The organism is Pantoea sp. SGAir0430, assembly GCF_043549295.1.
The window spans coordinates 575583-632519 of record NZ_CP039427.1 but is presented as its reverse complement, the minus strand read 5'-3'; the positions used below and the strand labels follow the sequence as shown (position 1 = coordinate 632519).

At 57.7% G+C, this 56937-nt stretch carries 55 protein-coding genes and 1 tRNA gene (2 of these 56 running past the window's edge); 11 read left to right on the top strand and 45 right to left on the bottom strand.

What is annotated here, in order from left to right; translation table 11 throughout:
• The 14 genes from E7738_RS03010 to E7738_RS02945 form a co-directional block, all read right to left on the bottom strand.
• Positions 1-654, bottom strand: partial view of an aspartate/glutamate racemase family protein gene (locus E7738_RS03010; RefSeq protein WP_264239954.1) — the 5' portion only. It extends 93 nt beyond the left edge of the window; the window shows 654 of its 747 coding nt (coding positions 1-654); the start codon lies at positions 652-654; the stop codon falls past the left edge of the window.
• The gene (locus tag E7738_RS03005; RefSeq protein ID WP_021509832.1) at positions 647-1351 is read right to left on the bottom strand and encodes a class I SAM-dependent methyltransferase; all 705 of its coding nucleotides are present in this window, start codon (positions 1349-1351) and stop codon (positions 647-649) included. The genes E7738_RS03010 and E7738_RS03005 overlap by 8 nt, the downstream gene beginning before the upstream one ends.
• A 16-nt stretch (positions 1352-1367) precedes the next feature.
• Positions 1368-2597, bottom strand: a complete 1230-nt coding sequence (locus E7738_RS03000) for a DUF711 family protein (protein WP_136546311.1) — start codon at positions 2595-2597, stop codon at positions 1368-1370.
• Complete coding sequence (locus tag E7738_RS02995; RefSeq protein WP_021509830.1) at positions 2597-3268, bottom strand: NTP transferase domain-containing protein; 672 nt, start codon at positions 3266-3268, stop codon at positions 2597-2599. Before E7738_RS02995 ends, E7738_RS03000 begins: the two co-directional genes overlap by 1 nt.
• A complete protein-coding gene (locus tag E7738_RS02990) occupies positions 3261-3650 on the bottom strand; it encodes a ParB N-terminal domain-containing protein (RefSeq protein WP_058757367.1) in 390 nt (129 codons plus the stop codon). The genes E7738_RS02995 and E7738_RS02990 overlap by 8 nt, the downstream gene beginning before the upstream one ends.
• Complete coding sequence (locus E7738_RS02985; protein WP_072209734.1) at positions 3647-4426, bottom strand: NTP transferase domain-containing protein; 780 nt, start codon at positions 4424-4426, stop codon at positions 3647-3649. The genes E7738_RS02990 and E7738_RS02985 overlap by 4 nt, the downstream gene beginning before the upstream one ends.
• The gene (locus E7738_RS02980) at positions 4416-6266 is read right to left on the bottom strand and encodes a glycosyltransferase family 25 protein (protein ID WP_394516087.1); all 1851 of its coding nucleotides are present in this window, start codon (positions 6264-6266) and stop codon (positions 4416-4418) included. Before E7738_RS02980 ends, E7738_RS02985 begins: the two co-directional genes overlap by 11 nt.
• A gap of 503 nt (positions 6267-6769) precedes the next feature.
• Positions 6770-8185 (bottom strand): EmmdR/YeeO family multidrug/toxin efflux MATE transporter, encoded by a 1416-nt coding sequence (locus E7738_RS02975; RefSeq protein WP_058757364.1) that lies wholly within the window; start codon positions 8183-8185, stop codon positions 6770-6772.
• A gap of 120 nt (positions 8186-8305) precedes the next feature.
• The gene (locus E7738_RS02970; protein WP_394516086.1) at positions 8306-9055 is read right to left on the bottom strand and encodes an ABC transporter ATP-binding protein; all 750 of its coding nucleotides are present in this window, start codon (positions 9053-9055) and stop codon (positions 8306-8308) included.
• Positions 9048-9923, bottom strand: coding sequence for an ABC transporter ATP-binding protein (locus E7738_RS02965; RefSeq protein WP_021509824.1), 876 nt, complete (start codon positions 9921-9923; stop codon positions 9048-9050). The genes E7738_RS02970 and E7738_RS02965 overlap by 8 nt, the downstream gene beginning before the upstream one ends.
• Positions 9916-11199 carry a high-affinity branched-chain amino acid ABC transporter permease LivM gene (livM, locus tag E7738_RS02960; protein WP_394516085.1) on the bottom strand — a complete coding sequence of 428 codons (1284 nt, stop codon included), beginning with the start codon at positions 11197-11199 and terminating at the stop codon, positions 9916-9918. The genes E7738_RS02965 and livM overlap by 8 nt, the downstream gene beginning before the upstream one ends.
• A gap of 10 nt (positions 11200-11209) precedes the next feature.
• Entirely contained in the window at positions 11210-12124 is a 915-nt protein-coding gene (locus E7738_RS02955; protein ID WP_021509822.1) for an ABC transporter permease subunit, read from the bottom strand.
• A gap of 81 nt (positions 12125-12205) precedes the next feature.
• The gene (locus E7738_RS02950) at positions 12206-13264 is read right to left on the bottom strand and encodes a branched-chain amino acid ABC transporter substrate-binding protein (RefSeq protein WP_394516326.1); all 1059 of its coding nucleotides are present in this window, start codon (positions 13262-13264) and stop codon (positions 12206-12208) included.
• 162 nt (positions 13265-13426) lie between these two features.
• On the bottom strand, positions 13427-13588 hold the full coding sequence (locus E7738_RS02945; RefSeq protein ID WP_155519940.1) for a hypothetical protein: 162 nt from the start codon (positions 13586-13588) through the stop codon (positions 13427-13429).
• Positions 13589-13662: 74 nt separating this feature from the next.
• Here E7738_RS02945 and E7738_RS02940 point away from each other — a divergent pair, with 74 nt between their 5' ends.
• On the top strand, positions 13663-15117 hold the full coding sequence (locus tag E7738_RS02940; RefSeq protein ID WP_394516084.1) for an AMP nucleosidase: 1455 nt from the start codon (positions 13663-13665) through the stop codon (positions 15115-15117).
• 46 nt (positions 15118-15163) lie between these two features.
• On the opposite strand, the gene E7738_RS02935 is transcribed toward E7738_RS02940, so the two are convergent.
• Complete coding sequence (locus E7738_RS02935) at positions 15164-15538, bottom strand: hypothetical protein (protein WP_394516083.1); 375 nt, start codon at positions 15536-15538, stop codon at positions 15164-15166.
• Positions 15539-15798: 260 nt separating this feature from the next.
• Positions 15799-17097 carry an NCS2 family permease gene (locus E7738_RS02930; protein ID WP_021509817.1) on the bottom strand — a complete coding sequence of 433 codons (1299 nt, stop codon included), beginning with the start codon at positions 17095-17097 and terminating at the stop codon, positions 15799-15801.
• Positions 17098-17551: 454 nt separating this feature from the next.
• Between E7738_RS02930 and E7738_RS02925 the strand changes: the two genes are divergently transcribed.
• Entirely contained in the window at positions 17552-18298 is a 747-nt protein-coding gene (locus E7738_RS02925) for a response regulator (protein ID WP_104188831.1), read from the top strand.
• Here E7738_RS02925 and E7738_RS02920 read toward each other — a convergent pair.
• From E7738_RS02920 to E7738_RS02895, 6 genes are all read right to left on the bottom strand, one after another.
• On the bottom strand, positions 18235-19287 hold the full coding sequence (locus tag E7738_RS02920) for a carbohydrate kinase family protein (protein ID WP_159377239.1): 1053 nt from the start codon (positions 19285-19287) through the stop codon (positions 18235-18237). The genes E7738_RS02925 and E7738_RS02920 overlap by 64 nt on opposite strands.
• Position 19288: 1 nt before the next feature.
• The gene (locus E7738_RS02915) at positions 19289-20149 is read right to left on the bottom strand and encodes a ketose 1,6-bisphosphate aldolase (RefSeq protein ID WP_058757359.1); all 861 of its coding nucleotides are present in this window, start codon (positions 20147-20149) and stop codon (positions 19289-19291) included.
• Positions 20150-20161: 12 nt separating this feature from the next.
• Positions 20162-20845: a D-lyxose/D-mannose isomerase gene (locus E7738_RS02910; protein ID WP_104093164.1), complete on the bottom strand. Its 684-nt coding sequence runs from the start codon at positions 20843-20845 to the stop codon at positions 20162-20164.
• 57 nt (positions 20846-20902) lie between these two features.
• Positions 20903-21841, bottom strand: a complete 939-nt coding sequence (locus tag E7738_RS02905; protein ID WP_021509812.1) for an ABC transporter substrate-binding protein — start codon at positions 21839-21841, stop codon at positions 20903-20905.
• A gap of 291 nt (positions 21842-22132) precedes the next feature.
• Positions 22133-23116 carry an ABC transporter permease subunit gene (locus E7738_RS02900; RefSeq protein ID WP_021509811.1) on the bottom strand — a complete coding sequence of 328 codons (984 nt, stop codon included), beginning with the start codon at positions 23114-23116 and terminating at the stop codon, positions 22133-22135.
• 10 nt (positions 23117-23126) lie between these two features.
• Positions 23127-24632: a sugar ABC transporter ATP-binding protein gene (locus E7738_RS02895; RefSeq protein WP_104093163.1), complete on the bottom strand. Its 1506-nt coding sequence runs from the start codon at positions 24630-24632 to the stop codon at positions 23127-23129.
• A gap of 144 nt (positions 24633-24776) precedes the next feature.
• Here E7738_RS02895 and E7738_RS02890 point away from each other — a divergent pair, with 144 nt between their 5' ends.
• Positions 24777-27362, top strand: a complete 2586-nt coding sequence (locus E7738_RS02890; protein WP_394516082.1) for an ATP-binding protein — start codon at positions 24777-24779, stop codon at positions 27360-27362.
• Here E7738_RS02890 and phnE (E7738_RS02885) read toward each other — a convergent pair.
• The 14 genes from phnE (E7738_RS02885) to phnF form a co-directional block, all read right to left on the bottom strand.
• Positions 27316-28200 (bottom strand): phosphonate ABC transporter, permease protein PhnE, encoded by an 885-nt coding sequence (gene phnE / locus E7738_RS02885; protein WP_136548083.1) that lies wholly within the window; start codon positions 28198-28200, stop codon positions 27316-27318. The two genes, E7738_RS02890 and phnE (E7738_RS02885), sit on opposite strands and share 47 nt — an antisense overlap.
• Complete coding sequence (gene phnE / locus E7738_RS02880) at positions 28197-29060, bottom strand: phosphonate ABC transporter, permease protein PhnE (protein ID WP_058757354.1); 864 nt, start codon at positions 29058-29060, stop codon at positions 28197-28199. The genes phnE (E7738_RS02885) and phnE (E7738_RS02880) overlap by 4 nt, the downstream gene beginning before the upstream one ends.
• Before the next feature lie 209 nt (positions 29061-29269).
• Positions 29270-30199 carry a phosphonate ABC transporter substrate-binding protein gene (phnD, locus tag E7738_RS02875; protein ID WP_031280167.1) on the bottom strand — a complete coding sequence of 310 codons (930 nt, stop codon included), beginning with the start codon at positions 30197-30199 and terminating at the stop codon, positions 29270-29272.
• A gap of 26 nt (positions 30200-30225) precedes the next feature.
• On the bottom strand, positions 30226-31053 hold the full coding sequence (gene phnC, locus E7738_RS02870; RefSeq protein ID WP_021509805.1) for a phosphonate ABC transporter ATP-binding protein: 828 nt from the start codon (positions 31051-31053) through the stop codon (positions 30226-30228).
• 80 nt (positions 31054-31133) lie between these two features.
• Complete coding sequence (gene phnP / locus E7738_RS02865; RefSeq protein WP_215480473.1) at positions 31134-31904, bottom strand: phosphonate metabolism protein PhnP; 771 nt, start codon at positions 31902-31904, stop codon at positions 31134-31136.
• Complete coding sequence (gene phnN, locus E7738_RS02860; protein WP_104188816.1) at positions 31901-32437, bottom strand: ribose 1,5-bisphosphokinase; 537 nt, start codon at positions 32435-32437, stop codon at positions 31901-31903. The genes phnP and phnN overlap by 4 nt, the downstream gene beginning before the upstream one ends.
• Positions 32437-33573, bottom strand: a complete 1137-nt coding sequence (gene phnM / locus E7738_RS02855) for an alpha-D-ribose 1-methylphosphonate 5-triphosphate diphosphatase (RefSeq protein WP_058774782.1) — start codon at positions 33571-33573, stop codon at positions 32437-32439. Before phnM ends, phnN begins: the two co-directional genes overlap by 1 nt.
• Positions 33570-34274, bottom strand: coding sequence for a phosphonate C-P lyase system protein PhnL (phnL, locus tag E7738_RS02850; protein ID WP_394516081.1), 705 nt, complete (start codon positions 34272-34274; stop codon positions 33570-33572). The genes phnM and phnL overlap by 4 nt, the downstream gene beginning before the upstream one ends.
• A 167-nt stretch (positions 34275-34441) precedes the next feature.
• The gene (gene phnK, locus E7738_RS02845) at positions 34442-35203 is read right to left on the bottom strand and encodes a phosphonate C-P lyase system protein PhnK (RefSeq protein ID WP_021509800.1); all 762 of its coding nucleotides are present in this window, start codon (positions 35201-35203) and stop codon (positions 34442-34444) included.
• Positions 35193-36041 carry an alpha-D-ribose 1-methylphosphonate 5-phosphate C-P-lyase PhnJ gene (locus tag E7738_RS02840; RefSeq protein ID WP_021509799.1) on the bottom strand — a complete coding sequence of 283 codons (849 nt, stop codon included), beginning with the start codon at positions 36039-36041 and terminating at the stop codon, positions 35193-35195. The genes phnK and E7738_RS02840 overlap by 11 nt, the downstream gene beginning before the upstream one ends.
• Positions 36034-37110 (bottom strand): carbon-phosphorus lyase complex subunit PhnI, encoded by a 1077-nt coding sequence (locus E7738_RS02835; protein WP_394516080.1) that lies wholly within the window; start codon positions 37108-37110, stop codon positions 36034-36036. Before E7738_RS02835 ends, E7738_RS02840 begins: the two co-directional genes overlap by 8 nt.
• Entirely contained in the window at positions 37110-37685 is a 576-nt protein-coding gene (gene phnH / locus E7738_RS02830; RefSeq protein ID WP_058771117.1) for a phosphonate C-P lyase system protein PhnH, read from the bottom strand. The genes E7738_RS02835 and phnH overlap by 1 nt, the downstream gene beginning before the upstream one ends.
• The gene (gene phnG / locus E7738_RS02825) at positions 37682-38131 is read right to left on the bottom strand and encodes a phosphonate C-P lyase system protein PhnG (RefSeq protein WP_058757348.1); all 450 of its coding nucleotides are present in this window, start codon (positions 38129-38131) and stop codon (positions 37682-37684) included. The genes phnH and phnG overlap by 4 nt, the downstream gene beginning before the upstream one ends.
• Positions 38128-38844, bottom strand: coding sequence for a phosphonate metabolism transcriptional regulator PhnF (gene phnF, locus E7738_RS02820; protein WP_262257673.1), 717 nt, complete (start codon positions 38842-38844; stop codon positions 38128-38130). The genes phnG and phnF overlap by 4 nt, the downstream gene beginning before the upstream one ends.
• Positions 38845-39157: 313 nt before the next feature.
• On the opposite strand from phnF, the gene E7738_RS02815 reads away from it, so the two are divergent.
• Positions 39158-41323 carry a putative bifunctional diguanylate cyclase/phosphodiesterase gene (locus E7738_RS02815; protein WP_394516079.1) on the top strand — a complete coding sequence of 722 codons (2166 nt, stop codon included), beginning with the start codon at positions 39158-39160 and terminating at the stop codon, positions 41321-41323.
• Between the two features lie 381 nt (positions 41324-41704).
• Positions 41705-42157 (top strand): transposase, encoded by a 453-nt coding sequence (locus tag E7738_RS02810; RefSeq protein ID WP_059013045.1) that lies wholly within the window; start codon positions 41705-41707, stop codon positions 42155-42157.
• 68 nt (positions 42158-42225) lie between these two features.
• On the opposite strand, the gene E7738_RS02805 is transcribed toward E7738_RS02810, so the two are convergent.
• From E7738_RS02805 to nac, 4 genes are all read right to left on the bottom strand, one after another.
• Positions 42226-44007, bottom strand: coding sequence for a thiamine pyrophosphate-requiring protein (locus E7738_RS02805; protein ID WP_394516078.1), 1782 nt, complete (start codon positions 44005-44007; stop codon positions 42226-42228).
• 126 nt (positions 44008-44133) lie between these two features.
• Complete coding sequence (locus E7738_RS02800; protein ID WP_141495259.1) at positions 44134-44973, bottom strand: GNAT family N-acetyltransferase; 840 nt, start codon at positions 44971-44973, stop codon at positions 44134-44136.
• A 93-nt stretch (positions 44974-45066) separates the two neighbouring features.
• Positions 45067-46026, bottom strand: coding sequence for an HTH-type transcriptional regulator Cbl (cbl, locus tag E7738_RS02795; RefSeq protein ID WP_262257665.1), 960 nt, complete (start codon positions 46024-46026; stop codon positions 45067-45069).
• Positions 46027-46298: 272 nt separating this feature from the next.
• Positions 46299-47216: a nitrogen assimilation transcriptional regulator NAC gene (gene nac / locus E7738_RS02790; RefSeq protein ID WP_058757341.1), complete on the bottom strand. Its 918-nt coding sequence runs from the start codon at positions 47214-47216 to the stop codon at positions 46299-46301.
• Positions 47217-47401: 185 nt separating this feature from the next.
• Between nac and E7738_RS02785 the strand changes: the two genes are divergently transcribed.
• Positions 47402-47551 carry a hypothetical protein gene (locus E7738_RS02785; RefSeq protein WP_155519939.1) on the top strand — a complete coding sequence of 50 codons (150 nt, stop codon included), beginning with the start codon at positions 47402-47404 and terminating at the stop codon, positions 47549-47551.
• A 122-nt stretch (positions 47552-47673) separates the two neighbouring features.
• On the opposite strand, the gene E7738_RS02780 is transcribed toward E7738_RS02785, so the two are convergent.
• The 3 genes from E7738_RS02780 to E7738_RS02770 are packed head-to-tail and all read right to left on the bottom strand — an operon-like array spanning position 47674 to position 51160.
• The gene (locus E7738_RS02780; protein ID WP_058777949.1) at positions 47674-48705 is read right to left on the bottom strand and encodes an ABC transporter permease; all 1032 of its coding nucleotides are present in this window, start codon (positions 48703-48705) and stop codon (positions 47674-47676) included.
• Positions 48706-48719: 14 nt separating this feature from the next.
• Complete coding sequence (locus E7738_RS02775; protein ID WP_021509786.1) at positions 48720-50204, bottom strand: sugar ABC transporter ATP-binding protein; 1485 nt, start codon at positions 50202-50204, stop codon at positions 48720-48722.
• 32 nt (positions 50205-50236) lie between these two features.
• Complete coding sequence (locus E7738_RS02770) at positions 50237-51160, bottom strand: sugar ABC transporter substrate-binding protein (protein WP_058757339.1); 924 nt, start codon at positions 51158-51160, stop codon at positions 50237-50239.
• A gap of 507 nt (positions 51161-51667) precedes the next feature.
• Between E7738_RS02770 and E7738_RS02765 the strand changes: the two genes are divergently transcribed.
• The 3 genes from E7738_RS02765 to E7738_RS02755 all read left to right on the top strand — a co-directional run bounded on the left by E7738_RS02765 (position 51668) and on the right by E7738_RS02755 (position 53278).
• Positions 51668-51743, top strand: a tRNA-Asn gene (locus tag E7738_RS02765).
• Positions 51744-52043: 300 nt separating this feature from the next.
• Entirely contained in the window at positions 52044-52889 is an 846-nt protein-coding gene (locus E7738_RS02760; protein ID WP_059012078.1) for a DUF3289 family protein, read from the top strand.
• Positions 52886-53278, top strand: a complete 393-nt coding sequence (locus E7738_RS02755; RefSeq protein ID WP_021509783.1) for a DUF943 family protein — start codon at positions 52886-52888, stop codon at positions 53276-53278. The genes E7738_RS02760 and E7738_RS02755 overlap by 4 nt, the downstream gene beginning before the upstream one ends.
• Positions 53279-53414: 136 nt before the next feature.
• Here E7738_RS02755 and E7738_RS02750 read toward each other — a convergent pair whose 3' ends face one another.
• Both E7738_RS02750 and E7738_RS02745 read right to left on the bottom strand, forming a co-directional pair.
• Positions 53415-53864, bottom strand: a complete 450-nt coding sequence (locus E7738_RS02750) for a GNAT family N-acetyltransferase (protein ID WP_021509782.1) — start codon at positions 53862-53864, stop codon at positions 53415-53417.
• Positions 53865-53949: 85 nt separating this feature from the next.
• A complete protein-coding gene (locus E7738_RS02745) occupies positions 53950-54894 on the bottom strand; it encodes a LysR family transcriptional regulator (RefSeq protein ID WP_021509781.1) in 945 nt (314 codons plus the stop codon).
• 146 nt (positions 54895-55040) lie between these two features.
• Here E7738_RS02745 and E7738_RS02740 point away from each other — a divergent pair, with 146 nt between their 5' ends.
• Both E7738_RS02740 and E7738_RS02735 read left to right on the top strand, forming a co-directional pair.
• Complete coding sequence (locus E7738_RS02740) at positions 55041-55991, top strand: PDR/VanB family oxidoreductase (RefSeq protein WP_394516077.1); 951 nt, start codon at positions 55041-55043, stop codon at positions 55989-55991.
• Positions 55988-56937 carry the 5' portion of an amidohydrolase family protein gene (locus tag E7738_RS02735; protein ID WP_394516076.1) on the top strand. The gene runs 247 nt beyond the window's last position, so only the first 950 of its 1197 coding nucleotides appear in the window; the start codon lies at positions 55988-55990; the stop codon falls past the right edge of the window. The genes E7738_RS02740 and E7738_RS02735 overlap by 4 nt, the downstream gene beginning before the upstream one ends.

Here is a 56937-nt window from a genome sequence, read left to right as displayed (position 1 = left end):
GCTGTGTTTTAACAAACTCAACTCTGTGCAAGCCAGAATAATGTGCGTAGCGCCCTGTTGCTTCCAGCTACTTACGGCGTCCGCTAACTGCCGCATTGAGAGTTCAGACACGCTTTTTGTCGCTTTTATCTCGTTAATGCAGCGTGTCACTAGCTGTTGGGTGGATGCAGCGACATTGACGATCTCGGCGTGCTGTTGCGTAAGCGCATCCTGATACAGCCTGCTCTGGTACAACATTTGAGAACCGAGCACAACGACCCGCTTGCCCTGAGGCGCAATATGCTCAAGTGTGGCATCAATAATATTAATAACCGGAATAGCTGCGTCCTTGCTCCAGCGCGACCAAAGGAGGTGAGCGGTATTACAAGGCACAACGGCAACCGTCGCACCCGCAGCAGCGAGTTCTGTGATAGTTGCGTGAATCCAGGGAGAAGGATCACGTTCACCCAGTTGCAAATGACGCCCGCGGCTGGGAATTTTACTATTATTATCAATAATAAGTCGCGGATATTGCCACTCTTTATCTGCCTGAACCAGGCCATACAGCTGCTGGCAAAAATCCAGTGTTGCCCAGGGGGCTACGCCTACGACGCCTAAAACACCTTCATCTGCCGGCCAGCTAACATCGTCATAGAGAGGTGAGATATTAACCATTTTTTTGCTCAAAGTGATAAAGGCGTAATCGGGTTTCAGGATACTTATTAAGCATATGACCTTCAGGGAACATATTTTCACTCCTGGTTAAGCTGAAACCATGCCGCGCAAATATAGCTTCGTATTGCTCAGCAGTTCGATATGTAGCCGAATACTCTGCTTGCAGATTCGCAGAGTAGCGGTTATTGATTTCGAATCTTTCACCGACCCCCGTACCATCACGCAATAATATAGTGCTTTCTGGTTTACTGTAAGCACGCAAATTACCTAACAATTTTTCAGTTTGCTCATCATTAAGGTAGATCATCAGGCCAGATATAAAAATGACATCGTACTGCTCTGAGCTACAATAATTCTCAGCAGATGAAAGAATGAAATCGACATTATTAATATTGCGTTTGCTGGCTTCAAGCTTACCCACTTCAATCATTGCAGCTGAAAACTCTACAGCGGTGATTTTTTTTGCGCCCTCATGCTGAAAGCGAAAAGCCCACTGCCCGACCCCGGCGCCGAGATCAAGTACCGTTTTCCCTGTCAGGTCAGGCAACCAGGCAAAAACTTTTTGCATCTCTGTGCGAATTTTAATATCGAGAAATTTTGGATCGTTTTCCAGATTTGCTAAACTTTCAAACGATAACTTATTGTAATTATCCGCTCGGCGATCCCAAAAATCCTTCACTTTTTTTGCATCTAACATTTCATTAAGCCTGATTTTAGCGATACGTCCAGCGTTCATTATCAGCAGAAAAATCGACATCACTTTTCGCGATATTCATAATGCGGCTATTGCAGAGGAAGTCATAATTAAAGCGTGTAAATTCATTTACCTCTCCGCCAGGAATAGGTAATAAACGTACACCGAGCGGTTTCGTTAACCGCACCGCGAGTGCAGCCGTATCAAGAATAATCGCGGCAATATCTTCAGGCAGTGTCGAACCTGGCACCGGGAGCATATCTAATCCACAACCACAAACAGTTGACCATGCATTAAGCGTATCAATGCTTAATGCACGACGATTATTGGTACTCGCCAGGGCATCATCTTCCAGTACTGAGAACATGACGCCATTAAAACCCGTTGCGCGAGCACCACTGATTGCGACTGCGCTTTTAATCGCATTAGTCAGAATACTGGTTATAAAGAGTGATCCCTGAACGCCACCAGGACGCGCACCAAGATTTTCAACTAACCTGCCAACAGAAATACTGCCATCCGGAAAAGGCGCCAGCGAGGCATCCAGACCGGCATACTCAAGCCCAGAATCAGACGCCAGCTCATGACCGAATGCATCAATTTCGCGTAAGCGTGCGCAGAGTCGAAGAATAAACTGGTCAGCAAAGTCCGCCAGCAGCATGTTGCCTTCCCGTACCTGCTCACTCAATTCCAAAGCAATATCGGTAGTTTCGAGGGCAAAACTAAACTTCAGTGTCTCACCTTCATGCCGGGAAAACGGAAAAAACGGGGCATTTGGCGGACAACGCAATGAGGCACCGAGGCGGAAATTATCAAAGCCATTATTACTGCGATGTGCTACCTGCAACATGAAACGGGCAACGTCATGGCTGGCTCGAATATTTATACCCTGCTCATCGGCTACCATCAGATTCAGAAACATACGCGGTTGCCTGAAGAGTAAAGCAAACGCGGCATCTAACCGTCCGCGGTAATTATCGCCATGCGTTAAGTCCAGCGGTAAGCAAAACCAACGAATATCAAGTCTTTCAGCCAACGCATTGATTGAATTTATTCGTGCTGGCAGGGTATAAATCTCATCTTCATCACGATCATTCAATGGTGGCAGAGTTAAACGTAAGGTTCGCAGTGGCCAACGACGAGACTGGAGTTTATCAATCACTAACGTGCGAAAGTGATGTAAACGTGACTCAGAATGCCCGTCGGAAATAGCGGAGTAAGGCAAGCCCAGCGTAATAGCTCGTATCATTAACCGTGATCCTCCTGCATCAGACGCCAGTAATCTGCCAGCGTATTAATTTCATTAAATGCATGCTCCCCTAGGTCGTGAGCGTAGAGTGCTGTCGTTTTCTGACACGGTAACGTTTGGGCGGCATACAAATTACCATACCGCAGGCATTGCTTATGCCACTGACTCAGGAGTGCCATATCACTGACTTTAAACAGACCCATAGCCTCAGGGTGCTCTGCGGCGCGTATCGGTCCCAGATACGTCTCCTCCACGATGCCCCGGCGATTAACGTCACAATGAATGGAGGTCAGCATGCGATTATGCCGCTGGTGAGTCAAAACGAGATTTCCCTCAGCGTGATCCATTTCATGGATAAGCTGAGGAGAAAAAAACATATCTCCCGAGACAACATACGTGGGGCTATTAATCTGATTCAGGGCCAATCCCAGACTCATTGCATTATTAGTCGTTGCCCAGTTGTCATTGATAACGTAATTCAGATCAGGGTAGGACTCCATAATCTGTAACGCACCAAAGCCAATCACTACGGTAATTCTTTTCCCATGAAAGGCATCAATAGCATAGTCGAGAATCGTTTTCCGCGTTTTGGGATGGCGAATTAAAACTTTATTTTTACCATCCAGTTGCAGGCTTCTGCCGGCGGCCAGAATGATGGCATTTTCAACCATGATAGCCTAACTCCTGCAGCGAAAATTGACATACCGGCATGGGTACAACGAAATCATGCTTTACCGTTTTATAAGGGTAGATGTCATTAATTAATGCACGCCTCGCCACTTCCTGCCAGTCAAATTGATGATTTTCGCGCAACGATCTTAATGGCACCGAGGCGTAATCAAATCGTACGACCGGCACTCTTTTTAGTCCCAGACTGAGCGCGACTTCCATACGGTGCTGGCCGTCCAGTACCAGATTATGGTGTAGATCAAGCGCCAGAGGTTTTACCCATACGCCTTCCTGAATAATTTTATTACGCAACCATTCAACGCGACGTGAACTGAATTTTTCAATATGACGCAATTTTTGTGGTTCAAAAAACTCTACATTCATTTTAGTGCCTCAAAATTTTCTAATAATAAATGATAATCCGCAACCGCCTGCCGGTAATCGACTTCTTCGTTGAAAGATCTTGCAAACAAATCCGTAATATCTACAGCACGGCAGGGTAAGCAAGAGCGGTGTACAATCCAGGGTGCCATGTAATATTGCTGAGTGCTTGTCTGTAAAAACGTCTGCCGCAGGCGTCGATCGTTTTCCACCTGTTCCGGAGAGACACTTAGCAAGCCGACCATTTTCATCCAGCCATCAAATGCGGAGTCGTAATCGGGCACATAGGCAATTTTCTTTATAGCAGGTTCAGCTTTACTGGCTTCGACAATACCGCCAGTAAGGCAAGAGTTGTAATAACCATGGGTGAGCCAAAAACTGTCACTGCCCATTTCAGCTTGCATTAACCGCGGCCATACACGTGGATCCAGCAGAACATCCGTTTCGATAATTGTATAGCCATATTCAGGATGATTAAGCGCGCTGACACCTTTTTCAACGGATAATATGTTGACATCATTTTTATAATTATCATTGTGCGCTAACTTAATATTAGCATCAGCATAATTATCTTTAATCCAGCGTTCTACAACTGATGACTGATGACCGGTAACCAGTACAATTTCACGCTCGCCGCATTTTAACAGCTCAGTCAGCAACGTATCCAGCACGGTGATTTCACCGACCGGCAGCAAGCATTTAGGATAATTCAGGGTCAGATGCCCCATTCTCGTTCCCTGACCAGCAACCAGTAATATTGCGGCGCGTTTAGAAGACATTGTGATGAACTCCAGCGGGCATAAGGGTTTTTTCAATGATTTTTACAATCTCACTGCCTGCGCCCTGCTCTGGCATATGAAGTTCATCACGTAAAACCTGCAGTCGCTTATCACGCATGGGATCCTTGCCTGAAACAAGATTATCAACGAAAGTTTTAATATCTGCGGATTCATTCGCAACGTCATAAGCGTCATAAATAAATTCAGCGCTACTGTTAATACCGAGGCAGTTTTTATGAGTCAGGAAAAGGATTGGCTTACGCGAAGGTAAATACTCCAGCAAAAACGATCCTGCATCTGCCATCAGCGCATCTGATTGTGAAAAGGCGTAGCGATAATCTGCAGAAAAATCCCACTCCACATGTGATTTGAGATGAGAGTATTCGCGCAGCATTTGCCAGTTGTGAGCAGTTTCGCTGTGTGTTCCGCGCTCTATACGAATATCCAGAAATTGTTTAAAAAGCGGATGTGGCCGAATAATCAAATTAACGTCATCACGTTTGATGATATCGAGCATTGCCTGTGTATATAAATTAAACGTAGACCACATCTTTTCATCATCAGGCATGACGAAATGCGGCGCCCATAATAGCGTTGGCTTGCCTTTATTAACTTTGCCATCCGTCTGGACGCCAAAGCGTGATGGATAGTTATCTAGCTTTGGATGTCCGCTAACATAGACGTGATGATTGCCATTTCCGCAATATTTAGCAAACTCATCTTTATGCCGCTGAGAGCGAACGAATACCCACCTGGCAACATTTTGACAGGGAAGATTGTACTGATAAACACGGTTTCTCTCGCCATCACCCATATCTAACCCATAAGGAATATAGGCGATAGAAATATTGCGTCGATTAAGCGTTAAACTTTGCAGTTCATTGGGACGTGCATCATCATAAGGATTTTGTAAAAAAACCACATGGGGCTTACGCGCCGTAATCTCATACTCGTGATACTCGGTATACCGGATACCCTTATCATTTAATAAATCACGCTGTGCAGTGTAATCCGGTGCTTTTGCGCCCCGACTGAAATAGGGCGCAAGGATAATCTGACAATCAAAATGCGGTTTGGCCTGCATAGCGCGATATACCGACTCAAAGTTAGTCCAGCCGGGGGCCCACTGGAAAAAGATATCCACTTTTATCTTTTCTTCGCCAGGTTGATAGGCTGGCCACACTATTTCTTCTAATTTTTTAGCGAAATGCGCTCGATAATCAACAGGTTGGTTTTCGATATCACTTTTATCAGCGGCCTGATAGCCCGCATTGGGAAAGATACCCAACCAGCGGTCACGTTTTATCAAACTATTCCAGCGTACATCTAAAGCCCAGCACTGAGGAACGCCACCCGCCAGTAACCCCTGCAAACTTTCTGCATAATTATCAATGAGAGTGGAGTAGTAATCACCGTTCACAATGTAAGCGCAAGCGCACCATGCATATTGCGGCTTAACCATAAAGTTCACACTTTTTAACGGCACGACGTTATCATAGTGGGCAGCGAGCAGCGCGACATGCCAGTTGATCTGCTGTAAAGAGGAGAGAAATAGATCAATTCGCTGTTTGGTCTGAATATCATCATGGAAAACCATATCGTCTTCCAGAATCAATACATTTTTCCAGCCGTTTTGCTGAGCCATTTGCAGCACGAGAATATGTGATTTAATACAGCCGATATAGCCTGGCGCTTCTTCAATAGCCTCAAAACGGACAATCTTTTCACGTGGTACGCCAATTGCTTTTAATTGACGAGCGATACGTACCCTGCGATCCTTGCGTTTGTTCAGGTTGATGTATACAACCTTATCTATTGTCTGCCAGTTGACTGCCATCATCTCTACACCCATCGCACTAAGAAAGCTCTCATTTTCAGGACGGCGCAATAAAGACGATTCTTAAGGAAAATAAAAAAATTTTTTAGGTTTACTGGCAAGGGATTAGCAGGGTAACGAGCCGGTGCCGGCACCTTGTTCGGGCTGCGCCAGCGTTACAGCCATCGAACAATTCACTCGCGCTGAATCATCGTAGCTGGATGTATAACCGCCACGACGAAGGCAAGCTTTGTGTACTGTACTGCTCCGGGCTGCAAGCCTGAAGATTTGTGTAAACGCTGAAGCGGCCCGTATGCGTGGCAAGGCGCACAGTTGTCGCATCACGTTCGAATTCACGAAAGCGCTGAGTTAGGTTGCCAGCGGAAAGGCAGCGGTCAGTCCGAAAATAGCCGTGCGGCTTGAGGCGGGGCCGGGTATGGCAGGCATAGGGTACGATCTGTTTTTGCTGGCGCAATAAGCCGATCATAAAACCCTGTGCCTGTCTTTATTTGTGGGAATTCCTCAGCCTACGGGCCACTACTCTTCGCGAGCATTTTGCGGTAATTGTTCAGCCATTTGCCGCTGGTTAAACGCCACCAGAAACAGATACCGCGCACCGTCCAGTCGAGGAACATGCCGAGCCAGACGCCAATCACCCCCATGCCCAGCACTATACCCAGCAGATAACCGGCCACCACGCGCGCGCCCCACATACTGAACATCGATACATACATGGTGTACCGTGCGTCGCGCGCGCCTTTTAGCCCGGCCGGCAGCACCCAGGAAGCGGTCCAGACAGGCATAAAGGCGGCATTCAGCCAGATCAGGTGTTTGGTTACCTCAATCACCTGCGGATCGCGGGTGTAGAATCGCGCCAGCGTGCCCGCCAGCGGCACAGTGATAAACGCCAGCGTACATAGCCCAATCATCGCCAGCCAGAATACGTGCTTGATCTGCCGCTCCGCCTGCATCACCTGATTTTTCCCTAAGCGCCTGCCGGTGATAATGGTCGACGCAGAACCCAGCGCGTTGCCCGGCAGGTTAATCAGCGTGGCGATGGAGAAGGCAATAAAATTACCGGCGATCTCATTGGTGCCCATGCCGGCGACAAAAATCTGCGTCAGCAGTTTGCCGCCGTTAAACAACACCGATTCGATACTGGCCGGTACGCCAATCCCCAGCACTTCCATCAGGATGTTGCGATCCCAGCGGCGGAAATAGCTGGCCAGCGTGATTTTCAGCGCCGGACTGATGCCGCGATACAGCACGTAAATGGCCGCCGCCGCGCCGATATAGCGTGAAATGGTTAATCCCAGCCCGGCACCGACAAATCCCATCCCTTCCCAGCCGAGCGCACCGTAGATCAGCACGCTACTGATGATGATATTCAGGATATTCATGCCGCCGTTGATCAGCATCGGAATTTTAGTGTTGCCGGCACCGCGCAACGCGCCGCTGCCTATCAGCGCAATCGCCGCTGCCGGGTAGCTCCACGCGGAAGTTTGCAGATAGCTGAGCGCCAGTTCTTTGACCTGCGGCTCGGCGTTGCCGGCAATCACATCAACAATCAGATGCCCCCAGAACTCGATGGCGATGACCAGCACAAACGCCAGCACTGTCATCAATCCCAGCGACTGCCGCGTCGCCGCACGCGCACGCTTGCCGTTGCGTTTGGCCAGGCTGAACGCCACCACCACCGTGGTGCCGAGATCGATGGCGGCAAAAAAGGAGATGATCACCATGTTGAAGCTGTCGGCCAGCCCCACGCCCGCCATCGCCTCTTTGCCCAGCCAGCTCACCAGAAAGGTACTGAGAACCCCCATCAGCATCACGCACAGGTTCTCAATAAAGATGGGCACCGCCAGTGGGGTGATTTCACGCCACAACAGCGTGCGATAAGCACGGCGTTTGGGATACCACGCCGTGTTTCTGATCGCCCGCATTACTGCTACGCCAGGATTTTGCAAGGGAGTACCAAATCACTTTGGTTAAGAAGTAGAGTAATAATGATGATAGGCTGCTAACGATTATGCAAAGTGTTTCCCGTCACCATTTAATCATTATTACAAACTTTTTGCTGACTCCCCGCCCGCGCCGACGCTGCCGCCCAGATAGGCGCTGCGCACCTCTTCGTTGTGCAACAGTTCGCTGCCGCTGCCGCTCAGACGAATTTCGCCATTGACCATTACATAACCGCGATCCGCCAGTTGCAGCGCGTGGCGCGCGTTCTGCTCCACCAGAAACAGCGTCATGCCCTGCTGCGTCAGCTCACGCAGGATGCTGAAAATCTGCTTTACCACCAGCGGGGCCAGCCCGAGGCTGGGTTCATCCAGCAGCAGCAGACGCGGCCGGCTCATCAGCGCGCGGGCGATCGCCAGCATTTGCTGCTCGCCGCCGGAGAGCGTCATTGCCCGCTGATTTCGCCGCTCCAGCAGGCGTGGAAACAGCGTGTACATTCGTTCTTTATCCTGCTTCATGTAGCGCTCGCCGATGGCGATGGTGCCCATCAGCAGGTTCTCTTCCACCGTCATATCCGGAAAGATGCGCCGTCCTTCCGGCGCCTGGGCAATACCGCTGGCGGCGATAAAATGGGTCGACCGCTGGCTGATGGGTTCTCCGCGCAGGCGAATTTCACCGCTGGCAATGCGCGGCTGACCAAAAATCGACATCAGCAGCGTGGATTTTCCTGCACCGTTGGCCCCAATCAGCGCCACGGTTTCCCCTTCCGCCACGGTCAGCGACACCTGCTTCAGCGCCTGCACCGGGCCGTAAAACACATCCACCTGTTCAAACGCCAGCATTGCTTCAGCCATGCTCGCTCTCCTCTTCCGCGCCGAGATAAGCGGCGATCACCTTCGCATCGTGTCGAATCTGCTGCGGCGTGCCCTGGGCGATCACGTCACCGTGATCCAGCACGACGATGTGATCGGAAATGCGCATCACCATCGGCATATCGTGTTCAATCAACAGCACGCTGATGCGATGATCGGCGCGCAGCTGGTGCAGAATCTGGCTCAGCGCCTCGGTTTCGACCGGATTAAGCCCCGCTGCGGGCTCATCCAGGCAGATCAGTTCCGGCCGGGTGCACATGGCGCGCGCAATCTCCAGCCGGCGCTGCTGGCCGTAAGAGAGCGTACCGGCCAGCCGGTTGGCACTGCTGACCAGATCAACACGCTCCAGCCAGTAAAAAGCGCGATCGAGCGCGCGACTCTCCGCTGCCCGATAGCCGCGGGTATTGAGGATGCCGGCCAGCAGCTGACGGTTGACCTGCATATGCTGCGCCACCAGCAGGTTTTCCACCACCGACATCTCGCGAAACAGGCGGATGTTCTGAAAGGTACGCGCCAGACCGGCGCGGTTGACCAGATGTGCGCCGCCAAACATCTTGTACCAGATGCGCGAGCCCAGCCGCGCCGGCCGCAGCCAGTCACCCGGCTGAATCTTCTGGCCCAGCACCTGAATCACATCGGTGCTGCGCTGATGGGCATTGAGCACAATGCGCCCGCCGCTGGCGCGATAAAATCCCGTCAGGCAGTTAAATACCGTGGTTTTGCCCGCGCCGTTGGGGCCAATCAGCGCGGTGACCGAGCCGCGCTCCACGCGCAGGCTGACATCATTCAGCGCTTTGATGCCGCCAAAGCGCATCATCAGGTTATCCACCTGCAGGATGGCATCACTCATGGCGTACTCCTTTTCTCAGCGGCACCCCGACGCGTGCGGTGCGCACCAGGCCGCGCGGACGCCAGATCATCATCAGCACCATCAACATGCCAAACAGCAGCACGCGGTACTCGGCAAAACTGCGCAGCAGCTCGGGCGCCACCGTCAGCACAAACGCGGCCAGCACTACGCCGAGCGTCGAGCCCATCCCGCCCAGCACCACGATGGCCAGAATCAGCGCGGACTCAAAAAAGGTAAACGAGGTGGGATTAACGAACCCCTGATAACTGGCGAAAAATACCCCGGCAATACCGGCGGTTGAGGCGCCGAGCATAAACGCCGACAGCTTCACCAGCACGTGATTCAGCCCCATGGCGCGACAGGCGATTTCATCTTCACGCAACGCTTCCCACGCCCGGCCAATCGGCATGCGCGTCAGCCGGTGCTTGATAAACAGCACCAGCAGCACCACCATTACCAGCACCACGTAGATAAAGATGAACTTCATGTTGGGGTTGTAATCGAGATGCAGAAACTGGTGGTACGGTATGCCGCCCTCTTTTGCCCGGCGGGCGAATTCAAGGCCGAGAAAGGTCGGTGACGGCACCGAGACGCCGTTCGGCCCCCCGGTGAACGACAGCCAGTTGTTCAGCACCAGCCGGATAATTTCACCGAAGCCGAGCGTGACGATAGCCAGATAGTCACCGTGCATGCGCAGCACCGGAAAGCCAAGCAGCGCACCGGCCAATGCCGCCAGCAGCGCAGCGATGGGGATCATGCTCCAGAAACCCAGCCCGAGATACTGATAGCCCAGCGCCAGCCCGTAAGCACCAATGGCGTAAAATGCCACATAGCCCAGATCGAGCAGCCCGGCGAGGCCGACCACGATATTGAGCCCGAGTCCCAGCAGCACGTAGATCAGCCCGAGAATCGCCACCGTCAGCAGATACTTGCTGGAGAGAAACGGAAACGCCAGGGCCACGACCAGCAGTAGCGGTATTATCCAGCGCAGGCGCGAACGGTAACCGGGTTCACGCACATATACGCCGTCATCGTTGCCCTCAAACTTGTGCAGAAAACGGCGCCCCACGGCGGTATGCAGAAACAGCCCCAGCAGCAAACGTCCTGCCATCACCACCGCCACCAGCAGCGCCACGCGCAGCGGCGACAGCGTAAAACTGTAGCCGCTGAGCACCACGCCCACCACCGGGCCGAACACCACCAGCGCGACGGCACCGGCCAGCAGCGTGTCGAGCAGCACCTGACGGATGCCGCCTGTTTGCGTCATTGCATTCATTCTGGCTTCCTCACACTTTGGCGACCAGCGGCCGGCCCAGCAGTCCCTGCGGACGGAAGATTAAAATCACCACCAGCAGCGAAAATGAGAACACATCTTTGTAATCGGAGTTCACCAGCCCGGCGAACTGCGCCTCGGCCACGCCCAGCAGCAAACCGCCCAGCATCGCGCCGGGCAGCGAACCGATGCCCCCCAGCACCGCCGCGGTGAAGGCTTTGATGCCGATAATGAAGCCGGCGTAGAAATCAAACGTGCCGTAGTTCATGGTAACCAGCACCCCGGCCAGCCCGGCCATCGCCGCGCCGATGACAAACACCAGCGAAATCACCCGGTCGGTATTGATGCCAAGAATCGACGCCATGCGCCGATCCTGCTGGACCGCACGGCAGATACGGCCCAGTTTGGTGTACTGGATAATCCAGGTCAGCAGCGCCATCCCGCACAGCGCCGCCACCAGGATAAACACTTTGGTCCAGGTGATTTGCACCACGCCGCCGTCGATCTCCATACGCAGCACGCCACTGAGCAAGGTGGGAATGCCCTGCTGATTCGGTCCCTGACTGAGCTGCACATAGTTTTGCAGAATCAGCGACATACCAATGGCAGAGATCAGCGGTGCCAGCCGCGTGGAATTGCGCAGCGGACGATAGGCAATGCGCTCAATGGCCCAGCCGTAAGCGGCGGTGACCACGATGGTGAACAACAGCGTGCCAAAGATCAGCAGTGGAAAGGAGTGAATGCCAAAGTAGCTGAGCAGCGCCAGCCCGATCGCACACAGATAAGCAGAGATCATGTACACCTCGCCGTGGGCGAAGTTGATCATGCCGATAATGCCGTAAACCATGGTGTAGCCGATGGCGATTAGCCCGTAGACCGCGCCCAGCGTCAGGCCGTTAATCAGCTGCTGTATAAAAAAGGCGTCCATATTGTCTCTCGCAGGTGGAAGGCGTGCACAGGTCACGCTCAGATGCGAACGGCCCCGCTGCGCGCGGGGCCGCAGAGCGAATTACAGCTGGTGATATTTGCCTTTGTCATCCCACTGATAGACCACGTAATCCGAGACTTTCAGGTCGCCTTTTTCGTCCCATGCCTTCTTGCCCATCACGGTGTCAACGCTGCTGGCCTTCAGCCAGTCGCTGGCTTTGGCATTGTCTTTACCTGCCGCTTTGTAGGCGGCGGCCAGAGCCTGAATGGAGGCGTAGGCGTACAGCGTATACCCTTCCGGCTCAAAACCGCTGGCGCGGAATTTTTCAATCACCGCTTTGCCATCCGCGATGGTGCGCGGGTCATTGCCGAAGGTCATGTACACGCCTTTAGTGAACTGCGGACCGCCGGCGGCAGTCACCAGTTCTTCCGTCACGATGCAGTCGCCGGAGAAGAAAGCCGCATTAACGCCCTGCTCGCGCATCTGACGCACCAGCGGACCCGCCTCCGGATGACAGCCACCGAAATAGACCACATCCGGTTTCACCGCGCCGATTTTGGTGACCAGCGCGTTAAAGTCTTTTTCACCGCGCGACAGCCCTTCATACAGCACCTCTTTGACGCCGCGTTTCTCCAGCGCCGCTTTGGTGGCATCGGCCAGCCCCTGACCGTAGGTGTCTTTGTCGTGGATCACCGCCACTTTCTTCGCTTTCAGCGTATCGAGAATATAATTAGCGGCAATTGTCCCCTGCTGGTCATCACGCCCGCACATGCGGAACAGGGTTTTCATGCCGCGCTCGGTGATTTGTGGATTGGTTGAACCGGGCGTAATCGCCAGTACGCCCGCCTCGTCATACACCTCTGAGGCTGGCATGGTCGAGGATGAGCAGAAATGGCCCACCACCGCCATCACTTTGTCCTGATCCACCAGCCGGTTGGCAACAGCCACCGCCTGCTTGGGTTCGCAGGCGTCATCGCCCTGCACCAGCACAATTTTTTCACCGTTTATGCCGCCCGCAGCGTTAATGTCCGCCGCGGCCTGGCTGGCGCCCTTCCAGTATTGCGTACCGTACGTAGCATTCGGTCCGGTAAACGGACCGGCCACGCCAATCTTTATGTCAGCCTGCGCGTAGAACGCCATGCTTAAACAACCTGCCATCACCACCTTCAATGGGTGTTTTATGAATTTCAAAGACATGCTTTCAATCCTCAACGGGTCAGGAACGGAGCCATACCACGGCCTGGGAGAAATCAATCTGAAACACTTCGAGAGCAGTGTGGTCAGCGCGACCACGGTTGAAATTTAAGCAAAAAGCTCGCCAGAGAAGACAATCGGTGACAATTTTTTTGCAGCGGCATCGCAGCCGGGCGGAAAACGTGCGATGTGGCCTCCCTGCACCTGATAAACATAGCCAGCCTTTTGCCGCCTACCAGCACCGTGATGGTGCAGAATGCGGTCGATCACAGATTCTTCATCGTGATGAGAGGTTTATCCGCTATGCTCTGGTCAAATCGGTCCAACTTGCTGAAGGAGAATCTATGAATACGCAACGGAACGGATTGACCACCGAACAGGCGCTGGATCAACTGGAGCGTATGTATGACGACGCGGTTGAAGCGCTGCGCAACTCCATTCGCACGTTCACTGCCAGCGGCACACTGCCGGACGCCGGGCTGCGCCAGCAGGGGCTGTTTGTCTATCCGGAGCTGCGCATCACCTGGCAGGGTGAAGGCCCGCAGCAAAATCGCACCCGCGCCTGGGGACGTTTTACCCACACCGGTCGCTACAGCACCACCATCACGCGCCCGGCGCTGCTGCGTCACTATCTCAGCGAACAGCTGCAGATGATCGAAAAAGAGTACGACGTGCTGATTGAGGTGGGTCCGTCACAGCAGGAAATCCCTTATCCCTATGTGATTGATGGCTCCGACCTGTCGCTGGACCGCTCCATGAGCGCCAGTATTGCGCGCCATTTCCCGACGACCGAACTGTCGCAGATTGGCGATGAAACCGCTGATGGCCTGTTCAACGCCGACGCGCTGTTCCCGCTGTCGCATTTCGACGCGCTGCGCACCGATTTCTCCCTGGCGCGCCTGCGTCACTACACCGGCACCGCGGTAGAACACTTCCAGCCGTTTGTACTGTTCACTAACTACACGCGCTACGTCGATGAGTTCGTGCGCTGGGCGATTGAGCAGGTGCAGGACCCCAGCACGCCTTACGACAGTCTCGCCTGCGCCGGCGATGTGGTGATCACGGCGGAAACGCAGGACCCAACGGCGATGATGTCGGATCTGGCGTGGAAGAAGCATCAGATGCCCGCCTGGCATTTAACCTCGCCCAATCGTCGCGGCATCACGCTGGTGAATATTGGCGTCGGTCCGTCGAACGCCAAAACCATCTGCGACCACCTCGCGGTGGTGCGCCCACATGCGTGGCTGATGATTGGTCACTGCGGTGGCCTGCGTGAAAGCCAGAGCATCGGCGATTACGTGCTGGCGCACGCCTATCTGCGTGACGACCACGTGCTGGACAGCGTATTACCACCGGATATCCCGATCCCGAGCATTGCGGAGGTGCAGCGTGCCCTGTACGACGCCACCAAAGCGGTCAGCGGTATGCCCGGCGAAGAGGTGAAGCAGCGCCTGCGCACCGGTACGGTTGTCACCACGGACGACCGCAACTGGGAGCTGCGCTACTCCGCATCTGCGTTACGCTTCAACCTGAGCCGCGCGGTGGCGGTGGATATGGAGAGCGCCACCATTGCCGCACAGGGTTATCGTTTCCGCGTACCGTACGGCACCCTGCTGTGCGTCTCGGATAAACCGCTGCACGGTGAAATCAAGCTGCCCGGCCAGGCCAACCGTTTCTATGAGGGCGCGATCTCGGAACATCTGCAGATTGGCATCTGCGCCGTTGAGCTGCTGCGCGCCGAGGGTGACAAACTGCACTCCAGGAAACTACGTACCTTCAACGAACCGCCCTTCCGCTAAATCCGCTGTTCCGGCCCATGGACGGGCCGGATTTCTGCTGGCAACCTTAAATTTTCAGCACCGCCACTTTTACCAACCATGCCAGTACGGCGAGGAGAGCCGGCAGCATGAGGGTCCAGATCAGCCTGTCATTTAATTGTTCGAACTTTTTATCGATGCGCTTCTCCACCTGACCGATCTCATTCATCAGTTGATTGCACATCAGCCCCTGTTCGGTACGCACGCGTTCCACGTCCGCTCTGGTGGCAAAATTTTCAAAACGCGCGGTCAGGACCGCGACATCCTGCTGTAACAGGTGGGTGGTGTTCGCCAGCTGTTCCACGTGTTGGGTTAATCGTACCATTAGCGGTGCTCCCTGATTTCTTAACGCCAGAAGGCGAGGCGGCAACCGATGCGGCAGCGTGCAAACGGGATAATCCATTATCTTGTCCTTCTTCAGCAACCTTGTGTCATCGCGTCACTCCACCGCTATTTAAGCAGAGCGGCAGCGATTAAACATTCCACGATCCCGCCACTGCAGGCAAAAAATTTGCGCATGGCAGAATTTACGGAGAGACAGTAAACAACAGGCCTGAAAGAGAAAAGTGGCGACGGGCAGGAATTGCGAGACATCACGCAAACAATGATTGCGCGAATGTAACAACTTACACGGAAGCCCGGGCGGGCTTCCGTAACACAGCATCAGGCACTCAGCCAGCCGAGTTTAATCACAAACAGAATCGACAGAATCACCAGCGCCGCATTGACCTCTTTGGTGCGGCCACTCAGCAGTTTCACCACCGTCCAGGTAATAAAACCAAAGGCGATACCGTTGGCGATTGAGTAAGTCAATGGCATGGTCAGCGCGGTCACGGTGACCGGTGCCGCCGTGGTGACATCTTTCCAGTCAATTTCTGCCAGACCGGAAGCCATCAGCACCGCGACGAACAGCAGCGCTGGCGCCGTGGCGTAGACCGGCACGCTACCCGCCAGTGGCGAGAAGAACAGGCTGAGCAGGAACAGAATGGCGACCACAATCGCCGTCAGACCGGTACGGCCACCGGCGCTGACGCCCGCAGCGGACTCCACATAGCTGGTGGTGGTTGAGGTACCCAGCAGTGAACCGAACAGCGCAGCGGCGCTATCGGCGATCAGCGCACGGCCCATTTTCGGCACGTTGCCCTGCTCATCGGCCAGACCGGCGCGTTTCGTCACGCCCAGCAGCGTGCCGGTGTTATCAAACACGTCGACAAACAGGAACGCAAAGATCACGCTCACCAGGCCTACGTTGAACGCGCCGGCGATATCCAGCTGCATAAAGGTCGGTGCAATCGACGGCGGCGCAGAAAACACCCCCGCGAACGGCGTCAGGCCAATGCCCATCGAGATAAAGGTAACAACCAGAATGCCGATCAGTACGGCTCCGGTGACGCGACGCGCTTCCAGCACCACAATGATAAAGAAGCCAAGCAGCGCCAGCAGCGGACCCGGTTTAGTCAGGTCGCCCAGACCGACCAGCGTAGCCGGGTTATCCACCACGATGCCCGCCCCTTCCAGCGCAATCAGTGCGAGGAACAAACCAATGCCTGCCGCAATCCCGGCACGCAGCGGCAGCGGAATGCTGGCGATAATCCATTCGCGAATTTTAAAAATCGACAGCGCAAAGAAGATCACCGCCGAAAGGAACACCGCACCCAGCGCGATCTGCCAGGTGTAGCCCATATGCAGCACCACGGTGTAGGTGAAGAAGGCGTTCAGGCCCATGCCCGGTGCCAGCGCGATCGGATAGTTAGCGATCAGGCCCATCAGAATCGAACCGATGGCCGCGGCCAGACAGGTGGCAACAAACACCGAGCCTTTATCCATACCGGTCGCCCCGAGGATGCTGGGGTTCACAAACAGGATGTAGGCCATTGCCAGAAAGGTCGTAATACCGGCAATGATTTCGGTGCGCACCGTGGTGTGGTGAGCTTTTAACTTAAAAAGTTTTTCTAACATCATCATCTCTCATCAGCGGAGACGGCCCGCAGGCCTGCTCTCTCTTGCCAAGGCGTTTTCCCGCTATTCCGCGCGTGGTGGCTAAGCTGACGCGGAAAAAGTGAGGAAAATTATTTTTTTATGCCGACGTTTTGCCACCGCTGGCAGCAGAACGTCGTGTGCTATCCCCTGTCCACATAGCAATTGCTATGCCACTCCCTGACGCAATCGTTTCCGTTTCAGCATGCCGTTGCGGCTAAGAAAATTCTGAACCAGAACGAGGCGCGATTATGGTGCATTGCACCACCTGCGCGCAAACGTTTTCCCGCCGTGCGCAGCCGGGGGTGAAATATTGCGGTAACGCACGCTTTCACACTCTGCCAGGCGATGGCGCTCACGTTTCTGCTGCGCGTTTCAGCAGCTTAAAAACGCCGGGTTACACTGCGTTTAACCCTTTCGCAACAAAAGAGGCAGTGCAATGAAGCCCGCGATTCTGGTCGTTGATGATGATCGTGCCATCTGCGAATTGCTGCACGATGTGCTGAGCGAACATGTGTTTACCGTTTATAGCTGTCATCAGGGGCGCGACGCCCTGGCGCTGCTGGCGCAGCATCCGGAAATCTCCCTGGTGATGCTGGATATGATGCTGCCCGATACCAACGGCCTGCTGGTATTACAGCAGATGCAGCGTCAGCGCCCTGAGCTGCTGGTGATCATGCTGACCGGCATGGGATCGGAAGCCGATATGGTGGTTGGGCTGGAGATGGGCGCCGACGACTATATCGCCAAACCCTTTAATCCCCGCGTGGTGGTGGCGCGGGCCCGTGCGGCGCTGCGCCGCTGCGGGCGACTGGCGCAGCCGGAAACGGTGATTGATGACGGCTGGCAGTTCAATGGCTGGCGGCTGGATGATGTGCGTTGTCAGCTGTTCAATCCGCAGCGTGAAAGCGTACCGCTCACCCAGGGCGAATACAGCCTGCTGCGCGCGCTGGTCGGCCACGCGCGTAAGGTCCTGACGCGCGACCAGCTGCTGGAGCTGACCCACAGCGAGAGCCTCGACGTGTTCGATCGCACCATTGATGTGCTGATCATGCGCCTCAGACGCAAAATCGAGGCTAATCCGCATCAGCCGATCCTGATCCGCACCATTCGCGGACTGGGCTATGTTTTTTCCGCCGATGTAATGCGCCCGTCCGCCGCGGCGCGCGAAACGCAAATCGCCTGATCCATCCAGCGCTGCATCTCGCTCAGTGGCCGGATGCCGTCCAGCGCGTTGGCCGCATGCAGATTAAAGCTGGCGCAGGTATGGGCCAGCTTTAACGTCTGCTGCAGGCTGTAGTCCTGATGGCTGGCGTACAGCACGCCGGCGCAGAAGGCATCGCCCGCCCCGACGCTGCCGACAATCTCCTCTGCCGCTAAGCACCAGGCGGGCTGCCAAAGGCCGTCGCCCACTGGCTGCTGGCCCCAGGCGCCTTCCGGTGCATGAATTACCACGCGCTGGCGCACACCCTGCGCCAGCAGCCAGCGTGCCGCCGCAGCAAAAGCCGCCGGTGACGCCAGCGTGCCACTGCTGCGCAGCTCGATGCCGGTGAGCGCCTGCGCTTCCAGTTCGTTAATCACCAGATAATCGAGCCAGCGTAGCGCCGGCTTCACCAGCGCCTGATACTCGCCGGCGCGCGAAACCAGATCGAGCGAGGTGAGATAACCGCGCTGCTGCATCTCCGCCAGCAGCCGCGCGCTGCGGGTACCGTACTGCGCATCAGGCTGGTCGAGCTTATCCAGTAACAGCAGATAGCCGAGGTGGAAGATGCGGTGCGCGGTGGCGAGGTGAGCGAAGTGCGCCACATCGAGCTGCGCATTGGCCCCGCGCGCGTGAAAAAAGGTGCGCTGACCGTCCGGCGCGGTCATTACCTGCGTCATCGCCGTGGCTGCCGCACCGGTGCGCTGTACGTGCTGACGGTCCACATGATGTTCATCCAGCAGCTGCAGCAGGTAATCGCCGTCGCTGTCCTCGCCCAGCATCCCCACAACGGCCAGCGGCAGATCGACCTGCATGCGCGCCAGGGTAAACAGCACATTCAGCGCCGCACCGCCGCTGCATTTCTCGCTGTGGCTAATCTCGGCCAGCCAGCCCTGTTCTGGCCAGTGGCTGATGCGCTGCACGTGATCCACCAGCATGTTACCCGCCGCCAGAATGCCGTTGCGTGCTGCCATGTCAGGCCCTCCCGGCGCTGCCAAACACCTGCATCTGCTGGGCCACAACGCTGGCGATGTCGCGTTCGACCGCCATTAACAGTTCGGCGAACGAGTCGTAGCGCGCGTCGCGCTGGGTGATTTGCGTTTCAATCGCCCCGAGCGCCGCCTGCGACATACCGGTGTAGAAGTTGATTTTGTGGATGCCGAGGCTGATGGCGCGACGGAAATCGGCGTCGCTGATGCCGGAACCACCGTGCAGCACCAGCGGAATGCCGGCCGCTGCGCGAATCGCCGCCAGACGGTCAAAATCAAGCTTTGGCTCGCCTTTGTATTTGCCGTGCGCGTTGCCGATGGCCACTGCGAGGCAGTCGATGCCGGTTGCCTGGACAAATTCCGCCGCCAGCGCCGGGTCGGTGAATTTATTGCTGTCCGCTTCGCCAAACAGCGCGCCCCCCTCATCGCCGCCCACGGCGCCCAGCTCGGCCTCAACCGAAATACCCAGCGCGTGGCACATCTTCACCACTTCCCGCGTCTGGCGAATGTTCTCGTCATAGCTCAGGGTTGAACCATCGAACATTACCGAGGTGAAGCCGAGGCGAATCGCCTGCATCACCGCATCAAAATGCAGGCCATGATCGAGGTTGAGCACCACCGGGATGGCGTGCAGCGCCGCTTCGGCACGGATAGCGGCGATCAACGGTTCCAGGCTGACGTATTTAAAATGCACCTCGGCAATGTTGATGATAAACGGCGAACGCTGCTGCTCCGCCGCATGGAACAGCGCGCGCAGAAAGTGGGTATCGAGAACGTTGAACGCGCCGAGCGCGTAACCGTGCTGCTGCGCATGGGCGAGGCCCTGCGCCAGAGAGATCAGTGCCATGGAACACTCCTGTTATGCCAGCCAGCGGTGATATTCGTTACACAGCAGCCAGCGCGGCGCTTCATCCTCATCAATCGGATTAAAGCGCGCCAGCGGGGTAAGAAAGACGTTGTCGTGCTCATCGTCATTGGGCATGGAGACTTCGCCCACCAGCACATCGCCGTAGCCGGTTTCGCCCCAGAAGCTGTGCCAGACACCGGGCAGTAACGTGACGCTTTCGCCGGGTGACAGCCGCAGCTGGGAACCGGCGGCATGAGTCTGGCAGATGCCATCCAGCGTGACCTGTACCGGCGTATCCGCCAGCCGATCGCCGTCGCGATTGTGTAGCGTGACAATCAGGTTGCCACCGCCGCGGTTGATAATGTCTTCCATTTTTTGCGGATGATAATGCATCGGCGTCACCTGCCCTTCGCGCACGTGCATGATCTTCTCTGCATACGGTTTGCCCCACGGCTGTCCGCCGCGTGAACCGTTGCGCAGGGTAAACAGCGTCAGGCCGGTCTGGCTGAAATCATCGGCACCAAAACTGGTGACATCCCAGCCGAGGTGCAGCGCCAGCAGTTCGGCGGCGGCTGAGGTGTCCAGCGCGCGCCACTGGCTGAGACCGTAATCGGCCCACGGCGGCAGATGCACATCCTGCCGCAGAAAGAATTCACGGGTCAGTTGTAAAATCGCGTTAACTTCGGAACGTTGCATAGCTGCGTCTCCGGCGGGCGTCGCGGCGCGCAGTGTGCACCGCGACGCCCGTGTGGCTTATTTCACCGTCCAGCCTTTGTAGCTGCTGACATTGTTACGATCGATCAGCGTTACCGGAATCAGCACCGGCTTGTCCGGCGCTGGCTTGCCCTGCAGGATGTCATAGCCAATCTCAACTGCTTTGGCCGCCATCACCTGCGGATCCTGGGCAGGCGTTGCGACAAACAGCGAGCCTTTGCGCTTCAGCGCCTCTTCACCGTCTGGCGATCCATCGACGCCGACGATAAAGAACTCGTTACGCTGCGCCTGTTTCGCCGCCAGATCGGCACCGATAGCGGTAGGATCGTTGATAGCGAATACGGCATCAATCTTCGGATTGGCCGACAGCAGGCCGGTCATCACTTCCAGTCCGCCTTCGCGACTGCCTTTGGCGTTCTGGTTGTAAGAGAGCAATTTGATATCCGGGTGGGTTTTCAGCTCATTCATGCAGCCTTCCACGCGGTTCTGCACCGCTGACACCGGTGGTCCGTTGATGATGACCACGTTGCCTTTGGCTTTCAGGCGGTCGGAGATGTATTTACAGGCCATAGCCCCGGCCTGGGTGTTGTCAGAGGTGATGGTGGCATTGGCACCGTCCGCGGCCACGTCCACCGCTACTACCACGATGCCGGCATCACGCGCCCGCTTCACCGCCGGCGCGATGCCTTTGGAGTCGGCGGCGTTGAGGATGATCATGTCCACTTTAGCGGCAATGAAGTTGTCAATCTGCGCCACCTGCTGGCCAAGATCGTAGCCGCTGGAGACCAGCGTCACGTTGACCTTATCGCCCGCCAGCTGACGCGCCTTGAGTTCCGCCCCTTTGGTGATCTGGACGAAGAACGGGTTAGCCAGATCGCCCACCGTCACGCCGATGGATTTCAGTTCTTTGGCCTGCACAAATGGCGCACTGAACAGCGTCGCGGCCAGCAGTCCGGTGATAATCGGATTAAAACGCATAGTCGATGTTCTCCTGCTTTTTTGGTTTTATGCCCTGATTGCCTTTGCCTTTGCCCTCACCCTAACCCTCTCCCGCGTGCGGGAGAGGGAACCGTTCTGCATAGTTTTCAGGTGAAGCTCTCGTTTTCCAGATCTTCGCTCCGGGCTGCCCCCTCTCCCGCGCGCGGGAGAGGGAACCGTTCTGCGTGGTGTTCAGGTGAAGCACTTGTTTTCTAAATCTTCTCTCCGGACAGCCCCCTCTCCCGCAAGCGGGAGAGGGTTGGGGTGAGGGCCAGGGCCAGCGGCCGCCCCTCACCCCACGTGATGCCGCGTACGGTACTTATCGATCAGCACCGCAATGATGATCACCCCGCCCTTAATCACCAGTTGCCAGAAGTACGACACGCCCATCAGCGTCATGCCGTTGTTCAGCGTGGCGATAATCAGCGCGCCAATCAGCGTGCCGGTAATCGTGCCAATGCCGCCGACAAAGCTGGTCCCGCCCAGAATCACCGCGGCGATCGCGTCCAGCTCATAGCCCACGCCGAGGTTGCCGTTAGCGCTGTACAAGCGCGATGCGCTCATCAGGCCACCCAGCCCGGACAACAGGCCGCTCATGGCGTAGACGAACACCAGTACCGCACCCACTTTAATACCGGTCAGGCGCGCTGCCTGCATGTTGCCGCCCACCGCATAGATGTGCACGCCAAGCGTGGTGCGACGCAAAATAAACCAGCACAGCGCAATCACCGCAAAGGCAATGATAATCAGCCACGGGATCGGGCCGAGATAACCGTTGCCTATCCACTCAAAGTTGATATCCGAGTTGATCACCGTGGTGCCGTTAGCCAGCAGATAGGCCGCCCCGCGCAGCGCGGTATAGGTGCCCAGCGTGACGATAAACGGCGGCAGGCCCGCCCAGGCGACCAGAATGCCGTTGAACAGCCCCATGATCAGCCCGGCTCCGAGCGCGGCGGGGATGGTCAGCCCGGCAAACGCCGGATCGAGCGACACCACCATCGCCACCACCGCCGTGGTACCCAGCATTGAGCCAACCGACAGGTCAATGCCGCCGGTGAGAATGACAAACGTCATGCCCGCCGCCAGCACAATGTTGATGGAGGCCTGACGCGTGATATTCAGCAGGTTAGCTTCGGTAAAAAAGTTCGGGGCGACAAAGCCAAATACCGCCACGATCAGGATCAGAATCGGCAAGATACCCACGGTTTGCAGCAGGTCACTCATCAACGCACGTTTTAGCGTTGGACTTTTTACGCGTGCGGTTTCACTGGTCATTCCCGTCTCCTCAGGCCTGGACCGGCTGCGCGCCGGTGGCCAGTGTCATTATGTTTTCCTGGCTAATCTGCTCGCCGCTCAGCTCGCCGGCGATGGTGCCTTCGCGCATCACGTATACGCGGTCGCTCATGCCTACCACTTCCGGCAGCTCGCTGGAGATCATCAAAATTGCCACGCCCTGCTGCGCCATCTGGTTCATCATGCGGTAGATTTCACTCTTGGCGCCGACATCCACGCCGCGCGTCGGCTCATCCAGAATCAGGATGCGCGGCGCTATCGATACCCAGCGCGAAATCAGCAGCTTCTGCTGGTTGCCGCCGGATAAGCCGCCAGCGCGCACCTGGGCGTGCGGCACGCGGATATTCAGCGATTGAATCGCCTCGCTGGCGATCTTCTGCCCTTTGCGCCGGTTAAGCAGGCCGTAGCTGGCATCACGCTCAAGCGTGGCCATCACGATGTTTTCCTGCGCTGCCAGTTCCAGAAACAGCCCCTGCTCTTTGCGGTTTTCGGTCAGGAAACCGATGCCGCGCGCAATGGCGTCTCGCGGCGAGTGAATCTGCACTTTTTCCCCGTCGATCCAGATTTCACCGCCGGCTGGCTGATGCACACCAAAAATCAGCTGCGCCAGCTCGCTGCGGCCGGCACCGACCAGTCCGGCCAGCCCGACAATCTCCCCGGCGCGCACCGCGAGGCTGCTGGGATGCACCTTCCGGTTGTCGGTCAGATGATTTACCGCCAGACGAATTTCGCCGAAGCTAATGGCGCGATCTTTGTTGAACAGATCGCTGAGCGGACGGCCGACCATCATGCGCACCAGTTCGCTGGCGTTTAGCTGTTCGCGCGTCAGGCTGCCGACGTACTGACCGTCGCGCAGCACGCTGACGCGATCGGAGAGTTCATACACTTCCGCCATGCGGTGGCTGATGTAGATGATCGCCATGCCTTCGCTGCGCAGGCGTTTGATCAGCGCAAACAGCTGTTCGGTTTCGCGGTTTGAGAGCGCAGCGGTGGGTTCGTCCATCACCAGAATGCGGCTGTTACGATGCAGCGCGCGGGCAATTTCCACCTGCTGCTGTTCGGCGATGCTCAGGCGGCTCACCAGATCGGTGGCGCTGAACTGCGCGCCAAGGCGGTTAATCACCTGCTGCGCTTCTTCCGCCATCTGGCGACGCTTCACCAGCCCGCCGCGGGAAATTTCACTGCCGAGAAAGATGTTCTCTGCCACCGTCAGATTCGGCGCCAGGTTGATTTCCTGATAAATCAGGGTGATCCCTGCCGCCAGCGCCTCTTTCGGGCCCCTGATCGCGTAGGGTTGACCATCGATAAGAATTTCCCCGCTGCTGGCGGTATACGCGCCGGCCAGAATCTTCATTAAGGTACTTTTACCGGCACCGTTTTCGCCCATCAGCGCGTGCACTTCACCCGGCCAGACGGTCAGGTCGACGCCTTTCAGCGCATAGAAGCTGCCGAAGCGCCGGGTAATTGCCCGCATTTCTAATATCGGTGTCGCCGCCATCTTCAGGCTCCTGCTGCCAGTGGATAGCCGCGAGTTAAGCAACGCCAGATAAATGGAAAATGTCAGACGCCGTTCATATTTGTCATATTGCGCTCCGGCCGCGCTTCTATACTCGCCGGAGTTGAGCGGTAAGGAGCTGCAGCAATGAGTCACAGTCTGCACTGGCACGCCGGCGCGCGCGGGCGCCTGCTGATGTTTAACCTGTTGGTGGTGAGCGTTACGCTGGCGGTGAGCCTGGTGGCTATTTTTGGTTTTCGCCACGCCGGTCACATTCAGGAGCAGGCGCAGGCACAAACGCTGGCCGATATGAACGGCAGCCTGGCGCTGGCGCGTGATACGGCCAATGTCGCTATCGCCGCGGTGCGGCTGGCGCAGGTGGTGGGCGCGCTCGAATACCAGAGCGAATCGGCGCGCCTGCAGCAGACCCAGCAGGCGCTGCAGCAGTCGCTGAGTCAGCTGGCCAGCGCACCGCTGGCCGCACAGCAGCCGGCGCTGCTGGCACGCATCCGCGAGCGCAGCCAGATGCTGGAGCAAAGCATCAGCCAGCTGCTGCTGGAGGGGCATCAGCGCCATTTACAGCGTAACGTGATGCTCAGCGGCCTGTGGCAGGCGCAGTTGCTGCTCAACCGTATCGACCTGCTGGCCAGCGACGGCGCGTTTCTGCCGCTGCGCCAGCAGACGGCCGCGCTGTTAACCGTGGCAATTCAGTCCGCCACGCCGCAGGCCGCAGTGCAACAGCTGAACAGCGTGCTGCCGATCTGGTCTGCGCTGCCGCTGCAGGGCGTGCTGGCGATGCAGCGCGCGCGGCTGGTCAGCACCAGCCAGCAGCTGCTGCCGGTGGCCGGTCAGCTGGAGCAGAGTGACATCGCCATCGCCTACGCCACGTATCGCATCAAGGCGCTGGTGGCGATGCTCAACGAAGACATCACCCACTACGTTCAGCTGGTAGCGCAGCAGAGCGATGCGCGCAGCGCCACCGCCCATCAGGAACTGGATTCAATCATCGGTTTCATCGGTCTGTTTATGCTACTGGCGCTGCTGATTACCGGTTACGCCGGTTACTACATCTACCGCAATCTCGGCTCCAGCCTTACCGCCATCGCGCACGCCATGACGCGGCTGGCGCAGGGGGAGAAAAGCGTCAGCGTGCCCGGCCTGGCACGGCGCGATGAGCTGGGCGATCTGGCGCGCGCCTTTAACGTGTTCGCCCGCAACACCGCTTCGCTGGCGCACACTTCGCAGCTACTGAAAGAGAAAAGTAACCAGCTGGAATCGACCTTCCTCGCCATGCGCGACGGCTTCGCGCTGTTTGATAACAGCGGTCAACTGGTGGTGTGGAATGCGCAGTACGCCGAACTGCTGGGCTTCGCGCCGCGCGAGCTGCATCGCGGCATGCACTATCAGCGTTTGCTCGATCGCGTCGATGTGCAGCTCAGCAGCCTGCACGACGCGCAGGAAGTCAGGTTGCCGGATGGCCGCACGCTGGAACTGCGCTTCAGCCCGGTGCCGCGGCGCGGCATGGTCAACACGGTGCTGGAGCGCACCTCACGTAAGGCGCTGGAAGCGGCACTGCTGCACAGCCAGAAGATGAAAGCGGTCGGTCAGCTGACCGGCGGCCTGGCGCACGATTTCAATAATTTGCTGGCGGTGATCATCGGCAGCCTGGCGCTGACCGTCGATCAGCTGCCGCCCGGCACGCTGGCCAGCCGCATTGAGCGCGCGCGGCTGGCCGCCGATCGCGCCGCTCAGCTGACGCAGCGCCTGCTGGCCTTCTCACGCAAACAGGCGCTTTATCCGCGTGCCGTTGCGGTGGTGGAACTGGTGGAAAATCTGCAGTCGCTGCTGCAGCACTCCCTGCTGCCCGGCCAGCATCTGGTGGTGGATGCGCAGCGCCCCGGCTGGCCGGCGTGGATTGATGCCGGCCAGCTGGAGAACGCCCTGATGAATCTGGTGGTGAACGCGCGCGATGCCATGGAGCGCCAGAGCGGCGAGATCCGCCTGCGCATCTGGAATCAGCGAATTCAGGAGGCCGATGGCAAGCGCGACCGCGTCACCATTGAAGTGATTGACCACGGCTGCGGCATGTCCGCCGAGGTGCGGGAACAGGTGTTTGAACCCTTCTTTACCACCAAAGCCACCGGCAGCGGCAGCGGGCTGGGGCTGTCGATGGTGTACGGATTTGTGCGCCAGTCCGGCGGACAGATCGAACTGGAGACCGCGCCGGGCCAGGGCACCACGGTGCGTCTGCTGCTGCCGCGCGCGCCGGAAGCCGCGCAGCCGCTGGTGAGCGCGCCGGTGCTGACGCCGCGTGCCAGCCGCGATCGCCTAATACTGGTGCTGGATGACGAGCCGGCGGTGCGCCAGACGCTGTGCGAACATCTGCATCAGCTGGGTTATCTGACGCTGGAGTGTGCTGACGGCGAGAGCGCGCTGACGCTGCTGCGCCAGACGCCGGATATCGATCTGCTGATCAGTGACCTGATGCTGCCGGGCGCCCTGAACGGTGCGGATGTGATTCGTCAGGCGCAGCAGCAGTGGCCACAGCTGGCCACCCTGCTGATCAGCGGTCAGGATCTGCGCCAGACGCCGGTGACGCTACCGCTGTGTGAACGGCTGGCGAAACCCTGGCAGCAGGCGCAGCTGGTGCAAACGCTGGAGCGCGCCTGGCAGCGCAGCGAACGGCTCAGTCGCGCACGGCAGGCTGCCACAGCGGCACCCCTTTCCCGGTGATGTAGCGTTTACGCAGCCGGCTGGAGATGGCGTCCATCACCATCACGACTACCACCAGAATCACGGTCAGGAACATCACCACATCCCAGTTCCACAGGCGCATGTTTTCGGCGTAAACCAGCCCGACGCCACCGGCGCCGACAAAGCCCAGCACCGCCGCCGAGCGGGTGTTGGACTCAATCTGATACAGACTCAGCGCGAGAAAGGTGGGAAACGATTGGGTAAAAATGCCGTAACGGTGTTTTTGCAGGCTGTTGGCCCCCACTGCGCTCAGGCCGCGACTGGGTGAGCGTTCAACCGCTTCATGCCCTTCGGCATACAGCTTGCCCAGCAGGCCGATGTCCTGCATCACAATCGCCAGCACCCCGGCCAGCGGCCCCATGCCTACCGCCCGCACGAAGATCAATCCCCAGATGGCCATGTCGATGCCGCGCAGCACATCCAGCAGCCGGCGCACCAGCAGCGATATCGGCCGCGTCAGCGGATCGTGCATCACATTGCGCGCCGCCAGAAAGGAGACCGGCAGCGCGATGACGGTGGCGGTGAGCGTGCCGGCAAACACGATAGCCAGCGTGATGCCGACCTGCGAGAAATAGTAGCCAAACGGCCAGTTGACGAAATCCTGCCAGACGAACATGCGCAGGAAATAGCGTCCGAGCTGCTGGCAGCCGATGACAAAGCGCTGCCAGTCGATGCCGAACACGCTGAAGAAGAACAGATAGTAGAGCACCAGCGCCAGCGCAATCAGCGCGATGCGCCGCAGATAACGGTTCTGCGCGGCAAACAGTGCAGCGTGCTGCTGTTTCAGTTTCGCCACGTCGGGCGCTAAGGCGATCATTTTACGTCTCCTTCTACCACACGGCGGCGCAGCCAGCCGGATAGCGTATCCAGCAGCGACACCACCACGATGATCAGCAGCAGCGTCATGCTGACCTGATCGTAGCGATCCAGTTTGATGTTGGTCATCAGCTCCTGACCGATGCCACCCGCGCCCACCAGCCCGAGGATGGTGGAGGAGCGGAAGTTAATTTCCAGCCGCATAAAGCTGTAGGAGAGAAAGGTCGGTTTCACCTGCGGCCAGAAGGCGAAGCGCATACGCTGCAGCTTGCTGGCACCACAGGCGGCGAGACCGCGCACCGGTTTATCGGAGGCGCTCTCAATTGATTCGTAGAACAGTTTGGTCAGACTGCCGATGGTGTGCAGCGCCAGCGCCAGAAAGCCGGGGATGGCACCGATGCCGAACGCCATCACGAACATGACCGCCCACGCCAGCTCCGGCATGGTGCGCAGGAAGGCAACAAAGGCGCGAATCGCCATGCGCAGGCTGCGCGGCGTCTGGGTGTTATCAGCGGCGAAAAACGCCAGCACGGCGGCGATCAGTACCGCAATCAGGGTGGAGGACAGCGCCAGCTGCAGGGTTTCCCAGATCAGCGGCAGCTGAAAGTGCAGACGATAGCCCCAGTAAGCCAGCGAACCTTCGGTTTTGACGTCCGCGAACAGCAGCGGCAGGTGCAGCACCGGCAGCGTCGCGCCGATGTAGTCAAAGAAGTGAGGCAGCGATTGCCAGACCGTGACCAGGTTGAATTCCGCCACGTTGCCGGCCGCGAGATAGAGCGCCACCAGCAGCAGCGACCACAGCAGCGTGTCGCGCTTTTGCTGGCGGCGAATACGTTGGTAGTAGTGTTCGAAATCGGTCAAGGGAGAGATCCTTTGTTGATGGCGAGGGATTGCCCTCACCCTAACCCTCTCCCGCCAGCGGGAGAGGGAATTGTCCGGCAGATTGATGCAGGCACGTACCCTATCCTTTGCTGCCAGCGGCGAGGGAATTGTCCGGTAGCACGTGCGGCCCCCTCTCCCCCCGGGAGAGGGCTGGGGTGAGGGAAATACCGCACGAAGCCACCCGCTCGTTACCCGCGAGCACCCTTCATCAGGTCGCGCTTCATATCGATGATATTCTGGTAATCCGCGACGCTGGCGGCGCCGATGTGCTGGGCACCGCCCACCGCTTTAACAAAGCAGCTGTGATCTTCTTTATCCAGCTTTTTGATCGCGGCCACCACTTTCGCTTTGAAGTCAGCGGGCAGGTTATTACTCACCAGAATCGGGCCGTTAGGAATCAGCGGCGACTGCCAGATGATGCGGATCTGCTTCATCAGATCCGGGTGATCCATACGAATCAGACGACCAAAGGCCCCCGAGGTATAACCACTGTTGTAATCGCCAATCAGCGACGTCCAGGTCACCGCGCCGTCGAACTGGCCATTCAGCACGCCGAGGATGTCCTGCTCGTGGCCACCGGAAAACGTCACGCTGGAGAAGGTATTGTTGTACTTATCATCCACCGTACCGCCAAACTCTTTCTTAAAGGCCTGATTGGGCATCAGGAAGCCGGAGGTGGAATCCGGATCGGCCATGCCAAACGATTTACCTTTCAGATCTTCCAGCTTCTTATACGGGCTGTCGGCTTTGACGATCACCACCGAGTGGTAGCCTTTCGAGCCATCTTTGTCGTCCACCACGATACCGACGATATCCACGGCCTTCGGGTTTTGCAGATAGACCGAGGCATAAGAGGCCGGCGACATGCTCAGCACCATATCGATCTTATTGCCCAGCAGCCCCTGAATCACGCCGGCATAGTCAGACGAGTTGCGCAGCTGCGTATCCACGCCCAGCTCTTTATCGAAGAAGGTTTTCACACACTGGTTATCGCCAATCTGCTGGGTGGCGTTCTGCCCGCCCAGAATTCCCAGGTTCAGCTGTTTCGGTGCATCCGCTGCGTTGACGCCAAAAGCCATCAGAGCGCCTGTCAGTAAAGCTAAAGCAGTCAGTTTCATTGTGAGATTTTCTCTTGCCGTGGGAGTTAGTGGAGCTGGTTAATTTCGTCGCCGTACAGCGCATGCAGCAGGCTGTCGGTCAACTGAGCGGGATGGCCGTCAAACAGCACTTTGCCGCGCTGGATGCCGATCACCCGGGTGCAATACTGCTGCACCAGTTCAATCGAGTGCAGGTTGACCATCACGCTGATGCCCTGCTCGCTCACCTGGCGCAGCACATCCATGATGCGTTTGGTATTTTTGGGATCGAGCGAGGCCACCGGCTCGTCGGCCAGCAGGATTTTCGGGCGCTGCATCAGCGCGCGGCAGATGGCGACGCGCTGCATCTGGCCGCCGGACAGATTCTCCGCCCGCTGCAGCGCCTGCGGCAGCATGTTCATCCACTGCAGCAGTTCAATGGCCTGCGCACGGTCGGTGTCGGAGAAGATTTTGAAAAAGGATTTCAGCGTTGAGGTCTGGCTGAGCCGGCCCAGCAGCACGTTGGTCAGCACGTCGAGGCGCGGCACCAGGCAGAAGTCCTGAAAGATCATGCCGCACTCGCTGCGCCATTCGCGCATCTGCCGGCTGTTGAGCGTCACCACATCGCGGTCCGCCTCGCCGTGACGCATGCTGAGAATCGCGCCTTCGCTGCTGGCAATGGTGCCGTTCAGCATATGCAGCAGGGTCGATTTGCCTGCGCCCGAGCGGCCGATTACCGCCACCAGCTCGCCCGCATGCAGATCGAAACTGACATCATCCAGCACGCGGTTATCACCGAAGGCTTTGCACAGCCCCTGCACCGACAGCACCTTGTCGCCATGGCGCTGGGCAGGATGTGCATTGTCGACGACGGTTTTGAGTAGTGCCTGTGCCATGTTGCGCTCCATCTCTTCTGAGGTGTTGATTGCCCGTTATTACGGACACTGGCGATGAAGGTCTGATGACAGAACCATGATTAAACGGTGACAGCGTCGCGCAAACCGACAGCAATCTGCTGGCCATCGAACGGTACGCTGACGTTTTCCGGTAACCCATTGTCCAGCAACCAGTTATCCATCTCATGTGACAGGTGCACCAGCCATGCCTGGCGCGGAGCCAGCCGGGCCACGATGTCCAGTGCGCGGGTAACGTCGTTGTGATTACCCACCGCGGCGCGCGGCGCATCGTTGCAGTCGATCACCAGCTGATCGAGCGGCTGGCCCTGCAGGAAATCGGCGGTGTCCGGCGGCAAACCACAGGTGTCGCACAGCCACGCCAGCCGCGTGCCATGCCAGTCGAACAGGTAGCCGTAAGTCAGCCGCGAATGCTGCAGTGGCAGCGCCGTCACCTGCAGGCTGCCGAAGCTGTGCGCGACAAAAGGCGTCAGCGCCGGGCGAAACGCCAGCAGGCCGGGATGCTTAAACAGATCGTCGCAGCCCTTTTCATCCGGTGGCGCCCACACCGGAATCGACGCGCCCCGGCCCCAGCGCAGACTGAACAGGCCGGCCACGTGATCCATGTGGAAATGCGTCAGCAGAATGCGGCTCAGCTCACCGGGCTGGAAGCGCTGATGCAGATCGGGCAGACCGGCATCGAGCAGGATGCGCTCGCGGCCGGTGTCGATCAGCGCGCTGGTGGCGTGACGCGCATAGCGCGGTTGCTGCCGGGCGCGTTCACAGGCGCGACAGTCGCAGCCGAACAGCGGCGCGGCCTGCACGCCGCCCGTACCGAGAAAGGTCAGATTCATGGCGGATGCTCCAGTAACTGGCGCAGCTGATGGAGCGTGTCGATCAGCGCGCCGTCGTTGTTGAGCGCGTGGCAGTGGGCAGGCAGCGGTTCTGCTGCGCGCGCCAGCCGTCGCTGAATGTCAGCTTCACTTTCGCGCCCGCGCTGGCGCAGCCGTGCCGCCAGCACGGCCGGCGAGACCTGCAGTACCAGCGGCAGCAGCTGCTCGCCGTAGTGCTGACGCACGACTGGCAGATGCAGACGTGAACCGTTGACCAGCACGTTAAGACCGCGCGCCAGCCAGTGGTCAATCTCCTCGCCGAGCGCGTAGCTCAGGCCGTGTGCGCGCCAGCTGATGGCGAACAGGCCGAGCGCTTCACGCCGGCGGAATTCGGCTTCGCTCAGCGCCACGTGGTTTTCACCGCCGGCATCGGCCGGCCGCGTGATATAGCGATGGGCGATCACCAGCTTGTCCGGCGGCGCCTCGCGCAGCGCGTTCAGCAGGCTGTCTTTTCCCGAGCCCGAGGGCCCGGTCAGCCAGATGAGGCGCGCCATCAGAACACCAGCCTGCCCTGTGACCAGACGTGGCGAATGTGCACATGACCGTGATCGGTGTGTGCCAGCACCAGATCGGCGCGCAGCCCTTCCGCAATCGTGCCGCGATCGTGCAGGCCAATCGCCTGTGCCGGGTTACGCGTGACCAGCGCCGCCGCCTGCGGTAGCGTCAGCGCATTACGCTCGTCGGCCACCAGGCGGAATACCGCATCCAGCAGGCTGGCCGGATAGTAATCCGACGAGAGGATGTCCAGCAGGCCGTGGCTGGCCAGCTGCCACGCCGCGACATTGCCGGAGTGCGATCCGCCGCGCACAATGTTGGGCGCGCCCATCAGTACCCGCATGCCGCAGTCGCGCGAGGCGCGAGCCGCTTCCAGCGTGGTGGGAAACTCGGCAATGGCGCTGCCCACCGCGTGTGACTCCGCGACGTGCGCCGCCGTGGCATCATCGTGACTGGCAACCGGAATACCGCGCGCCTGGCACAGGCCAGCGATGGCGTTGCGGTTCGGCGTGGAGAATTCGGCAGCCAGCGCCAGCTGTTCGCGCTCAAACTGATCCATCTGCTCATCGTTGAGCTGATATTTGCCCTGATAGTAGGTGCGGTACATCTCCAGCGACGCATACTGGCGCTGGCCGGGTGAATGATCCATCAGCGACACCAATGACAGCTCCGGAGTGCTCATCAGCGCTTCAAACAGCGGCAGCGTGGTGTGGTGCGGCAGCTCACAGCGCAGGTGCAGCTGGTGGTCGGCGCGGTTAATGCCCTTGCGGTTGCTGTCCTGAATCGCCGTAATCATTTTGCTCAGGTTTTCGAGGCGATGACCGCCGTCGCGCACGTCACCGACGCCGATGGCGTCCAGCACCGTGGTGATGCCGCTGGCGACCATCAGTGCATCGTGGCTACTCATCGCCGAATGCGCTGGCCAGTCGACTTTGGGCCGTGGCGTAAAGAATTTATCGAGGTTGTCGGTATGCAGCTCGACCAGCCCCGGCAGCAAAAACGCGTTCCCGCCGTCCAGCGCGCCTGGCTGCTGACTGCCGCTGTCGCTGAAGCTGGCGATCCGGTCGCCGCGCATCTCCAGCGATCCGCTGACGACCTCATTTTCCAGCACCAGCCGGACATTATTCACGATCATGCCTGTTCTCCTGTGTGCAGCGGCTGCATGACGTGCAGGCGGTCGGCCACCCGGGCGCGCACCGCTTCGTCATGGAAAATACCTACGATAGCGGCGCCGCGGGCGCGCGCCTGTTCAATCAGCTCCACCACCGCCGCGCTGTTAGCGCTGTCGAGTGACGCCGTGGGTTCATCCAGCAGCAGCACCGGATAGTCAGCGATAAAGCCGCGTGCGATGTTGACGCGCTGCTGTTCCCCGCCGGAGAAGGTCGAGGGGGCCAGCGACCACAGGCGCTGCGGCACGTTAAGACGCGTCAGCAGTTCGCGGGCGCGCTGTTCACAGCGGGCGCGTTCGACGCCGCGCTCCAGCAGCGGCTGCATGACGATCTCCAGCGTCGGTACGCGCGGAATCACGCGCAGAAACTGGCTGACCCAGCCGACGGTGTCACGGCGGATCGCCAGCATCTGACGCGCCGGTGCCTCTGCCAGATCGACCCACTGGCCGTGGTGCTGCAGCCAGATGTGGCCGCTGTTGGCCTGATAGTTACCGTACAGCGCACGCAGCAGCGTGGATTTACCGCTGCCGGAGCGCCCGTGCAGCACCACGCATTCGCCAGCGGCCACTTCAAGGCTGGCGTGCTGCAGCACCGGCAGCTCGGCGCTGTTCTGGTTGTGCAGCACAAAGGTTTTGCTGAGATTTTCTACGCGCAAAATGGGTTGCATGTTGATGTCCTGATAATGATTCGTGCAGCCGCACGTAACCGTAGCGGCGCGATTTATCGCGCATTTAACAGCAACGCTCGCTGTTCAACTGAGCGCAATAAATTGCGCCGCTACGATTGGTGCACACCTCGTGAGTAGTGCGCATTAATGCGCACCGCCAGCGTGTTCTATGCCAGCACCGATGAAACCAGCAGCTGGGTGTACGGATGGTGCGGATCGTCGAGCACCCGGTCGGTGAGCCCGCTCTCCACTACTTTGCCCTGCTTCATTACCAGCAGGCGGTGCGCCAGCAGACGCGCGACGCCGAGATCGTGGGTGACGATAATCACCGCCAGATTCAGCTCGCGTACCAGCGTGCGCAGCAGATCCAGCAGGCGCGCCTGTACCGAAACATCCAGCCCGCCGGTCGGCTCATCCATAAACACCAGCGTCGGCTGCGTCACCAGGTTGCGCGCGATCTGCAAACGCTGCTGCATGCCGCCGGAAAAGGTGGTGGGCAGATCGTCGATGCGGTTGGCCGGAATTTCGACGTCCTGCAGCCAGCGCAGCGCCTCGTTACGGATGTCGCCGTAATGGCGCTGTCCAATCGCCATCAGACGCTCACCAATATTGCCGCCCGCCGTCACCTGCGGACGCAGGCCATCCAGCGGATGCTGATGCACCACGCCCCACTCGGTGCGCAGTAACCGCCGGCGCTCGCTCTCGCTGAGCTGATACAGATCGCGGCCGCGATAAAGAATGTTGCCCTGCTGGGGCGCCAGACGCGCCGACAGGCTGCGCAGCAGCGTGGTTTTCCCCGAGCCGGACTCACCGACAATCCCCAGCACTTCTCCGGGATAGAGCGCAAAACTGACGTCTTCAAAACCTTTGCCCGGCGCGTAGAGGTGCGTCAGGTTATTGACCGCGAGCAGCGGCTGTTCACTGTGCATGCTGTTGTTCCTGCTGCTGGTGGCAAAAATCGGTATCGGAGCAGACAAACATGCGCGTACCGGCATCATCCATCACCACTTCGTCGAGATAGCTGTGGCGCGAACCGCACAGCGCACAGGGTTGTTCCCAGCTCTGCACGCTGAACGGGTGATCGTCGAAATCAAGACTTTCCACTTTGGTGTAGGGCGGCAGCGCATAAATGCGTTTTTCACGTCCGGCACCAAACAGCTGCAGTGCCGGCATCATGTGCATCTTCGGGTTGTCGAATTTAGGAATCGGCGACGGATCCATCACGTAGCGATCGTTAACCTTCACCGGATAGGCATAGGTGGTGGCGATATGGCCGTAGCGGGCGATATCTTCATACAGCTTGACCTGCATGATGCCGTACTCCTCCAGCGCATGCATGGTGCGGGTTTCTGTCTCACGCGGCTCAATAAAGCGCAGCGGCTCCGGGATCGGCACCTGGAAAATCAGCACCTGATCCTCTTCAAGCGGCGTCTCCGGAATGCGGTGCCGCGTCTGGATCAGCGTGGCGTCTTTGGTGGCTTCGGTGGTTGCCGCCCCGCTGACGCGCTGGAAGAAGCGCCGGATAGAGACCGCGTTGGTGGTGTCATCCGCGCCCTGATCGATCACTTTCAGCACGTCGCTGTCGCCAATAATGCTGGCAGTGATCTGGATGCCGCCGGTGCCCCAGCCATACGGCATTGGCATTTCGCGGCCGGCAAACGGCACCTGATAGCCAGGGATCGCGACCGCTTTCAGAATGGCGCGGCGGATGGTACGTTTGGTCTGCTCATCCAGGTAGCCGTTGTTGTAGCCGGTTAACTCACTCATCATTCTGCTCCTGATGCTGTTGGCGCAGCCGCTGCAGCAGCTCCAGCTCCGCCTGGAAATCCACGTAGTGCGGCAGTTTCAGGTGCGAGACAAAGCCGGCGGCTTCGACGTTATCGGCGTGCGACAGCACGAACTCTTCGTCCTGTGCCGGCCCGGCAATGCGCTCCTGATACTCGGGTGCCTGCAGCGCACGGTCCACCAGCGCCATCGCCATCGCCTTTCGCTCTGCGCGTCCGAACACCAGACCATAGCCGCGGGTAAAGTGCGGCGCGCTGTCGCCCTGGGTGGTGAAGCCGTTGACCATTTCGCATTCGGTCAGCAGGATCTCGCCAATTTCAATCTCAAAACCCAGCTCTTCGGGGCAGATCGACACGCTGAGATAGCCGGTGCGGATTTCACCGGCAAACGGATGGTTGCGGCCATAGCCGCGCTGGGTCGAATAGCCAAGCGCCAGCAGAAACCCTTCGTCGCCGCGCACCAGCTGCTGTAAGCGGGCAGCGCGTGACGCCGGATAACCGGGCGGCTGGCGCGTGATGTCGCACGGCTCGCTGCCGTCATCCTCTTCACGCGCCGCCAGCCCTTCACGCGTCATCATGCTGAACACATGCGGGCAACGCTGCGCCAGCGCCTGATCGTCACGCGCGGCGGCCGGCGTTTCGCCGTTGGCCAGCAGGGTAAAATCCAGCAGGCGGTGGCTGTAGTCATAGGTCGGGCCCAGCACCTGGCCACCGGGCAGATCTTTGTAAACTGCCGAGATGCGGCGCTCGATGCGCATTTCCGCGGTTTCCAGCGCCAGGCTGTCCGCGAGGCGCGGCAGCGTGGTGCGGTAGGCGCGCAGCAGGAAAATCGCCTCGACCAAATCGCCACTGGCCTGTTTGATGGCTAAGGCCGCCAGCTGTGTGTCATAGATGCCGCCTTCGGTCATCACCCGGTCCACCGCCAGCCCCAGCTGTTGCGCCACCTGATCGCAGCCCAGCTCCGCGACGCTGCGATCGCCACGGCGCAGATCGGCCTGCAGCTGATGGGCGCTGGCAATCGCCTTTTCGCCCCCTTTCACGGCTACATACATCAGCACACCTCCACGTCGGTGGTGCGTGGCAGCGCCATCATCGCTTCACCGCAGGTGAAAATCAGATCCACCCCCTGCGGGAACGGATGCGGGCGCTCGCGCAGATAGGTCAGAATGGCGGCCGGCAGTTGCGGCGCGATGGCGCGCGGCTCACGCAGGCCGGGCCCGGAGAGGCGCAGCGTCAACCCGCCGTTGAGCGACGGCACTTCGACAATCAGCGTGGTGCTCTTCTCAGGGGACAGATTGTCACCGGCGGCGAAGCAGGCGGGATCGGGATTGGCCGCCGCGTGGGTCAGCGCAAATGGGGCATCGCGCTCATCGACAATCGGTACGCCGGTGTGAAAGCGCAGGTTGCTGCGCACGATATCGCTGTCCACACGGCGATCCAGCCACAGCGCGCTCTCCTGATCGACCAGCGTCAGCAGCACCGCCGTTGCTGCCGGGGAGAGATCGCCCCAACCCTGCGCCAGCGGCAGCGAGACCATCACGCCCGGCTCGCTCATCGCTTTGAGAATGCGGCGGAAGGCGCGCTGGGCGTCGGCAACCGGATGGTTAAAACTTGCCAGTAATGTCATTCGTTATCTCCGCGAACCAGCGTAAAGAAATCCACTTTGGAGCTGGCGATTTCCCGTGCGCGCAGCTGGCGCTGCTCTTCACGCAGTGCCGCCAGCGGGGCAATAATTTTTTCCTGCAGCAGCGCCTGGGTTTCCGGCTGTTGCAGCAGCGCATCAATCAGCGCGCAGCGTTCGGCATGCGCCTTATCGCGCCCCAGCACATAGCTAAAACCCAGCGTGCCGTCGTGCAGTCTGATCACCGCGCGGGTGACGGTGGCATCGCCCATGACGAAACGTTTCCCGCTGCCGCCCATGCGCGCCTGCAGACGGGTTAAACCGGTTTCCGCCGGGCGCAGGCGCTCGAAGGCGGGTGTAAGCTGTAGCGATTGCCAGTGGCTGGCCAGCGCGCTGGCTTCACTGTGCGCCAGCACCGAAAGCCAGTGCTGACGGGCGGTTTGCTGTTTCATTGGTGCTCCAGGGTGAGTTCAATCATGTCGCCACGCGTCAGGCTGACGGAGTACTCCGCCACCAGACCGTCCGGCTGTGTATTCAGGGTGCGCACGCACAGCAGCGGCGCGTGCAGCGTAATCTCCAGCTGTTTGCACTCTTTGGCCTGTGCGCGGCGGGTACTGATGCGGGTCTGACGGCGGCTCAGCTGCAGGCCGAGCTGCTGCTGCATGAAGTCGTGCAGGGAACCGTGCTGGAACGTCTGCAGCGCCGGCCACCAGCGCAGGTCGGGCAGATAGTGGTTGATCACGCACACTGGCACGCCGTTGACGCGGCGCAGGGTGCGTAAATGAATGACGCTGGCGCCCTCGTCACTGCCCAGCGCGGCAGCCACGTCGCTGCTGGCCGGACGCAGTACCGCCAGCAGCCGTTCGCTGGTGGGATGACTGCCCTGCTCCAGCAGGTTCTGGCTAAAGCGCGCCTGGGCATGCAGCGGGTAGTCGTACGGGCGCATCAGCACCAGGATGCCGACGCCATGGCGCCGCTGCAGCAGGCCTTTGTTCACCAGCTCATCCACGGCCCGGCGCAGCGTGTGGCGATTGACGGCGTAGTAATCGGCCAGCTGCTGTTCAGACGGCAGATAATCGCCGCAGCGATAGCGCTCCTGCAGCGCCTGCTCCAGCTGGGCGGCAACCGCCTGATAGACAGTGGTCGGATGTCTGGATATCTCCATCACGCTCAATACCTCATTCGCTTCAGGTTGAGGGGCGCAGCGGAAGAGGCTGCGGAATGGCGACTACAGTGCGGGAGACAGATGACAGTGCCGTGACGGCTCAGTGACGTGCGGATGAATTTGCTTTAAGGCAGCAGGATGGCAGCCAGACGGCAACCAATTCAATAAAATCCACTTAACTGTTACCTTTGTGACTATGCGCAAAAAAAATCGCCTGCAGTTTCACGCCTTTAACGCTTCCCTTACCTGATGCAGGCTGCGTAAATTCTGCTAATTTAATCAGTAAGCCCTGCCCGGAGCGCGAAACCTTAAAATGATAAACACCTTCAAACTTTCGCACGGTTTTCGCCGCAATTTTTTGCGCGAAGTGATCCTGCCGCTGGTGGCGATTTTGCTGCTGACTTTTCTCGGTGCCGGTTTCGGCCTGTTCTGGAGCACCTCGGCCACCAACCATGAGGCGCGCGAGCAGCAGCAGCGGATGATCGCCGCCTCGTTCAATCAGAGTCTGAGTGAACATCTGCGCCAGCTGCGCAGCCTGACACGCTGGTCCCCGCTCGCCGATCAACTGGCGCAGCCGCAGCCGGACAGCGACTGGCTGAATCAAAACGTCGGTAGCTGGCTGTACGATATGTTTGATCATCAGCTGATTGTGCTGCTTGACCGCACCAATCAGCCGACCGCCGTGTGGCGCAACGGCCAGCCGGTGGCGGATCTGCGCATCGGCCCGTATCTGCGCGATCTGTTGCAGACGCCACTGGTGCAAAGCAGTGATGAGGTACCCGGTCCGGCCGACCGCGCGGATTTTGTGCGCATCGGCCAGCGTGCGGCAGCGCTGGCGGTGGGCGATATCAGCAGCACGCGCGAGGCCGGGCGCTACCGGCTGGTGAGTATTAAGTTTCTTGATGATGGCTATCTGCGCAACCTGTCTGAACGCAGCCAGCTGCGGCAGCTCTTTTTTAGCGATGGCGTACCGCAGAACGAACACAAAGCGCGCTATCCGCTGACCTCGCGTCAGGGCGATATCGTCGGCTACCTCAGCTGGGATCCGGACAAGCCGGGCGCGCAGATGTTGCGTACCCTCGGCCCTTCCACGCTGATTTCGGTGCTGCTGATCACCCTGCTGTGTCTGTTTATGGTGCGGCGCATCTGGACTTCCTCGCTCGATTTATCGCAGTCGCTGCTGAAGCTCGGGGCCAGCGAGGCGCAGGCGCAGCATCTGGCGTTTCACGATGTGCTGACCGGGCTGCCGAACCGGGCGCTGGTTGAGGATCGGCTGACTCAGGCGCTGGCCGCCGCGACCCGTCACGACCAGCGCGTGGCGTTGCTGCTGCTGGATCTGGATCGCTTCAAAATCATTAACGATACCTGGGGCCATCACGCCGGCGATGACCTGATTATCGAGGTGGCGCGCCGCCTGAGTCACCTGGTGCGCACCAGCGATACCGTCGGGCGTATTGGCGGCGATGAATTTATCATCGTGATGCCGGAAGTAGAGAATATCGGTCAGGTGCAGGCGCTGGCGCAGCGCATCATCGCCGCGCTGGGCGAGCCGTATCAGCTGGTGGGCAACGAACTGTGGGTTGGCGTTAGCATTGGCCTGGCGCTGGCACCCCGCGATGGCATTGACCGGCTGGAGCTGATGCGCAAAGCCGACATAGCGCTATACGAGGCGAAAAATGGCGGACGCAGTCAGTATCGCCAGTTTGAAAAGGTGATGGATGAATCGCTGCGCACGCGCCAGCAGATAGCGGCGGATCTGCGTCAGGCGCTGGTCACTTACGACGGCCTGGCGGTGTGGTATCAGCCACTGATGGAGATCAGCGGCCAGCGGATTGTCGGACTGGAAGCGCTGCTGCGCTGGCATCATCCGCAGCGCGGCGATGTCTCGCCTGCGGACTTTATCGCCATCGCCGAAGAGACCGGCATGATTATTCCGCTGGGCGAATGGGTGCTGCGCGAGGCCTGCAAAACCGCCCTGAAGTTACCGCAGGTGATTGTGGCGGTGAACGTTTCGCCGGTGCAGTTCCGCGCCAGCGGGTTTGTCGAACGCATGATTGAGATTGTTCAGTCGGAAGGTGCCGATCCGCAGCGGCTGGAGCTGGAAATCACTGAAGGCGTGCTGATTGAGGATGAACACGAAGCGCGCAACAGTATCATCGCGCTGCGCGACGCCGGGTTCCGTATCGCGCTGGATGATTTCGGCACCGGTTATTCGAGCCTGAATTATCTCAGCACGTTTCCGGTCGACAAGATTAAAATCGACCGGTCGTTTACCCAGTCGCTGGGCGTGGCGGAGAACTCCACCGCGATTGTTGAATCCGTGGTGCGCCTCGGCCACGCCATGGGCCTGACCGTCACCGCCGAAGGCGTCGAAACTGAGGGCCAGAAAAACGCGCTGGCCGATGCCGGGTGTAATGAGCTGCAGGGATATTTGTTCAGCCGGGCGGTGCCGTTGAGCGAGATTGAGCGGATGGTGTGAGGGGAGAACGGCGTTTAATTCGTTTGTTTTTGTCCTGGTGCGCATAAATGCGCACCCTACAAAACCCTGCGCCGTTCGATGGGGTCGCCATTTATGGCGTCCTGGTAAAAACCCGCACTCATCTAAAATTATCCCGGTGCGCATAAATGCGCACCCTACAAAACCTTGTACCGTCCTGTGGTTTTGCCATTTACTACGACCAAACACAATCCCTAACCTGTAGGGTCGCCATTTATGGCGACCTGGTAAAAACCCGCACTCATCTAAAAATAACCCATTCATCGCACTCTGAATATCTGGAATGCAACTTCCAACGTTCCCCTCTTCTAATGGCTTTCCGCAAATAAAAGGAGCACATTCTTTACACACAAGGAGGTCATAATGAAAAATCGCAAATATCCCCGCCTGAAGCATTATAATTATCGTTCGGCAGGCGCCTATTTTTTAACGCTGGTGTGTCATCAGCGTCGCTCCTTATTTGGCGATATACATCATGGCATAATGATAGCCTCGCCTTTAGGGAATATCGTTATCTCCGCCTGGAACGAGGTTCCGCGCCGGACGCGTTTCGCCACGCTTGATACATTTGCGCTGATGCCCAATCACTTCCATGCCATCCTGTGGTTACAGGAACGTAATGAACGATCCATCAATCAAATAATTAATTTGTTTAAAGGCGGCGTCACGCGCCAGGCAGGATATAAAATCTGGCAACGCAGCTTCTACGATCGCGTTATCCGCAATGAAAACGAATTACTGCATATACGAAAATATATTATGGATAATGCAAAACGGTGGGAATCAGATCGATTGTATATTCCAGGTGCGCATTAATGCGCACCCTACAGTGAAACAGTAAATATGTAGCCCGGCGTTATCCCGGGCATAAACAGGACGGCGCGCTAACCCTTGCTGTGCAGCAACTGGCTGGCGGTGTCGCTAATCACCTGCGCCATGCCGCGGTCGCCCTTCGCCATTGACGACATAAAAGCTTTGGCCTGCTTAAGCGTGATATGCGGCGGCAGCGGGGCCACTTCCGGATCGGTTTTCACCTCCAGCACTACCGGTCGGGTGGCGCTGAGCGCCTGCTGCCACGCCGCCGCCAGGTCTTCGGGCCGGTCGACATAGATGCCCTGCAAACCGAGGCTGTCGGCAAAGCGCGCATACTGCACGTCCGGCAGCTGCTGCGAAGCTTCAAAGCGTGGATTGCCTTCCATCACCCGCTGTTCCCAGGTGACCTGATTGAGATCCTGATTATTGAACACGCAGACAATCAGGCGCGGATCGGCCCACTGCTGCCAGTATTTCTGGATGGTGATCAGCTCGGCCAGGTTGTTCATCTGCATCGCCCCGTCGCCCACCAGCGCCACCACTGGCTGAGTGGGAAAAGCAAATTTCGCGGCGATGGCAAACGGGACGGCGGCCCCCATGCAAGCCAGCCCACCCGACAGCGTGGCGCGCTGGCCCTGCTTCACCCGATAATCGCGCGCAAACCAGTTGGCGCAGGAGCCCGAGTCCGAGGTGACAATCGCATCGTCCGGCAGCTGCGGGGACATCTCCCACACCACGCGCTGCGGATTGACCGGGTTGGCGGGCGCCATGGCGCGCTGTTCCATCAACGCCCACCAGTCGCGCACCTGCACCGCGATCGCCTCCTGCCAGTGGCGATCCGCTTTATGCGTCAGTAACGGCAGCAGCGCGCGCAGGGTCTCTGCCGCGTCGCCGTGCAGGTTGACCTCGCACGGATAGCGCAGCCCCAGCATCGCCGGATCGATATCGATTTGTACCGCGCGCACTTTACCTTCCGGCGGCAGAAATTCGGTCCACGGAAAACCGCTGCCAATCATCAGTAAAGCGTCGCAATTCTGCATCAGCTCCCACGACGGTTTGGTGCCGAGCAGGCCGATCGAACCGGTGACGAAAGGCGCATCGTCCGGCAGCACGTCTTTGCCCAGCAGCGCTTTGGCCACGCCCGCGCCGAGCACATTGGCAATTTGCACCACTTCAACCGCAGCACCGCGCGCACCGGCGCCAATCAATATCGCAACTTTTTTGCCGGCGTTGAGTACCTCAGCGGCACGGCGCAAATCCTCGTCGTAGGGCACAATCTTCGGCCGCTGATAGCCCGGCCCGGAATGGGTAAATCCGTGCGCATGCTGCGGCGGCTGCCAGTTCTCATCCTGCAAATCTTTTGGCAGGATGATCACCGCGACGCCGTTCTGCGCTTTGGCAATGCGCACGCCGCGATCGACCAGATGCTGGACCTGCGCCGGCGCTGCCGCTTCCTGCACGAAGTTCGCCACATCGGCGAAGATGCGGTCTAAATTCATCTCCTGCTGATAGCTGGCGCCGCGCGCGGTGGTTTCCGCCTGGCCGGCAATCGCCAGCACCGGCGCGTGATCCATTTTGGCATCATACAGGCCGGTCAGCAGATGGGTGGCACCGGGGCCGCCGGTCGACAGACAGACGCCGAGCTCACCGGTAAATTTGGCGTGACCGGCAGCCATAAAGGCCGCCATCTCTTCATGTCGCACCTGAATAAATTCGATGCCTGCACCGGCTTTATTGGCCCGCTGGATAGCGCCCAGCACGCCGTTAATGCCATCGCCCGGATAGCCATAAATGCGCGTGACGCCCCATGCCTGCAGGCGTTCAACAAAGAAATCGCTGGTTTTCTTGCTCATGACGGGCTCTCCCTTAGACGTTTGCAATAAACGTTAAGGGTAGCCGACGAAATGGAATGTGACAGATAACGCCTGTTCGGCGACGTTCGCCGCGTCTGGCTTAGAAATCACCGCCGTTACGCTTAGTTAACCCAGCGCAGGCGAGACCAGCGCAAAGGTCTGCGGCCCGTTTGGTGCCGCCCGCCACGGTGTGCCGTGTACCATCGCATAAGGCGCATCGACCTGCGCCAGCCCAAGGTTGAGCAGCCACGCGCCGAGCCGGGCATCGGGCGTGTCCAGCCGGACAAACTGCTGCGTCAGATCCTGCATCAGCTGCGACACCAGCGCCTGCGCCGCCGCAACATCGTCAGCAATCACCGGACCGATAGTCCAGCCGTGTCCAAAGCGGCGGCGACTGGCAAACCCCTGCAACCTGCCCTGTGCATCCTGCAGCACCACGCTTTGCGCCAGCAACTGCTGATGCAGACGCGTGCGCCGCAGCCCGTTCGCCTGATAATCCAGTGCGTCGATGGCGGCGGCATCCGCTTCAACGGCCGGCCGCAGCGTCAGGCCATCCGGTACGATTACCGCAGGCTGCTGCGCCAGCGCGCGCGTCTGGTGCTGCGCCACGCGATCGCAGGCCTGGAAGCCGAGCTTCTCATACAGCACCTGCCCCATATCGGTGGCGTGCAGCCGCACGTTGCAGCCGGAGAATTTTTCCAGCATTGCCTGCATCACCTGGCGGCCAATACCGCGTCCGCGCGCCTGTTCGCTCACAATCACCAGACCAATAGTGGCGGCATCCGGCCCCCAGCGCCAGCCAATCGCCCCGCCGAGATAGTCGCCCTGCGCCTCAACCACCACGCCTTCACCCAGGGCGATGAGCTGCTGCCAGTCTTCGCGGCGGTGCGCCCAGCCCAGTTGCTGAGTCAGGCGATAACCCGCTTCGGCGTCCGCGAGGGTCATGGCGCGCAATATCGTATTCATTCTGTTCTCCCTGAGAGGCGTTCTGCCCGCCAGCTTGCCACGTCCGTTTGCGGAAGCAAATAAAAAAGGCCCGCACCGGGCCAGAGAGGAAACTCAGATTTGGAAATCGATGGCGGGTTCGTCGTCGGTTTCGTAAGAGAGCGCCTGCCGTTTGATCTCTTCCAGTGACAGGTTAGCGTTACACAGTTCAAGGAACTGCCAGACGTAGTTGCGCTGGAGCTGGCCGCGCTTCAGCCCGAGCCACACGGTGTTGGCGTCAAACAGATGGTGAGCATCGATCTTCACCAGGTCTTCGCCATCGTAAATATCGCACGCCTGATCGGCGAGGATACCGACGCCCAGCCCGAGTTCGACATAGGTTTTCACCACGTCAGAATCCTGCGCGCTGAGCACGATATCCGGGCGAAGGCCAGCAGCCTGGAATGCACGGTCCACGCGCGAGCGACCGGTGATCCCCTGACGATAGGTGATCAGCGGATGGCGGCTGAGGCTGGCGAGCGTGACCGGCTGATTCGCCAGCAACTCGTGATCGTGCGGCACCAGCAGCGAGTGGTGCCAGCTGAACCACGGGAATGCCGCCAGGCTGGTGTTGTTTACCAGTTGCTCCGAGGCGATGCCGACATCGGCCTCACCGGCCATCAGCATGGCGACTATTTCCTGCGGTGAACCCTGATTGAGTTCCAGCCGCACGTTGGGATAGAGCTGGCGAAACGCTTTGATGACGCGCGGCAGGCTATAGCGCGCCTGGGTGTGCGTGGTGGCGATGGTCAGCACGCCGCTGGTCTCATTGGTAAACACATCCGCAAGGCGGCGCACTTTGCCGGCCTCATCGAGGATGCGTTCAGCAATGGTCAGCAGCGCTTTGCCCGGTTCAGTCATGCCTAACAGCCGCTTGCCACGACGAATGAAGATTTCCACGCCCAGTTCATCTTCCAGATCGCGAATATGCCGGCTCACCCCCGATTGCGAGGTAAACAACGTATTGGCGACTTCTGTCAGGTTGAATTCGCAACGGGCCGCTTCGCGTATAATTTTAAGTTGCTGGAAATTCACACCCTTTTCTCCTGTTTCCTGCCCCTGTTTCGTCCATGTTATGAAGTTGGTGTGATTGCAACAAATAATAAAAAACGGTGTGTTATGCGGAATAGTAATAAGCGTGAGGTTGGGGATGGGTGCGATTTGCTGCCCTCACCCCGGCCCTCTCCCATAGGGAGAGGGAGTGGATCGCGCGATATTCAGATGGCGTGCCGGGATGGATGGCTGCGCCAGACGGTTCCCTCTCCCGCAGGCGGGAGAGGGTTAGGGTGAGGGAAAAAACCTCTCTATCACCCCACTAACATCAGTTCGCGCTCCTCCACCATCGGCTTATTCAGCAGCGACAGCAGAATATTTTTGACCGCCTGCGCCGATGGCGACAGCGGCAGGCGCGCTGAGACGTTCAGCGACAGCGGCAGATTCAGCGATGGACTGTTAATGCGTGCCATCCACGCATGCGTTGAACTCACCAGCGCGCGTGCCGCCGATTCCGGCAGTACGGTAACGCCCATGCCGCTCGACACCGCCGCGGTTAAGGTTGAGATCGACTCAATTTCACCGATGATTTTCGCGCTCAGACGACGCAGCGAGAACGCTTCGTCCACGCGTTTGCGCACTGCGCTGTAGTCACGCGGCAGGAACAGGTTCATCTGCGCCACGTCAGCCAGATCCACCGTAGCACCCGGACAGGCCGTCGCCCCTACCAGATACAGCTCCTCTTTCATCAGCGGAATGCTGTTGATACCGGCAGTCGGCGCGCGATCGTACAGCACGGCCATATCCAGCTGGCCATTCATCACTTTCTCATTGAGCGAAGTGCCGCTGTTCTCGTGCAGATACACCAGCACGTCAGGATACTGCTCGCGTACCGTTTGCAGCAGCGGCATGGTGAGCGAAGAGGCTGCCGTGCCCGGCGCGAGGCCAATCGATACCTGACCATTGAGCGCCTGGCCAGCGTTGATCACTGCTGTCTGGGCCTGTTCGCACTGGCGCAGGATGGTGCGTGCGTGAGCATAAAGAATTTTACCGGCTTCGGTTGGCGTTACGCCGCGCTTGGTGCGGATCAGCAACTGCTGGTCGAGTTCGTTCTCCAGCGTCGCCACCTGTTGGCTGAGTGCAGGTTGTGCGATATGCAGGACTTCTGCTGCCTGCGTCAGGCTGCCGATATCGACGATTTTTACAAAGTATTTCAGTCGTCTTAAGTTCATATTGCCTCCGTCACGGATCCCCGAATGCCCAAATGATGAGTTCTCAGCCTGCTGGCTTGTGACAAGGAAATTGCAATATGCAGGCCAGGTTTGATCTTTACCCGGCGGGCACTGACCAGAATTTTCCTAACGAACGGGAAAATAAGCGTTTCTGATTACCCCGAATGGGTTAATAAGTGCCGCACATGACCCATAACGTTTATCCGCTGGCGATGACGCACCCTGATGGTGCAGCATTTGCGAGGCAGATGTGCAAAAAAGTGATGACTGCGCGTGCTGCTGTGGTGCAAAACGGGCAGAAAATGCACGGATTGCGGGGGCAGAAAGGAGAATAAAGAGAAATTGCGCGGTGGCTATCAGTGGGAAAACTTATTGCGTCTGACGATGCCGGCAGCCCGGCAGCGTGCAATTACCGCCTTTACCCTGCTCCTCTCCCGGAAGAGAGGAGCAGAACGGGTTAGCGTTTTTTGCGGTTGCGGTGCATATCGATTGAAACCGCTGCGACGATGATCATCCCTTTAATGATGTCCTGCACGTAAGCATCGACGCCAACAAAGGTAAAGCCACTTTTGATTAAACCGAGGATCACTGCGCCGATCAGCGTGCCGGTAATCCGCCCGACGCCGCCCATCAGGCTGCTGCCACCGATAACTGCGGCGGCGATGGCGTCGAGTTCATACGCCATCCCCATGCTCGACTGGCCGCTGCTGACGCGCGCCGCCAGCACCACCCCCGCCAGACCCGAGAGCGCCCCGGCGATGGTATATACGATGATCAGGTATTTATTAACATTGATGCCCGAAACTTTCGCGGAGGTCATGTTGCCGCCAATCGCATAGACATATTTGCCGTAGCGGGTGTGTTTGAGTGCGATGTGGAACAGGAAGGCGACCACCAGGAAGATAATCACCGGCATCGCGCCCTGACCGATGGAGGTGAAACCGTCCGACAGGAAGCTGATCGGGTTACCCTGGGTATAATATTGTGCCAGACCGCGCGCCGACACCATCATACCGAGCGTGGCGATAAACGGCGGAATGCCGGTTTTGGTGATGAGCACACCGTTGACCACGCCGCACAGCAGGCCGACGCCGATGCCGGCGACGATCGGGATGGCGGCAGGCAGATTGACCAGCGACGGATACATCGGCGACAGGCTGTCAGACGTCTGCGCCAGGCTGGCGGCAACCACCGCCGTCAGGGCGATAACCGAACCGGACGACAGGTCGATACCGGTAGTAATAATCACCTGGGTGACGCCGACGGCGATAATACCGATGATCGCTACCTGCAGCACAATCAGCACTAAACGGTTGGTGTTGAGCAAAAATGACTGGTCACGCACGTACCAGCCGGCTATTTCAAAAATCAGCGCAATACCTAACATCACGACAAAGATGCCGGTGTCTTTCGGCAGTTTATGGCGCAGATTGCCGAAGAAAGAACTCTGTTCGGTGGCCTGCGGGGCCGTTACTTTTACGTTACTCATAGGGGTCTCGTGCCTCACTCGGATGCCAACGACAAAATGGTTTCCTGGTCGGCCTCTTCTTTATCGAGGATGCCGGTTATACGTCCGCCGTGCATCACCATCACCCGGTCGCTCATGCCGAGAATCTCCGGCAGCTCAGAGGACACCATGATGATGGCCACGCCACGGTTAGCCAGTTCACTGATCAGGCGGTAGATTTCGGCTTTAGCGCCAACATCAATGCCGCGGGTTGGTTCATCGAGGATCAGAATCTTCGGTTGTGCCAGCAGCCAGCGCGCAATCAGCACCTTCTGCTGGTTACCGCCACTGAGGTTATTGATGATCTGATCCATGGTCGGCGTTTTAATATTGAGTTTGCGGATCTGCTCCATACAGTCCTGCGCCATCTTCATGTGGCTAACGAAACCGCTTTTGCCGATGTAATCGGGCATATTGACGATGCTCATGTTCTCCAGCACCGACAACACCAGAAACAGCCCGGACTTTTTGCGATCTTCGGTGAGGAACGCCATGCCCTTCTCAATCGCCGTTGACGGCGAATCGATTTTCACCGGCACACCATCAATCAGCACTTCACCGCTGTCGAAGCTTTCCATGCCGAACAGGCTCTCCATCACCTCGCTGCGTCCGGCACCTACCAGCCCGGCCACGCCGAGGATCTCGCCTTTGCGCACGCTGAAGCTGACATCGGTAAAGCGATCTTTGCAGGTCAGATTGCGCACCGTCAGCACTTCTTCGCCGATGGCACTGTTGAATTTAGGGAACAGCTGCGTCAGTTCGCGTCCCACCATCTGGGTGATCAGCGACTGACGGGTAAAGGCGGTGGTGCTGTTACTGCCGACCCAGGTGCCGTCGCGGAAGATGCTGATCTCATCGGTAATGGCGAAAATTTCATCCATTTTATGGCTGATATAGATGATGGCTTTGCCCTGGGCACGCAGGTCGCGGATGATGGTGAACAGATGCGCCACTTCGGTTTCCGTCAGCGCCGAGGTCGGTTCATCCATAATCACGATGTCGGAGTTCCACGACACCGCTTTGGCAATTTCTACCATCTGCTGGGATGCAATGCTGAGTTCGCCGACCAGCCGATCGGCTTTCAGACGGATATTCAGCTTGTTAAGCAGTTCCTGCGTCTGCTGATTGAGCTTGCCGTGATCGACAAAGCCGTATTTCATCGGTTCACGACCGAGCCAGATATTCTCCGCCACGGTCATGTAAGGCACCAGATTCAGCTCCTGGTGAATCATGGAAATGCCGGAACGCAGCGCGTCCATGGTGTCCTGAAACTGCACTGGCTCCCCTTTAATGCGGATGGTGCCCTTATCGGGACGATACATCCCGATAAGGCATTTCATTAAAGTGGATTTGCCCGCGCCATTTTCACCCATCAGGGCATGTACCGACCCCGGCTTAATACGCAGTGAGACATTGTCGAGTGCCTTCACTCCGGGGAAGAACTTGCTGATGCCTTCGGCTTCAAGCGCAAAAGCGGTCATACATCACCTCCGTACGGCTTAAGGGGGAGCGATTATTTCTGGTTACGGTTTTCGAACTGCGCCATGTTGTCTTTGGTGATCAGCTGGTAAGGGATGTTGATGATTTTTTCCACTTTTTCGCCGTTCGCCAGTTTCACCGCAGTCTGTACGGCACCTTCGCCCTGACCTTTCGCATCCTGGAATACGGTGGCAACCATTTTGCCATTCTTCAGCATTTGCAGCGCATCAGGCGTACCGTCCACGCCGGCAATCAGGATGTGGTTCGGGTTTTTACCCAGCGCCTGCAGCGCACCAATCGCCATTTCATCGTTGTTTGAGGCAATGGCCTGGATATCGTCACCGGCGGTCATCCAGTTGCTCACCACGTCTACCGCATCGTTACGCGTAAATTTGGCGGTTTGCTTCTGTACCACCTTAATGCCCGGATATTTGGCGACCACCGCTTCGACGCCTTTAGTACGGTCACGGGTTGATTCGTTCGCCAGGTCGCCCATCAGGATCGCCACGTTGCCTTTGCCGTTCATCGCTTTGGCCAGTGCTTCCATCTGCAGACGGCCCGCCAGTTCAGAGTCGGAGCCGACGTACGCCATCTTGTCGGTCAGCTGACCCGCCGGTTTGCGGTTGACGAATACCAGTGGAATACCGGCTTTGGTCGCGGCATCCATGATCGGCTTCACCGCGTTAGTATCGACCGGGTTAACGACGATGGCGTCGACGCCCTGGCCGATGAAGTTTTGTACCTGCTGCAGCTGTTGAGAGACGTCGCCTTTGGCATCTTCCACCTGGCCTTTCACGTTGTCTTTTTGCATCTCTTTTTGCATGGCTGTGCGCAGGATGGTGAGGAAGTTGTCATCAAACAGCGCCATAGAAACGCCCACCTGGATATCTTTTGCCATCACAGCGGCAGGTAACATGCAAGCTAACAGGGAAGTCACTAACGCTTTTTTGAATTTCATAGGTAACCCTTCTTATTTGTTAACGTGCTCAGGTTGGCTGAGTCCGCGAATGAAAAATATCTTTTACATTCACTCAACGTCGCTGGCGTTTTTTTTCTGTTCGTAGAGGTAAGGCTTCTGGTCTGACGCTATCGGTACCGTGCTGCTCCTTTTTTCAACATCTTCCTTATCAATATGTTACTTTCGCAAGAAGCGTTGAGCGGACAAAACTCGTTTCGGGCGTGATGATAAGCAGTTCATTTGTTTCATCCTTTCTTCTTTTGAAATTTTCATCATAAAAGCACTGAAATGATTGTTTTAAAATCGGCAAATAACAAAACTTTGACACGCATCTAACATCTCAAAGGAAATGCGTTTAAAGTGAGATCTTGCTGGCAGTTTGAAATCTGCCCATTCAAGGCAGAAAAGCAGCAATCCGCTGCTTTTACGCGCACTTAAACCAGAAGTGTGCGATCGGGCTTTGACAACGGGGATCGGCATCGCTAATATTCGCCTCGTTCCAACGATTCCTCTGTAGTTCAGTCGGTAGAACGGCGGACTGTTAATCCGTATGTCACTGGTTCGAGTCCAGTCAGAGGAGCCAGATTTAAAGAAGCCCGCTCAGGGAAACCTGAGCGGGCTTCTTGTCTTCTGCGTGCTCCCTTCTCCAGACCACCATCCTGCCATGGCTTACTGGCTGACCAGCGCTGCATTCACCCTGTGTTCAGTCGCGGGCATGCGCCCCCCGGATTGCTCCGCAAACATTCTGTACCGCTTACGGGATTTAATGACCTTTTTTTGTTCTGGCACCAGGCAGTGAGGCGGTAAAACCCGCAGCATGGGCAAATCTGCGCATTCATGTGTGTTTTTAACAGGGACAGACACCAGCAAGGGAGCACTTTCTATGAGTAATGCTGTATTTCCAGCGACGGTTTTCACCACCCAACGGCGTTTTAACGATTACTCTTCTGACGATATGCGTTATGGGGATATCCCGGAAGAGAGGCTGAAAAGAGAGTTTGGACTGGTCAACGTATCAAACGTGGTGGATCCTTACACCCTGACCCGATTGACTGCCTTTGATACTCCACAATCGAGGTTCACAGGGGCATACAATGGCATACACCGTGGTGGCAAACTCAGCGTTGAGCAATGTGCGCAACTGCTGTTTGAAGAAATGCAGGTAACCTCTCTGCCTTACTCTTTCATCGGTCCGCACAGACATCTTATCAATCAAATGCTGAGGCATTTTCAGCTTTCACGCGGTTCAGCATTCTATAACGCTCAACTTAATTTAGCGTACCGAGATAAGTTACATTCTGATTATGATGCCAGAAAAACAACGTCGATCATGCGTGAGACCATAGGATTATTTATTGACTATAACAGCATGGGCTTTCCTCAGGAGAAATTAGAGCAATTAACTTCAGCCATTAAACTCTCAATTCTACCAAAGTTTGACTCAATGCTACTTGATAAAATCAATGGCATGGGGATTACTGTGCATGATGTCCATGCAACGAAAATAGAAATTATCCGTCTCGATGTTAACGATACTGGATGGCGTGCGAGTATCAAATTTTCCGGGCAGGACCATTTTGGGCTTGACGCCCGTGATATAGGTAAGCAAAAATTCAGCCAGTTCCAGTTTTTCAAAATCTGGTTTGTATTGCAACATTTTGACAGATTCGGCTTCCGTCCATTTCTGACTAACATGGAAGCGGTGATCGATATCGAGGGAAAGCGATGATGCGTAAGTTAGTTATTCCAGCCCTGGTGATAGCTTTATGCAGCCTCATTTATCTTTTTATCGGGAATGATAAAGTTTCTGTTATTGATGCTCATTATGATGGCAATACAGCAAAAATTATTGTTGATAATTTACCTTTTGCTGAGTCCAGGAAAATTGACTGGTGGAAAAATAATCGTGAAAAAATACTGGATAAATATAATATTCCATCTGGAAATAACACGCCGTTCCTGATCGCTATTTATGCTTTTGGAAAAGGCTATCAAGCGCAAGGTAACGAAGACAGGCTTTGCTTCTCTGATATGAAACCGCCAAAAAATTGTATCGACAAAAATATTCTTATGATGATTTGGCGTACCCGCGAGGGCGGCGTTAAATATCAATTTTAATATCCGGCCAGATTTAAAGAATCCCGCTCAGGGAAACCTGAGCGGGCTTTTTGTTTGTCGGTGGTCGGCGGGAAGATGAAGGGAGATACGCGCCTTCAAGAAAAACCCGCCAGACTGATGGCAGCTAATCGCGCAGTTAAAGTGTCTTACCCAGGCAAATGGCCTCTTCCCGGCCGCGGTAAGGCCCGTAATTTTCAATTTGCCGGTAACCCTGCTTCAGATAAAAATCCACGGCACGCTGATTAACATGCCGCGTTTCCAGCCACAGTTCACGATATCCCAGAGTTTTTGCCGCGGTTTCCAGAAACGCCAGCAAAGCGCGTCCGATGCCCGGTAAACTGCGGTCGGAGAACATTCTTTTCAGTTCGGCGATCCCGGGTGCCAAAGGCCGTAATGCGCCGCAGCCGACGGCACTGCCCTGCGCATCTCTGGCGATCACCCACAATGCGCCTTCACCCTGGAGGGTGTCCACGCTGGCGCGGCTGTTCCCGCCATCGCCAGTAATAGCCGCAAGCTCGGCGGAGAGTTTTTCAATCAGCCACTGTGATTCCGCCGAGCGCGGGTCTGCATGTTCAATCTTTACCATCGTGATACCTGTATAGCAGGAGGCTGCTGGGCCGTTAGTGGGTTGACATATCTTGTGCTGCGGGCCAGTCAGGCCACCCAGGCTTTTATACGCGGTGCTTTTCTTCCTTGCCGGCCTGCGCTTCCTCGCTCTCAATCATGGCAAAAAATAACTCCAGTTGACCCAGCATCATTGACGCGGCGACGGATAACTGGCGTTGGGGTGCCACACACAGCGACAGGGTAAAGGGTTTTAATACCGTGTCGATCAACGGAATGAATTTCAGTTCACCGCGACGATATTCGTCCACGATATCCAGCCAGCACATCAGGCTGATCCCGACATCATCACGCACTAACGATCGCAGCATATGAATGTTATTGGTGCGTCCCACTTCCTTCAGGCGTATGCCGGAACTGTTTACCAGCGCGTCCAGTGGATCGGCCAGCATTAACGGCGCAGCGGGCACAATAAACGGCCACGGCTCGCAATGGCTGAAGCGAATAGATTCCAGCGCTGCCAGCGGATGGTGACGGCTTACCACAATTCCCAGACGAAGATCGGCGAAGGATTTCACCAGCAGTTCACGCGAGCTTTGCGGATTTAGCATGATGCCAAAATCCGCATCGCCGGCGGTCAGCGCATTGGCGATATGGATGTTACTCATGGTAGTGAGGGTAAACGAAATGCCGGGATAATCTTCACGTATGCGCTGCAGGATGGATGAGAAGAAGCCACGATTTATGGCATCAATGGTGGCGATATGCACATGGCCATGTCGCAAACCACGCAGATCCTCTAATTGCGTACAAACCCGGCCAAAATCACGTTGCCAGTTTTTAGCCGCATTAAACAGGATCTCCCCCGCTGCCGTCATACATAAACCTGATGGATGACGTTCAAACAACGGCATATCCAGCTGTTCTTCCACACGTAAAATCTGCCGGTCAATTGAAGAGGCTGAGACGTGTAACACCTCGGAAGCCTTACGGAGCGAACCCTGACGGGCCACTTCGGTGAAATAAATCAGAAAACGGGAGAAGGCAAACATAGTGGGTGCTCTCTTTTTTGCAACGCATCATGCGAATTAAACAGATGGACGCTTACACAACGGCAAAATAATAATCGCCTCCATGATAAAGACAAGGGCATGCGCGGCATTAACGCTGATGACAGCCCTGTAAAGACAGGCTGATTATGAAATCATCACACCTGGCCGCCACCGTCATCGCAAAGCAGTCCAACGGTGCTGGCAATCTGTTACTGACGCTGGAAAGTGCCAGCGGCCAACCGCTCCCGGCCTTTACACCGGGCGCGCACATTGATGTCCATCTGCCAGCCGGCGGGGTGCGCCAGTACTCCCTGTGTTCGCCAGCCAGTGCGGCTGGCTATGAAATCTGCGTGCGTCTTGATCCCGCCTCGACGGGCGGTTCCCGCTGGTTGCATCAACAGCTGAATGTCGGCGATACCTTAACCCTGTCGGTACCGCGCAACCATTTTCCCCTGCCGGATGCACCGCGCACCTTACTCTTTGCGGCCGGTATTGGCCTCACGCCGCTGCTGGTGATGGCGGAAGCCCTGGCCGCGCGGCAGGCGGCGTTTACGCTGCATCTCTACCTCAAACGTCATGATGAACTGGCGTTTGCACCGCGTCTGGCGCAACTCGGTGATCGTGTCGTTATTCACTACAGCAGCGAAGGTGACAGCCTGCGCACCCGTATACCTGACGATCTGGAAACATCAGCCAATAGCGCGCTGGTAGCCTGCGGCCCGGCTGGCTTTATGCAACATCTGCAGCAGCGGGCGCTGGAACAGGGCTGGCAGCCAGAACAATGGCACAGCGAACGTTTCCATGCTGATGCGGCAATCCCCCCTGCAGGCGACAGCTTCGAGGTGGAGATTGCTTCTTCCGGCGCGCGTTTTCACGTCGGGCAGACGCAAAGCATTGCCGGGGTGCTGGCAGCGGCAGGCATCGACATCGAACTCTCCTGCGAACAGGGCATGTGCGGTGCCTGCATTACCGGGGTGTTAGCGGGTGAACCCGACCACCGTGACGAGGTGTTAAGCCAGAAAGAGCGTGCCGCGAATGACTGCATCGTGCTGTGCTGCTCACGTGCGCGATCTCCGCTGCTGGTGCTGGATTTATGAAAATCTATCCGGGCGCGACCGGCGCACGCTTACCCCGCTGGCTGCTGCCAGACAACTGGCCGATGCAGGGCCATCAGCCGCAGCTGGCGACGTTACATTTTCACCCTGACGGGCTGAAATTCGCGCCCTGTGAAGGAGCATGTGCCGATTATCTGCCGCTCAATGGCGCGCTGGTGCTTCCCGCACTGATCGAACCGCATGCGCATCTGGATAAAACGTTCACCTTTGAGCGTAGCCCGGCACGCCAGCCCGGTTTACTGGCTGCGATTTCCGCGATGCATCAGGATCGCGTGCACTGGAGCCGTGAGGATTTGCAGCAGCGCGCTGAGCAGGCGTTGCGCTGGGCGGTGGGGAGTGGCGTAGGTGTATTGCGCACCCACGTCGACTGGTTCAGCCCTGAAGCGCCGCTGGCGTGGCAGGTGATCGGTGAGTTACAGCATCCGCTGTGCCGTATTGAACGCGTGGCGCTCGCCCCGCTGAGCTTTTTTGCCCGCCAGGATGATGCGCAGCATATTGCCGCCCAGGTGGCCGTCAGCGGTCCGGGCGCGCTTCTCGGCGGTTTCATCCACAGCAGCAACTGGGATGCAGTCGCCTTCGCCAATCTGCTGCACGCGGCCGAACAGTGGCAGCTCGATATCGACCTGCACATAGATGAAGAGTTGAATGCCGATGCGCAGGGCATGCGCTGGCTGGCGAACTACCTGCAACAACATCCGTTCAGTGGTCATATTACCTGCAGCCACAGCTGTGCGCTGTCTCAACAGGAAGATGCCCTGCAAATTCTTGACCGGCTGGCCCTGCACCGCGTGACGCTGATCGCCCTGCCCCTGACCAACCTGCTGCTGCAGGACGCGGTGCCTGATCGCACACCGCGTCAGCGCGGATTGACGCTGGTGAAAGAAGCGCAGGCGCGGGGGCTTTCACTGCTGCTGGGCGCTGATAACGT

What these genes read in the sequence shown, in the direction of transcription:
- E7738_RS02925 (WP_104188831.1), top strand. Translation starts at nt 17,552, where the DNA reads ATGAAGCCCGCGATTCTGGTCGTTGATGATGATCGTGCCATCTGCGAA.
- E7738_RS02940 (WP_394516084.1), top strand. Translation starts at nt 13,663, where the DNA reads ATGAATACGCAACGGAACGGATTGACCACCGAACAGGCGCTGGATCAA.
- E7738_RS02810 (WP_059013045.1), top strand. Translation starts at nt 41,705, where the DNA reads ATGAAAAATCGCAAATATCCCCGCCTGAAGCATTATAATTATCGTTCG.
- E7738_RS02915 (WP_058757359.1), bottom strand. Translation starts at nt 20,149, where the DNA reads ATGGCACTGATCTCTCTGGCGCAGGGCCTCGCCCATGCGCAGCAGCAC.
- livM (WP_394516085.1), bottom strand. Translation starts at nt 11,199, where the DNA reads ATGAATGCAATGACGCAAACAGGCGGCATCCGTCAGGTGCTGCTCGAC.
- phnE (WP_136548083.1), bottom strand. Translation starts at nt 28,200, where the DNA reads ATGATCGCCTTAGCGCCCGACGTGGCGAAACTGAAACAGCAGCACGCT.
- phnL (WP_394516081.1), bottom strand. Translation starts at nt 34,274, where the DNA reads ATGCAACCCATTTTGCGCGTAGAAAATCTCAGCAAAACCTTTGTGCTG.
- E7738_RS02985 (WP_072209734.1), bottom strand. Translation starts at nt 4,426, where the DNA reads ATGTCTTCTAAACGCGCCGCAATATTACTGGTTGCTGGTCAGGGAACG.
- E7738_RS02750 (WP_021509782.1), bottom strand. Translation starts at nt 53,864, where the DNA reads ATGGTAAAGATTGAACATGCAGACCCGCGCTCGGCGGAATCACAGTGG.
- E7738_RS02745 (WP_021509781.1), bottom strand. Translation starts at nt 54,894, where the DNA reads ATGTTTGCCTTCTCCCGTTTTCTGATTTATTTCACCGAAGTGGCCCGT.
- E7738_RS02895 (WP_104093163.1), bottom strand. Translation starts at nt 24,632, where the DNA reads ATGGCGGCGACACCGATATTAGAAATGCGGGCAATTACCCGGCGCTTC.
- E7738_RS02740 (WP_394516077.1), top strand. Translation starts at nt 55,041, where the DNA reads ATGAAATCATCACACCTGGCCGCCACCGTCATCGCAAAGCAGTCCAAC.
- E7738_RS02805 (WP_394516078.1), bottom strand. Translation starts at nt 44,007, where the DNA reads ATGAGCAAGAAAACCAGCGATTTCTTTGTTGAACGCCTGCAGGCATGG.
- phnM (WP_058774782.1), bottom strand. Translation starts at nt 33,573, where the DNA reads ATGATCGTGAATAATGTCCGGCTGGTGCTGGAAAATGAGGTCGTCAGC.
- phnC (WP_021509805.1), bottom strand. Translation starts at nt 31,053, where the DNA reads ATGGCACAGGCACTACTCAAAACCGTCGTCGACAATGCACATCCTGCC.
- E7738_RS02900 (WP_021509811.1), bottom strand. Translation starts at nt 23,116, where the DNA reads ATGACCAGTGAAACCGCACGCGTAAAAAGTCCAACGCTAAAACGTGCG.
- phnK (WP_021509800.1), bottom strand. Translation starts at nt 35,203, where the DNA reads ATGCACAGTGAACAGCCGCTGCTCGCGGTCAATAACCTGACGCACCTC.
- phnG (WP_058757348.1), bottom strand. Translation starts at nt 38,131, where the DNA reads ATGAAACAGCAAACCGCCCGTCAGCACTGGCTTTCGGTGCTGGCGCAC.
- E7738_RS02955 (WP_021509822.1), bottom strand. Translation starts at nt 12,124, where the DNA reads ATGGACGCCTTTTTTATACAGCAGCTGATTAACGGCCTGACGCTGGGC.
- E7738_RS02935 (WP_394516083.1), bottom strand. Translation starts at nt 15,538, where the DNA reads ATGGATTATCCCGTTTGCACGCTGCCGCATCGGTTGCCGCCTCGCCTT.
- E7738_RS02950 (WP_394516326.1), bottom strand. Translation starts at nt 13,264, where the DNA reads ATGGCGTTCTACGCGCAGGCTGACATAAAGATTGGCGTGGCCGGTCCG.
- E7738_RS02970 (WP_394516086.1), bottom strand. Translation starts at nt 9,055, where the DNA reads ATGGCTGAAGCAATGCTGGCGTTTGAACAGGTGGATGTGTTTTACGGC.
- E7738_RS03000 (WP_136546311.1), bottom strand. Translation starts at nt 2,597, where the DNA reads ATGATACGAGCTATTACGCTGGGCTTGCCTTACTCCGCTATTTCCGAC.
- phnN (WP_104188816.1), bottom strand. Translation starts at nt 32,437, where the DNA reads ATGGCGCGCCTCATCTGGCTGACCGGGCCCTCGGGCTCGGGAAAAGAC.
- E7738_RS02835 (WP_394516080.1), bottom strand. Translation starts at nt 37,110, where the DNA reads ATGTATGTAGCCGTGAAAGGGGGCGAAAAGGCGATTGCCAGCGCCCAT.
- E7738_RS02930 (WP_021509817.1), bottom strand. Translation starts at nt 17,097, where the DNA reads ATGATGTTAGAAAAACTTTTTAAGTTAAAAGCTCACCACACCACGGTG.
- phnH (WP_058771117.1), bottom strand. Translation starts at nt 37,685, where the DNA reads ATGACATTACTGGCAAGTTTTAACCATCCGGTTGCCGACGCCCAGCGC.
- E7738_RS02965 (WP_021509824.1), bottom strand. Translation starts at nt 9,923, where the DNA reads ATGAGTGATGCCATCCTGCAGGTGGATAACCTGATGATGCGCTTTGGC.
- E7738_RS02910 (WP_104093164.1), bottom strand. Translation starts at nt 20,845, where the DNA reads ATGCAACGTTCCGAAGTTAACGCGATTTTACAACTGACCCGTGAATTC.
- E7738_RS02840 (WP_021509799.1), bottom strand. Translation starts at nt 36,041, where the DNA reads ATGAGTGAGTTAACCGGCTACAACAACGGCTACCTGGATGAGCAGACC.
- E7738_RS02920 (WP_159377239.1), bottom strand. Translation starts at nt 19,287, where the DNA reads ATGGCAGCACGCAACGGCATTCTGGCGGCGGGTAACATGCTGGTGGAT.
- E7738_RS02770 (WP_058757339.1), bottom strand. Translation starts at nt 51,160, where the DNA reads ATGAAATTCAAAAAAGCGTTAGTGACTTCCCTGTTAGCTTGCATGTTA.
- E7738_RS02760 (WP_059012078.1), top strand. Translation starts at nt 52,044, where the DNA reads ATGAGTAATGCTGTATTTCCAGCGACGGTTTTCACCACCCAACGGCGT.
- E7738_RS02905 (WP_021509812.1), bottom strand. Translation starts at nt 21,841, where the DNA reads ATGCGTTTTAATCCGATTATCACCGGACTGCTGGCCGCGACGCTGTTC.
- E7738_RS03005 (WP_021509832.1), bottom strand. Translation starts at nt 1,351, where the DNA reads ATGTTAGATGCAAAAAAAGTGAAGGATTTTTGGGATCGCCGAGCGGAT.
- E7738_RS02775 (WP_021509786.1), bottom strand. Translation starts at nt 50,204, where the DNA reads ATGACCGCTTTTGCGCTTGAAGCCGAAGGCATCAGCAAGTTCTTCCCC.
- phnF (WP_262257673.1), bottom strand. Translation starts at nt 38,844, where the DNA reads ATGGAGATATCCAGACATCCGACCACTGTCTATCAGGCGGTTGCCGCC.
- phnD (WP_031280167.1), bottom strand. Translation starts at nt 30,199, where the DNA reads ATGAAACTGACTGCTTTAGCTTTACTGACAGGCGCTCTGATGGCTTTT.
- E7738_RS02755 (WP_021509783.1), top strand. Translation starts at nt 52,886, where the DNA reads ATGATGCGTAAGTTAGTTATTCCAGCCCTGGTGATAGCTTTATGCAGC.
- E7738_RS02890 (WP_394516082.1), top strand. Translation starts at nt 24,777, where the DNA reads ATGAGTCACAGTCTGCACTGGCACGCCGGCGCGCGCGGGCGCCTGCTG.
- phnP (WP_215480473.1), bottom strand. Translation starts at nt 31,904, where the DNA reads ATGAATCTGACCTTTCTCGGTACGGGCGGCGTGCAGGCCGCGCCGCTG.
- E7738_RS02995 (WP_021509830.1), bottom strand. Translation starts at nt 3,268, where the DNA reads ATGGTTGAAAATGCCATCATTCTGGCCGCCGGCAGAAGCCTGCAACTG.
- E7738_RS02785 (WP_155519939.1), top strand. Translation starts at nt 47,402, where the DNA reads ATGACCCATAACGTTTATCCGCTGGCGATGACGCACCCTGATGGTGCA.
- nac (WP_058757341.1), bottom strand. Translation starts at nt 47,216, where the DNA reads ATGAACTTAAGACGACTGAAATACTTTGTAAAAATCGTCGATATCGGC.
- E7738_RS02990 (WP_058757367.1), bottom strand. Translation starts at nt 3,650, where the DNA reads ATGAATGTAGAGTTTTTTGAACCACAAAAATTGCGTCATATTGAAAAA.
- E7738_RS02780 (WP_058777949.1), bottom strand. Translation starts at nt 48,705, where the DNA reads ATGAGTAACGTAAAAGTAACGGCCCCGCAGGCCACCGAACAGAGTTCT.
- E7738_RS02800 (WP_141495259.1), bottom strand. Translation starts at nt 44,973, where the DNA reads ATGAATACGATATTGCGCGCCATGACCCTCGCGGACGCCGAAGCGGGT.
- E7738_RS02975 (WP_058757364.1), bottom strand. Translation starts at nt 8,185, where the DNA reads ATGCGGGCGATCAGAAACACGGCGTGGTATCCCAAACGCCGTGCTTAT.
- E7738_RS02980 (WP_394516087.1), bottom strand. Translation starts at nt 6,266, where the DNA reads ATGATGGCAGTCAACTGGCAGACAATAGATAAGGTTGTATACATCAAC.
- E7738_RS02815 (WP_394516079.1), top strand. Translation starts at nt 39,158, where the DNA reads ATGATAAACACCTTCAAACTTTCGCACGGTTTTCGCCGCAATTTTTTG.